At 32.0% G+C, this 57671-nt stretch carries 49 protein-coding genes (1 of these 49 running past the window's edge); 25 read left to right on the forward strand and 24 right to left on the reverse strand.

The features are described 5' to 3' along the window. Window positions 1-2377: beta strand repeat-containing protein (locus tag ACFSSB_RS14920; protein ID WP_379905720.1), on the reverse strand; the 2377-nt coding region annotated here is incomplete at its 3' end. A gap of 191 nt (window positions 2378-2568) precedes the next feature. Between ACFSSB_RS14920 and folE the strand changes: the two genes are divergently transcribed. The 6 genes from folE (at window position 2569) to ACFSSB_RS14950 (ending at window position 8561) form a co-directional block, all read left to right on the forward strand. Then, on the forward strand, window positions 2569-3246 hold the full coding sequence (folE, locus tag ACFSSB_RS14925; RefSeq protein ID WP_379905722.1) for a GTP cyclohydrolase I FolE: 678 nt from the start codon (window positions 2569-2571) through the stop codon (window positions 3244-3246). A gap of 24 nt (window positions 3247-3270) precedes the next feature. Then, complete coding sequence (cysS, locus tag ACFSSB_RS14930; RefSeq protein WP_379905724.1) at window positions 3271-4764, forward strand: cysteine--tRNA ligase; 1494 nt, start codon at window positions 3271-3273, stop codon at window positions 4762-4764. Between the two features lie 87 nt (window positions 4765-4851). Next, window positions 4852-5088, forward strand: coding sequence for a membrane protein insertion efficiency factor YidD (gene yidD / locus ACFSSB_RS14935; RefSeq protein WP_379905726.1), 237 nt, complete (start codon window positions 4852-4854; stop codon window positions 5086-5088). 192 nt (window positions 5089-5280) lie between these two features. Next, on the forward strand, window positions 5281-6207 hold the full coding sequence (gene lgt, locus ACFSSB_RS14940) for a prolipoprotein diacylglyceryl transferase (RefSeq protein ID WP_379905728.1): 927 nt from the start codon (window positions 5281-5283) through the stop codon (window positions 6205-6207). An 87-nt stretch (window positions 6208-6294) separates the two neighbouring features. Next, window positions 6295-6786: a DUF192 domain-containing protein gene (locus ACFSSB_RS14945; RefSeq protein ID WP_379905730.1), complete on the forward strand. Its 492-nt coding sequence runs from the start codon at window positions 6295-6297 to the stop codon at window positions 6784-6786. A gap of 155 nt (window positions 6787-6941) precedes the next feature. Further along, window positions 6942-8561, forward strand: a complete 1620-nt coding sequence (locus tag ACFSSB_RS14950; protein WP_379905732.1) for a hypothetical protein — start codon at window positions 6942-6944, stop codon at window positions 8559-8561. A gap of 181 nt (window positions 8562-8742) precedes the next feature. Here ACFSSB_RS14950 and secDF read toward each other — a convergent pair whose 3' ends face one another. The 6 genes from secDF to asnB all read right to left on the reverse strand — a co-directional run bounded on the left by secDF (window position 8743) and on the right by asnB (window position 19116). Further along, window positions 8743-11712 carry a protein translocase subunit SecDF gene (secDF, locus tag ACFSSB_RS14955; protein ID WP_379905734.1) on the reverse strand — a complete coding sequence of 990 codons (2970 nt, stop codon included), beginning with the start codon at window positions 11710-11712 and terminating at the stop codon, window positions 8743-8745. A gap of 164 nt (window positions 11713-11876) precedes the next feature. Next, a complete protein-coding gene (locus tag ACFSSB_RS14960) occupies window positions 11877-12497 on the reverse strand; it encodes a hypothetical protein (RefSeq protein WP_379905736.1) in 621 nt (206 codons plus the stop codon). 185 nt (window positions 12498-12682) lie between these two features. Continuing rightward, window positions 12683-13609, reverse strand: a complete 927-nt coding sequence (locus tag ACFSSB_RS14965) for a malate dehydrogenase (protein ID WP_379905738.1) — start codon at window positions 13607-13609, stop codon at window positions 12683-12685. 123 nt (window positions 13610-13732) lie between these two features. Further along, window positions 13733-14701: a hypothetical protein gene (locus tag ACFSSB_RS14970; RefSeq protein ID WP_379905740.1), complete on the reverse strand. Its 969-nt coding sequence runs from the start codon at window positions 14699-14701 to the stop codon at window positions 13733-13735. A gap of 412 nt (window positions 14702-15113) precedes the next feature. Next, window positions 15114-17063 carry a DNA topoisomerase (ATP-hydrolyzing) subunit B gene (gene gyrB / locus ACFSSB_RS14975; RefSeq protein ID WP_379905742.1) on the reverse strand — a complete coding sequence of 650 codons (1950 nt, stop codon included), beginning with the start codon at window positions 17061-17063 and terminating at the stop codon, window positions 15114-15116. Window positions 17064-17442: 379 nt separating this feature from the next. Further along, window positions 17443-19116 carry an asparagine synthase B gene (gene asnB, locus ACFSSB_RS14980; protein ID WP_379905744.1) on the reverse strand — a complete coding sequence of 558 codons (1674 nt, stop codon included), beginning with the start codon at window positions 19114-19116 and terminating at the stop codon, window positions 17443-17445. A gap of 259 nt (window positions 19117-19375) precedes the next feature. Between asnB and ACFSSB_RS14985 the strand changes: the two genes are divergently transcribed. Next, window positions 19376-19921: a DUF2911 domain-containing protein gene (locus ACFSSB_RS14985; protein ID WP_379905746.1), complete on the forward strand. Its 546-nt coding sequence runs from the start codon at window positions 19376-19378 to the stop codon at window positions 19919-19921. A 52-nt stretch (window positions 19922-19973) separates the two neighbouring features. On the opposite strand, the gene ACFSSB_RS14990 is transcribed toward ACFSSB_RS14985, so the two are convergent. Then, a complete protein-coding gene (locus tag ACFSSB_RS14990) occupies window positions 19974-20606 on the reverse strand; it encodes a 7-carboxy-7-deazaguanine synthase QueE (RefSeq protein ID WP_379905748.1) in 633 nt (210 codons plus the stop codon). A gap of 181 nt (window positions 20607-20787) precedes the next feature. On the opposite strand from ACFSSB_RS14990, the gene ACFSSB_RS14995 reads away from it, so the two are divergent. The 7 genes from ACFSSB_RS14995 to ACFSSB_RS15025 all read left to right on the forward strand — a co-directional run bounded on the left by ACFSSB_RS14995 (window position 20788) and on the right by ACFSSB_RS15025 (window position 26484). After that, window positions 20788-22317 (forward strand): helicase HerA-like domain-containing protein, encoded by a 1530-nt coding sequence (locus ACFSSB_RS14995; RefSeq protein ID WP_379905876.1) that lies wholly within the window; start codon window positions 20788-20790, stop codon window positions 22315-22317. Between the two features lie 130 nt (window positions 22318-22447). Further along, window positions 22448-22999 carry a hypothetical protein gene (locus ACFSSB_RS15000; protein WP_379905750.1) on the forward strand — a complete coding sequence of 184 codons (552 nt, stop codon included), beginning with the start codon at window positions 22448-22450 and terminating at the stop codon, window positions 22997-22999. 57 nt (window positions 23000-23056) lie between these two features. After that, the gene (locus tag ACFSSB_RS15005) at window positions 23057-24028 is read left to right on the forward strand and encodes a YitT family protein (RefSeq protein WP_379905752.1); all 972 of its coding nucleotides are present in this window, start codon (window positions 23057-23059) and stop codon (window positions 24026-24028) included. A 29-nt stretch (window positions 24029-24057) separates the two neighbouring features. Then, entirely contained in the window at window positions 24058-24423 is a 366-nt protein-coding gene (locus tag ACFSSB_RS15010) for a cupin domain-containing protein (RefSeq protein WP_379905754.1), read from the forward strand. Between the two features lies 1 nt (window position 24424). Further along, window positions 24425-25249 (forward strand): alpha/beta hydrolase, encoded by an 825-nt coding sequence (locus ACFSSB_RS15015; RefSeq protein ID WP_379905756.1) that lies wholly within the window; start codon window positions 24425-24427, stop codon window positions 25247-25249. A gap of 73 nt (window positions 25250-25322) precedes the next feature. Further along, a complete protein-coding gene (locus ACFSSB_RS15020) occupies window positions 25323-26069 on the forward strand; it encodes a pseudouridine synthase (protein WP_379905758.1) in 747 nt (248 codons plus the stop codon). Next, the gene (locus tag ACFSSB_RS15025) at window positions 26062-26484 is read left to right on the forward strand and encodes a VOC family protein (protein ID WP_379905760.1); all 423 of its coding nucleotides are present in this window, start codon (window positions 26062-26064) and stop codon (window positions 26482-26484) included. Before ACFSSB_RS15020 ends, ACFSSB_RS15025 begins: the two co-directional genes overlap by 8 nt. A 3-nt stretch (window positions 26485-26487) precedes the next feature. On the opposite strand, the gene ACFSSB_RS15030 is transcribed toward ACFSSB_RS15025, so the two are convergent. The 5 genes from ACFSSB_RS15030 to ACFSSB_RS15050 form a co-directional block, all read right to left on the reverse strand. Continuing rightward, window positions 26488-28227, reverse strand: coding sequence for a hypothetical protein (locus tag ACFSSB_RS15030; protein ID WP_379905762.1), 1740 nt, complete (start codon window positions 28225-28227; stop codon window positions 26488-26490). A 119-nt stretch (window positions 28228-28346) separates the two neighbouring features. Continuing rightward, on the reverse strand, window positions 28347-29057 hold the full coding sequence (locus ACFSSB_RS15035) for a YwaF family protein (RefSeq protein ID WP_379905764.1): 711 nt from the start codon (window positions 29055-29057) through the stop codon (window positions 28347-28349). 17 nt (window positions 29058-29074) lie between these two features. Continuing rightward, window positions 29075-29953 (reverse strand): bifunctional 5,10-methylenetetrahydrofolate dehydrogenase/5,10-methenyltetrahydrofolate cyclohydrolase, encoded by an 879-nt coding sequence (locus tag ACFSSB_RS15040; RefSeq protein WP_379905766.1) that lies wholly within the window; start codon window positions 29951-29953, stop codon window positions 29075-29077. Window positions 29954-30085: 132 nt separating this feature from the next. After that, the gene (gene ffh, locus ACFSSB_RS15045; RefSeq protein ID WP_379905768.1) at window positions 30086-31414 is read right to left on the reverse strand and encodes a signal recognition particle protein; all 1329 of its coding nucleotides are present in this window, start codon (window positions 31412-31414) and stop codon (window positions 30086-30088) included. Window positions 31415-31620: 206 nt separating this feature from the next. Further along, a complete protein-coding gene (locus tag ACFSSB_RS15050; RefSeq protein WP_379905770.1) occupies window positions 31621-33357 on the reverse strand; it encodes a LamG domain-containing protein in 1737 nt (578 codons plus the stop codon). 134 nt (window positions 33358-33491) lie between these two features. Between ACFSSB_RS15050 and ACFSSB_RS15055 the strand changes: the two genes are divergently transcribed. From ACFSSB_RS15055 to ACFSSB_RS15065, 3 genes are all read left to right on the forward strand, one after another. Then, a complete protein-coding gene (locus ACFSSB_RS15055; RefSeq protein ID WP_379905772.1) occupies window positions 33492-34007 on the forward strand; it encodes an RNA polymerase sigma factor in 516 nt (171 codons plus the stop codon). A gap of 61 nt (window positions 34008-34068) precedes the next feature. Next, the gene (locus ACFSSB_RS15060; RefSeq protein ID WP_379905774.1) at window positions 34069-34965 is read left to right on the forward strand and encodes a FecR family protein; all 897 of its coding nucleotides are present in this window, start codon (window positions 34069-34071) and stop codon (window positions 34963-34965) included. Between the two features lie 73 nt (window positions 34966-35038). Continuing rightward, a complete protein-coding gene (locus ACFSSB_RS15065) occupies window positions 35039-37276 on the forward strand; it encodes a TonB-dependent receptor plug domain-containing protein (RefSeq protein ID WP_379905776.1) in 2238 nt (745 codons plus the stop codon). 1 nt (window position 37277) lies between these two features. Here ACFSSB_RS15065 and ACFSSB_RS15070 read toward each other — a convergent pair whose 3' ends face one another. From ACFSSB_RS15070 to ACFSSB_RS15080, 3 genes are all read right to left on the reverse strand, one after another. Continuing rightward, window positions 37278-37931: a uracil-DNA glycosylase family protein gene (locus ACFSSB_RS15070; protein ID WP_379905778.1), complete on the reverse strand. Its 654-nt coding sequence runs from the start codon at window positions 37929-37931 to the stop codon at window positions 37278-37280. After that, window positions 37931-38275 (reverse strand): hypothetical protein, encoded by a 345-nt coding sequence (locus ACFSSB_RS15075; protein WP_379905780.1) that lies wholly within the window; start codon window positions 38273-38275, stop codon window positions 37931-37933. The genes ACFSSB_RS15070 and ACFSSB_RS15075 overlap by 1 nt, the downstream gene beginning before the upstream one ends. 70 nt (window positions 38276-38345) lie before the next feature. Further along, entirely contained in the window at window positions 38346-39068 is a 723-nt protein-coding gene (locus ACFSSB_RS15080; protein WP_379905782.1) for a TRAFs-binding domain-containing protein, read from the reverse strand. A gap of 124 nt (window positions 39069-39192) precedes the next feature. Between ACFSSB_RS15080 and ACFSSB_RS15085 the strand changes: the two genes are divergently transcribed. Then, window positions 39193-39324: a 30S ribosomal protein THX gene (locus tag ACFSSB_RS15085; protein WP_215968596.1), complete on the forward strand. Its 132-nt coding sequence runs from the start codon at window positions 39193-39195 to the stop codon at window positions 39322-39324. Window positions 39325-39379: 55 nt separating this feature from the next. On the opposite strand, the gene yaaA is transcribed toward ACFSSB_RS15085, so the two are convergent. From yaaA to ACFSSB_RS15100, 3 genes are all read right to left on the reverse strand, one after another. After that, a complete protein-coding gene (gene yaaA / locus ACFSSB_RS15090) occupies window positions 39380-40138 on the reverse strand; it encodes a peroxide stress protein YaaA (RefSeq protein WP_379905784.1) in 759 nt (252 codons plus the stop codon). A 299-nt stretch (window positions 40139-40437) separates the two neighbouring features. Continuing rightward, window positions 40438-41478, reverse strand: a complete 1041-nt coding sequence (locus ACFSSB_RS15095) for an RluA family pseudouridine synthase (protein ID WP_379905786.1) — start codon at window positions 41476-41478, stop codon at window positions 40438-40440. A gap of 71 nt (window positions 41479-41549) precedes the next feature. Continuing rightward, window positions 41550-42104: a PASTA domain-containing protein gene (locus tag ACFSSB_RS15100; protein WP_379905788.1), complete on the reverse strand. Its 555-nt coding sequence runs from the start codon at window positions 42102-42104 to the stop codon at window positions 41550-41552. A gap of 141 nt (window positions 42105-42245) precedes the next feature. On the opposite strand from ACFSSB_RS15100, the gene ACFSSB_RS15105 reads away from it, so the two are divergent. After that, complete coding sequence (locus ACFSSB_RS15105) at window positions 42246-43226, forward strand: D-alanine--D-alanine ligase (RefSeq protein ID WP_379905790.1); 981 nt, start codon at window positions 42246-42248, stop codon at window positions 43224-43226. Between the two features lie 92 nt (window positions 43227-43318). After that, window positions 43319-43777, forward strand: a complete 459-nt coding sequence (gene coaD, locus ACFSSB_RS15110; protein WP_379905792.1) for a pantetheine-phosphate adenylyltransferase — start codon at window positions 43319-43321, stop codon at window positions 43775-43777. Here coaD and ACFSSB_RS15115 read toward each other — a convergent pair. Further along, the gene (locus ACFSSB_RS15115; RefSeq protein WP_379905794.1) at window positions 43767-45944 is read right to left on the reverse strand and encodes a tetratricopeptide repeat-containing hybrid sensor histidine kinase/response regulator; all 2178 of its coding nucleotides are present in this window, start codon (window positions 45942-45944) and stop codon (window positions 43767-43769) included. The genes coaD and ACFSSB_RS15115 overlap by 11 nt on opposite strands. 105 nt (window positions 45945-46049) lie before the next feature. Beyond that, a complete protein-coding gene (locus tag ACFSSB_RS15120) occupies window positions 46050-47711 on the reverse strand; it encodes a SulP family inorganic anion transporter (RefSeq protein WP_379905796.1) in 1662 nt (553 codons plus the stop codon). Window positions 47712-47809: 98 nt separating this feature from the next. Here ACFSSB_RS15120 and ACFSSB_RS15125 point away from each other — a divergent pair, with 98 nt between their 5' ends. After that, entirely contained in the window at window positions 47810-49543 is a 1734-nt protein-coding gene (locus tag ACFSSB_RS15125) for a M14 family metallopeptidase (protein ID WP_379905798.1), read from the forward strand. 69 nt (window positions 49544-49612) lie between these two features. Here the strand turns inward: ACFSSB_RS15125 and ACFSSB_RS15130 are convergent, their stop codons facing one another. Both ACFSSB_RS15130 and ACFSSB_RS15135 read right to left on the reverse strand, forming a co-directional pair. Further along, the gene (locus ACFSSB_RS15130; protein WP_379905800.1) at window positions 49613-52654 is read right to left on the reverse strand and encodes a T9SS type A sorting domain-containing protein; all 3042 of its coding nucleotides are present in this window, start codon (window positions 52652-52654) and stop codon (window positions 49613-49615) included. 346 nt (window positions 52655-53000) lie between these two features. Then, window positions 53001-53582 carry an NUDIX hydrolase gene (locus ACFSSB_RS15135; RefSeq protein ID WP_379905879.1) on the reverse strand — a complete coding sequence of 194 codons (582 nt, stop codon included), beginning with the start codon at window positions 53580-53582 and terminating at the stop codon, window positions 53001-53003. 90 nt (window positions 53583-53672) lie between these two features. On the opposite strand from ACFSSB_RS15135, the gene pyrE reads away from it, so the two are divergent. Further along, window positions 53673-54317 (forward strand): orotate phosphoribosyltransferase, encoded by a 645-nt coding sequence (pyrE, locus tag ACFSSB_RS15140; protein ID WP_379905802.1) that lies wholly within the window; start codon window positions 53673-53675, stop codon window positions 54315-54317. A gap of 26 nt (window positions 54318-54343) precedes the next feature. After that, window positions 54344-54739, forward strand: a complete 396-nt coding sequence (locus ACFSSB_RS15145) for an SRPBCC family protein (RefSeq protein WP_379905804.1) — start codon at window positions 54344-54346, stop codon at window positions 54737-54739. On the opposite strand, the gene ACFSSB_RS15150 is transcribed toward ACFSSB_RS15145, so the two are convergent. Continuing rightward, window positions 54736-55467 (reverse strand): biotin--[acetyl-CoA-carboxylase] ligase, encoded by a 732-nt coding sequence (locus tag ACFSSB_RS15150; RefSeq protein ID WP_379905806.1) that lies wholly within the window; start codon window positions 55465-55467, stop codon window positions 54736-54738. The two genes, ACFSSB_RS15145 and ACFSSB_RS15150, sit on opposite strands and share 4 nt — an antisense overlap. An 86-nt stretch (window positions 55468-55553) precedes the next feature. On the opposite strand from ACFSSB_RS15150, the gene rsfS reads away from it, so the two are divergent. Both rsfS and ftsH read left to right on the forward strand, forming a co-directional pair. Next, window positions 55554-55925: a ribosome silencing factor gene (gene rsfS, locus ACFSSB_RS15155; RefSeq protein WP_379905808.1), complete on the forward strand. Its 372-nt coding sequence runs from the start codon at window positions 55554-55556 to the stop codon at window positions 55923-55925. Between the two features lie 30 nt (window positions 55926-55955). Next, on the forward strand, window positions 55956-57671 hold the 5' portion of the coding sequence (ftsH, locus tag ACFSSB_RS15160) for an ATP-dependent zinc metalloprotease FtsH (protein WP_379905810.1). The gene runs 210 nt beyond the window's last position; the window shows 1716 of its 1926 coding nt (coding positions 1-1716); the start codon lies at window positions 55956-55958; its stop codon lies beyond the right edge, outside the window.

Below are 57671 nucleotides of genomic sequence, written 5' to 3' on the forward strand. Positions count from 1 at the left end.
TTCCGTTGATAGTAAATACTGCGTTTCCTCCTGAACATGTAGACATATTACTACTTAGTGTTACTGTTGGTGTTGCGCTAATGGTAACGGTTTCGGTAGCACTTAATGTTCCTGAGCAACTTGTTGTTGGATTGGTAACATTGGTTACTATTATTGTTTGGTCTGTAGTGATTCCTGATACTGTTATTACTGCTGTTCCCGAAGCATCTAAAGTGACAGGACTTACTGGCGAACCTACTATTCCTGTGTAATCTACTATATCGCCTGCTGTTCCGTTGATGGTGAATACTGCATTTCCTCCTGAACAGCTTGTCAAATTACTACTTAGTGTGACTGTTGGTGTCGCACTAATGCTTACAGTTTCTGTGTTGTTTAATGTTCCTGAGCAACCTGTTGTTGGATTGGTAACATTGGTTAGTATTATGGTTTGGTCTGTAGTGACTCCTGCTACTGTGATTATTGCTGTTCCGGAAGCATCTAAAGTGACAGGGCTTGATAGCGAACCTACTATTCCTGTGTAATCAACAATATCACCTGCTGTTCCATTAATCGTGAATACTGCGTTTCCTCCAGAACAGGTTGTAGAATTACTACTTAGTGTAACTGTTGGTGTAGCACTAATGCTTACAGTTTCTGTGTTGTTTAATGTTCCTGAGCAACTTGTTGTTGGATTGGTAACATTGGTTAATGTTATTGTTTGGTCTGTAATTACTCCTGCTACTGTGATTACTGCTGTTCCGGAAGCATCTAATGTAACAGGACTTGTTGGAGAACCTACTATTCCTGTATAATCTACAATATCGCCTGCTGTTCCATTAATCGTAAATACTGCGTTTCCTCCAGAACAGGTAGACATATTACTACTTAGTGTGACTGTTGGTGTCGCGCTAATGCTTACAGTTTCCGTAGTATTTAATGTTGCTGAGCAACCTGTTGTTGGATTGATAACATTGGTTACTATTATTGTTTGGTCTGTAGTGACTCCTGCTACTGTGATTACTGCTGTTCCGGAAGCATCTAAAGCAACAGGGCTTGTTGGCGAACCTGCTACTCCTGTGTAATCTACAATATCGCCTGCGGTTCCGTTAATCGTGAATACTGCGTTTCCTCCAGAACAGGTTGTAGAATTACTACTTAGTGTGACTGTTGGTGTCGCGCTAATGGTGACAGTTTCCGTGTTGTTTAATGCTCCTGAGCAACTTGTTGTTGGATTGGTAACATTAGTTAGTGTTATTGTTTGGTCTGTGGTGACTCCAACTACTGTAATTACTGCTGTTCCGGAAGCATCTAATGTGACAGGACTTGTTGGAGAACCTACTATTCCTGTATAATCTACTATATCACCAGCTGTTCCATTTATCGTAAATACTGCGTTTCCTCCAGAACAGGTTGTAGAATTACTACTTAGTGCGACTGTTGGTGTTGCATTTACTATAACATCCACAGTATCAACACCTGTAAAAGTCGAACCATTACAATTAGTATATGCTACTTCTACCGTAAAAGTTTCATCTGCTGTAGGACAAACATTAATACTTGGTGTATTTCCTATACTTACTCCACTACCATCATACCAAGTTATATTATAATTTGGTGTACCATTTGGAGTGAAACGCCATGCTTCGTTTGTTGCTATCCAATTACTAGTATTCCTTCCAGGTGGAGAAACCGCTTCAGTACCAGCGTCATTTTGTATACCAACGACCGCATTTCCAAAAACCCAAAAATCACATGTTGGTTTTTCCTCTATATAAACTTCAATAGTATTTGTTCCTTCATATAAAACCATCATTTGAGTAGTTATTAAAGTAGAACAATTAAATTGAGGAACATTATAATAAGATGCAACAAACCTTCTACAAGGTGCTACTCCTTGAATTTCCCAAGCAATTTCATGAGTTCCACCACTAGAACTAGCACTAAGGTCATGGCCTGCACCAAAAATATTTCCTTCCCTTAAAGCTTCATCTGAATTATTTGGCAAAGTACTAGCAAAAATAAAATCAGAACCTCCACCTGCATTAATTGTTTGAAAACTTAGAGTACCATTAATACCAACAAGCAACTGATTATAAGTACTTCCGAAAAAACAAAAATCAAAAGGAATAGTTATTACACTAGACCACAAATCCTCTCCTGTGAAAAACAACTGATTTGTTAAACCTGAAAAAGAGGAAGGAGGAGAAAAAGGTATGGCAGTAACATCATAAGATGTAGTTTCTCCTGTTTCAAGAAAAGTCGCAGTCAAATCGGCACAACCTGTTGAACAATTTAAATCTATTTGAGATGGTCCAGCATCTACATTTGCGCAACCAGGAGCTTGAGACCACATAAAGTGAGTAAAGAATACATAAACAAGAAGTAAAAATCTCTTCATAAAAAAAGGTTATATATTTTTTATGCAAGCACAAAAAAGGGATACACCATACAATTTACTCAATATAAAGTAATTACATCTAAAAATTAAGTAAAAAAAACGAAATCAATTATAAATTAATTATGATTTAATTCAAACCATAACAAATGGGAATTACTTATCTTTGCTAATTATAATTATTATTATTTTTAATGAAACTGGATAGCAATTTAGACGAAATTAACGCATTAGGTGACGACCATATTGGTACATCTACAAACACTCCAATGCGTGAGGACGCATTTGAAATTTCAAATGAGGAAAAAATAGATATTATTAAAGCCGATGTTAAACATATTATGGAAACATTAGGTCTTGATTTAAACGATGATAGTCTTAAAGGCACTCCTAACAGAGTAGCTAAAATGTTTGTTAAAGAAATTTTTAGTGGTTTAGACCCTAGAAACAAGCCTAGTGCTTCTACTTTTGATAACAAATATAAATATGGAGAAATGTTAGTAGAAAAAAACATAACTGTTTATTCTACTTGTGAGCATCACTTATTACCAATTGTAGGTCGAGCGCATGTAGCATACATTTCTAACGGAACCGTTGTTGGTTTATCTAAAATGAATAGAATTGTAGATTACTTTTCAAATAGACCACAAGTACAAGAACGTTTAACCATTCAAATTGTAAAAGAATTACAAAAAGTTTTAAACACAGAAGATGTTGCCTGCGTTATTGATGCCAAACATTTATGTGTAAATTCAAGAGGTATTAGAGATGTAGATTCTAGTACAGTAACGAGCGAGTTTGGTGGTAAATTCAAAGAAAAAGAAACTCGTAGAGAATTTTTAGATTATATTAAATTAGACACTACTTTTTAGTAGTTAAAGTAAACAGCCTACTTTATGCAAACCTTACAAAAGCAAAACATAGAAATATACAATTCCCTTTCTGGTAAAAAAGAAAAATTTGAACCCATTACAGATGGTTATGTTGGTATGTATGTATGTGGACCAACGGTTTACAGTAATGTACACTTAGGAAATGTTAGAACATTCATGTCTTTTGACATGATTTTTAGATACCTATTACATTTAGGATATAAAGTACGCTATGTTAGAAACATTACAGACGCTGGACATTTAGAAAATGATGCAGACGTTGGTGAAGATAAAATTACTAAAAAAGCAAGATTAGAAGCCATTGAACCTATGGAAATTGTACAGCGTTATACTGTAGATTTTCATAATGTTCTAAATACTTTTAACCTTCTTCCTCCTAGTATTGAACCTACAGCAACAGGTCATATTATTGAGCAGATTGAACTTATTCAATCTATTATAGATAATGGTTTTGCTTATGAAGTTAACGGTTCTGTTTATTTTGATGTACACAAGTACAATCAAACAAACGATTATGGTATTTTAAGCAAGCGTAAGTTAGATGATTTAATTCACAACACACGTGAATTAGATGGACAGAGCGACAAGAGAAATCCGCAAGATTTTGCTCTTTGGAAAAAAGCCGAACCTACACACATTATGCGTTGGCCTTCTCCTTGGAGTGATGGTTTTCCTGGTTGGCACTTAGAATGTACAGCAATGAGCACCAAATATCTTGGAGAGTATTTTGATATTCATGGAGGCGGAATGGATTTAAAATTCCCACATCATGAATGTGAAATTGCACAAAACAGAGCAGCAAAAGGACAAGATCCTGTAAAGTACTGGATGCATGCTAATATGCTAGAACTTAATGGAGCTAGAATGAGTAAATCTTCAGGAAACTATATCAATCCTGCCGAATTACTTTCTGGTAAAAACAACATTATGTCTAAAGCATACAGCCCTAGTGTTGTTCGTTTTTTCATGATGCAAGCTTCTTACCGAAGTGTTTTAGATTTAACAGATGCTGGTTTACAAGCTAGCGAAAAAGGTTTCCATCGCTTAATGGAAGCAGTAAATTCTTTAAAAACGTTACCTACATCTAAAGAAACATCTAAAAACACCAAAGAAACTTTAGCGATTTTAGAAACTAAGTTTTACGAAGCAATGAATGACGACTTTAATACACCAATATTAATTTCTTGGTTATTTGAAGGAGTTACCACCATTAACAAATTAAAAGCTGCAAATGAAACTATTTCTAAAGAAGACTTAGAAGCATTCACTAAATTAATACATGCGTTTGTTTTTGATATTTTAGGATTAGAAAATAACATCGAAACTAATTCTGGAACAGAAAAACTTACAGGTGCTGTAGATCTTTTAATTAAATTACGTCAAGAAGCCAGAGCAAACAAAGACTTTGCTATGTCTGATAAAATTAGAGATGAATTAGCAGAAGTAGGCATTAACCTGAAAGATGGTAAAGATGGCACTACTTTTACTACAAATTAACAGTATTGTCATTCCTACGAAAGCTGGAATGTATATTTAAAAATTTACGTTCAATTAATAAAGTTCCTGTTTTCGTAGGAGTTACCAATGAAGAAACTTTTAATCGCACCTTTCTTATTTTTAATCAAGGTATATCAAACACTGATTTCACCTTTAACACCTTCTACCTGTAGGTTTCAACCAACATGTTCGCATTACACTAAAGAAGCACTACAAAAACACGGTTTATTAAAAGGAGGTAAATTAGCTTTAAAAAGAATTTTTAGTTGTCATCCCTGGGGAAAATCTGGTTACGATCCTGTTCCTGAAAAGGATGACAACTAAAAAAATCACTAATACGCATACTCTCCTATTCCCTTAAAAGTTTACTATACATTTTCTTTAAAGGACATTATTGCATTATAACATACAACCTTCTGCAAACAAAAAACTTCAAAAAAAATAACATTTCATTAAGCCAGGTTTCTTTTTAATCCATTTGCAATTGTCTATATTTACCATCACAAAATAAACTCTATGCATTTTTTAACTTTCGATTGGAATCCGATAACAGGTATTGACATTATTGGTAATTTCAAACTACATTTTTATAGTGTTATGTGGATTATTGCTTTCCTTTTAGGACTGCAAATCATGAAACGTATTTTTAAAAAAGAAAATATTAATCCAGATTATTTAGATCCTCTTTTTTTATACACCATAATAGCAACCATGCTTGGTGCACGTTTAGGACATGTTATTTTTTACCAATCGGAACTTATATCACAAGACTTTTTTAGCATCTTTTTACCATTTCGATTTGTACCAAAATTTGAATTTACTGGTTTTCAAGGATTAGCAAGTCATGGTGCAGCAATAGGAATTATTATTGGTATGTATTTATACCGAAGAAAATACAAGTACAAGTCTTTAATGTGGATTTTAGATAGAGTTGTAATTCCTGTGGCAAGTGGAGCTATTTTTATTCGTTTAGGAAATTTTATCAATTCAGAAATTATAGGAAAAGTTACAGATTCTGCCTTTGGAGTTCGTTTTATTCAAGAAGAATACAACCAATATGAAGCGGTTAAGTTAACAGGAATGAAAACACCTAAAGAAGCATATAATGCTATTGCTAATAATCCACAATTTCAAAATTTACTAGACGCTGTACCTTTTAGACATCCAGCACAACTGTATGAGTCTTTTAGTTACATATTTGTATTTTTAATTCTATGGTTTTTTTATACTAAAACCAATAAAGGCAATCAAACAGGTTTCTTATTTGGTTTATTTTTAATAATGCTTTGGACTGTTCGTTTCTTTGTAGAATTTGTAAAAGAAGCACAAGTAGATGATCGTGCCACTTGGGCTTTAAATACAGGACAATGGTTAAGCATACCATTTATTTTAATTGGTTTATATTTTATGTTTATTTATAAACCTAAAACGAAAGTAATTTAAATACCATAAGCTTAGCTCGAGCGCAGTCGAGAAGTCTTATTTTTCTATTTTAAAACAGGTATCGACTGCGAGCGACCAAACACGTATATGAAACTAAGAATATTTGCTACGCTTCTTCTGTGCTCTATAGTATTTTTAAGTGCTTGTAAAGAGCAGAAAAAAGACATAAAACCTATTGAAATACCTTTTAAAAAAGAAGGTAGTCTTACTATTTACAAAGCTGCTACAGATTCTATAGTCACGCAATTAGATATAGAAATTGCAGACACAGATTACGACATACAAACAGGTTTAATGTACCGAAATGCTATGCAAGAAAAACAAGGTATGCTATTTGTTTTTCCGACCATGCGTGAACGTTTTTTTTATATGAAAAACACTAGAATTCCACTAGACTTAATTTATTTAGACCACAATAAACACATTGTTAGTTTTCAAGAAAACGCAACTCCTTTTGATGAAACCTCATTACCTTCAAGAGTTCCTGCTCAATATGTTTTAGAAATAAATGCTGGATTGGCTCAAAAATGGCTTTTAGATGTTGGAGACAGAATACAATATACAGAAACAGCTAAATAAAAACTTCTTTTTTTCTCTTACTAACAAAACATAGTTAACCTTAAATAAGACAAAAGTGTAAAACGCATTTTATTTTACTTTAAAATACCAGTTACCAGGTAGTTAACTAAATATTTTTTTCATTACTTTTAAGATGCTAATCAATTTTAAATGTCATGAAAAAACTAACCACATTACTCTTATTTCTAATTAGTATACATTGCTTTAGTCAGGAATACCACACTATTGATAATCTAATTTTTAAAGAAAAAGCCTACCAAATTCAGGCTAAATTTAATGATAGTGATTTCAATATTAAAATAGCCAACACAGAAAAACACGAAGAAAGCTTAGGAATCACTTACAGTGTTGAAAGTATAACATTTCAAACGATTGTCATTCAATTAATTAAAAAAATAGATGATAATATAGCTGATGATTATAAGGCTGATGAAAATGATTTAAAAACGGTAGAAAACGTTTTACCTAAAGTTTTAAAGAAGAAAAAAGCTTTACGAAGCTTAACTGAAATTATAGATGGAGAACCTGCGCAATATTCAGGAAAAATAACTTTAAACAATGAGGTTAAGTTAACTAAAAGCTCTGACAAATGCTCTAACATTGGTCAGAACCAAGCTAATATCGCTAAAACGGATGATGTTATTAATATTAAAAAAGCCTATATCAATTTTTTTAACAATAAGGCTTCAACTATCGTATTAGAAGGATATATAAACGAAGATGAAAACGAAAAAGTAACTGTAGTTAATAATAACTTTAGCGTTCCTATTCGTTATTTTAATAATTATGGTAGTAAAAACAAATTTAGTGTTAGTGAAAACAAATGCTACAAGATTGACTATAATGATGTGTTTGCTTTTGACTCTGACCAACACTTTAATTATTCCGTTGCTAATACAGAGTTACATTTTGACAAAGAAAATTTAGAGCAGCAAGTGATGCAAAGACAATTTTTTGATTTTTTCACAGCGGTTTTATATACCGATGTTATGGCTTTTGATAATAACAATAGCAACAGTCTTGTTAATGCGCAAGCTAAATTACTTTTACCATTAAATCAGAAAAACTCAACTATTAAAAACGCTAATTATACGCTTTTTAGACAACTAATTGCAGAAGCAAACATTGCTCTTTATAATGGTTCTAACGACTCCTTTAGAACTATTGAAATAACGCAAAGTACCGCAAACAATATAACAACCAACACCGCTTTCAACCATTTTGATTTATTAACCAAAAATAATATAAATGGAAATTTAGCAGTAGATATTTTATCGCATGAAGCAAAGCGTTTTTTCTCTTATATTTCTTTAGGCTACCAAGGAGCTTTTTATAGAACTGCTCTTAAAGTATCTTCGGTAAATTCTGGTGAAGGAGATGCTGCTAAAGACAATGAAAATATATCTTCATTAATATCTACCAGTCATGGTCCTTATGTGAATATAGAAATAAGACCACAAACCAATTTTGGTGCAGACGTAAGTCTTAGCCTAAATAAACTCTCTTATAGTGGATCTAACACTATAGATGATATCAATTTAAACGAGACTATATTAGACGATGGTGTTGAACATTTTGGATTTCAATATAACATTGTTAATATCAAGGCTGATTTTTACTGGCTGACAAATCCTAATAAAGGAAAAAAAGGTGGTGTTTTTGTGCGATTAGGTGCTTATTATCATACACAGAATTACCAAGTGCATCCTCAGTTGATGGTTGGTTATGCTACTAACTTAACTTCGTTTGTAAACAAATTTAGTCCAACTAAATAAGCCTCGCGTTAAGGATTGATGCGGCATCCTTTTTTGCCATGAAAAGCAAAAAAGATATAGCGAAAAGCCTGACGCTACGTAGTTGTTACGTAGTAGCGTAACGCCCAAAATAAAAAAAACATAAAAAAAACCTTTCTGCATAACACAGAAAGGTTTTTTTATATAAAGGGTTGTTAGTTGCTTATGCTTCTAATTCTTCTTCTTTTTCTTTTGCTTTTAAAGCATCCATAGCGTTTCCTCTTTTTACAGAGTCATACATTACTGGAGTTGCAATAAATAGTGATGAATATGTACCAACAACAACACCAACAATTAATGCAAACATAAATCCTCTAATAGAATCTCCACCAAAAATAAAGATTGCTAATAACACTACTAATGTTGTTAAAGAGGTATTTAAGGTTCTACTTAATGTACTGCTTAATGATGCGTTAATTACTTTATCAAAATCCCAAGTAGTATGCTCGTTAAAGAACTCTCTAATTCTATCAAACACAACCACTGTATCATTTAATGAGTACCCAATAACGGTTAATATGGCTGCAATAAATGCTTGGTCAATTTCCATTGTAAATGGCATGAATTTGTAAGTAAGTGAAAATACACCTAATACAATTAATACATCATGAAATACTGCTGCTACTGCACCAAGAGAGAATTGCCATCTTTTAAAACGGAATAAGATATATAAGAATACTACGATTAAAGATCCTAAAATTGCCCAGAAAGATGCTTTTTTAATATCATCTGCAATAGAAGGACTTACTTTATAAGACTCCATTACACCAATTTGTTTATCGTCATCATTAAGATTAATAAACGCATCATAACTTATGTTAGATAAATGCGGTTGTAATGCATTAAATAATTTTTGTCTTATTTCTTCATCTACTTCTGAAGAAGCTTCGTTAATTTTATATTTAGTAGTAATTTTTACATCATTACTATTACCAATAAGTTTTGCATCTGCGCTTCCAAACACATCTTGAGAAGAAAGTATTTCTGAAATTTCTGATGCGCTCACTGGTTGCTCAAAACGAACTTGGTATGTTCTACCACCAACAAAATCTACACCTTGATCTAATTTGTTTGTAAATAAAGATCCTAAACTTAATACAATAAATGCTCCTGAAATAATGTAAGCAATTTTACGTTTTTTCAAGAAGTCAATATTTATGTTTCTAAATAAGTTTTTAGTTAAACCTGTTGAGAATTCTAATTTCCCACCTTTACCAGCATACCAGTCTATTAATAATCTAGTAATAAAAATTGCTGTAAATAATGAAGTTGCAATACCAATAATTAATGTAGTTGCAAAACCTTTAATTGGTCCTGTACCAAATACAAATAAAATTAAAGCCGTTAAACCTGTAGTTACGTTGGCATCTAAAATAGAAGAAAGTGCGTTAGAAAAACCATCTTTAATTGCTGTAGCTTGATCTTTACCTTTAGCAAGCTCTTCTCTAATACGCTCAAAGATAAGTACGTTTGCATCTACAGACATACCAATTGTTAATACAATACCTGCAATACCAGGAAGTGTTAATACAGCTCCTAAACCAGAAAGTACACCAAACATTAAAAGTATGTTTAATGCCATTGCAATATCTGAAAATAAACCTGCTTTACCATAGTATAAAATCATCCATAGTAACACTAAACTTAAAGCAATAGCAAAAGACATTTTACCACTATCAATAGCTTCTTGACCTAAAGATGGTCCTACTACATCACTTTGAATAATTTCTGCTCTTGCTGGTAATTTACCTGCTCTTAAAACGTTTGCTAAATCGGTTGCTTCATTAAGTGTGAAGTTTCCAGAAATTTGTGAGTTACCACCTGCAATTGCTCCTGTTGTTACTCCAGGTGCAGAATATACTACGTTATCTAAAACAATAGCAATTTGACTTCTTTGTGTAAAAGCTCTTCCAGTCATTTCTTCCCAGATTTTAGCACCTTTACTATTCATTTGCATGCTTACAAGAGGTTTTCCTAATGGATCATAATCTTGTCTTGCATCTACAACAACGCCACCACCTAATTCTGGTACGTTTTCTCTATTACCAATTAAAGCGTATAAGTCTACTAACTCGCTATCTCCTTTTTGCTTACCAAAAGCAAATTTTACATAACGTTGTTCTGCAGGAAGTAAGTTTCTTACTTGTGGTAAGTTTAAATACTCACTAATAGTTTCTTTGTCTTTAATATTAACTAAAGCAATTGCTGCTGGATCTGGAGAAGCAATTAATTTATCTAAAAGCGGATTTGCTTGTACTGCAGTAGAATCTGGATCATCACCTAAAAGGTCTGCAATTTTATCTTCTTCAGAAGTAGCTTCTTTTACTTCTTCTGTATTTACTTGGTTAGACTTTTCAATACTTTTAATAGTTTCATTTGCTTGTGTTAAAAAGCTTCCGAAAAGATTTTTGTTATATACATCCCAAAATTCTAATTGTGCAGTACTTTGTAATAATTTTGTAGCACGCTCTGCATCTTTAACTCCTGGTAATTCTACTAGAATACGACCAGAACTTCCTAAACGTTGAATGTTAGGTGAAGTTACACCAAACTCATCAATACGTTTACGTAATACCTCAAAAGCAGAAACAATAGACTCATCAATTTTTCTTGAAATAACTGGTTTAACCTCAGCATCTGTCATGTTTCCGTCAATTTCACCATCTAAAGCTCTTGTATAGAAAATATCTGGTGAAGCTAATTTAGTATCTCCTTTTATAGCCTCAAAAGAGTTATAAAAATCTTCTAAATAAGTATTCTGACTGTTTTTTTGTAATTCTGAAGCATCGTCTAATGCTTTATTAAATGTAGGATCTGTTGTATTATTAGCTAATCCTTTTAATATGTCTTTTACAGAAACTTGTAAAATAACGTTAACTCCACCTTTAAGGTCAAGTCCTAAGTTCATAGCATTTTCTTTTACCTCATTGTAGGTATATTTTGCTATTCCAATATTATAAACTTCTTTGTTAGAAAGAGAATCTAAATACTTACTCTCTTTTACAGCATCTCCATTTGCAAAAGCTTCTGCATCGCTTTCAATACTACTGTTTTTTAACGTGAATGATAATTGGTAAATACTTACCAAACCAAACAATAGTGCAAATAATTTTACTAATCCTTTGTTTTGCATTTTTATATTTTTTTATGGTCTATTTTAATACCTATTTCGAGTACTCGAAACAGGAGCGCAAATATATCATTTACGCATTTCTTTTTGACATTTTTTTATATTTAAATAAGATTTTGGGTTCTTTTAGTAGGCATTATTGCTTTGTAACTAAAAGAACTACCTTTTTATGAAGTTTGTTTTGTGCAAGGTCCTGCTCTAACTTCTGGTATTTTATAGGAAGTATGGTCTATTGCTATTGCAATATTTGTGTGTACTTTATAGGCTACTTGTGCATAAGCCGTTAGTTCTTCTTCTTGAAGTAAACAAGCTGAAAAATACACATTAGGATTAAAGTAACGATCACTTTCTATCTTAGGCTCTAAAGCTACTTTACCATCAAACCCAGAACTAGCATTCTTTGCATCTTGTATTTTATAAACGTCTAGATTATATGCGTCTTTAGATACAGGTACTTTAGGATAGTCTTTATTGTTTTTGGAAGTATAATCTATAGCTAAGCGTTCTTTATTAGAAAGCTTATTTTTAATACTAACAACATCCGCATCACTATAATACGTAATTTTCAGTTGTCCGTTTTCAATTTTAGAAACATGAATATTATCTACACCAAAGTCTACTAATTGTTTTTTTACAATAGCAACGGTGTTTTCAATTTCATTAGAAGAAATGGCTGTGTTAGAAAACTGTAGTACAATTTTCTGATTTGGCATAGCTGTTTGCTCTTTACTAATATAACCTAGTAAAGCAAAAGCAATAATTAAAGTACAGATGTACCACTTTTTCATGCGCAAATATACACTATTCTTAACTGTCTTATCTAATATGCATAATACCTGCAGTTAATGGTATTATGTTTTTATTTATGTTTTGCCAAATATAAAAAATAAAGACTGTATTTCTACAGTCTTTATATAAATATTAATGACAACCTATTGGGTTAATAAAAACCTTAAGGTTAGTATTTTACTTTTTACAGTTCTAACAATCCGTTAGTAGCTTTTACACCTTCTGCAGATTCTGCTAATTTTTCTTTTTCAGCATCTGTTAAGCTAATTTCAACAATTTTTTCAATTCCGTTAGCTCCTAATACACAAGGAACACCAATGGATAAATCGCTTAAACCAAATTCTCCGTCTAATAATGCAGAACAAGGGAAGATTTTTTTAGTATCACAAGCAATAGCTTGCACCATTCCTGATACTGCTGCTCCTGGAGCATACCATGCAGATGTACCTAATAAACCTGTAAGTGTTGCACCACCAACTTTAGTATCTTGTACTACTTGGTCCATACGTTCTTCTGATAAAAACTCAGAAACTTTTACACTGTTTCTTGCTGCTTTACCAATTAAAGGCACCATACCTTTATCACTATGTCCACCAATTACCATTCCGTCAACATCGCTAATAGGAGCTCCTAAAGCTTCTGCTAATCTGTATTTAAAACGAGCAGAGTCTAAAGCTCCTCCCATTCCAATAATTCTGTTTTTTGGTAAACCTGTAGTTTTGTGTACTAAATATGTCATAGTATCCATTGGGTTAGACACTACAATAATAATTGTATTTGGTGAGTGCTCAATTAAGCTAGCAGATACCATTTTTACAATTCCTGCGTTAATACCAATTAACTCTTCACGAGTCATACCTGGTTTTCTAGGAATTCCTGAAGTAATTACACAAACATCAGATCCTGCTGTTTTAGCGTAATCATTTGTACTTCCTGTAATTTTTGTATCAAAATTATTTAATGATGCTGTTTGCATTAAATCCATTGCTTTACCTTCAGCAAAACCTTCTTTAATGTCTAAGATTACAACTTCACTAGCAAAATTTTTAATAGCAATATATTCTGCACAACTTGCACCTACTGCTCCTGCTCCTACTACTGTTACTTTCATTTTTTATATTTTAAATTTGTGTTGAATTTTAATAACTGTAAAATTAATAATAATTAATGTTTTAAAACAGAAAAAGCGCAAGTGTTTTACTTGCGCCTTTAATATCTATAGTCTATTCTTTTATTAACTCCCTATATTTATATCTATTGGTCCAACCCATTCTGTTCTAGCACCATCTAAACATACAGATCTAATATAAAAATCATAATTTGTATTTTGCGTTAAGGTATAAAGTGGCCATCCACCAGTATCTGAAGTATAAATAGTTCCTGAGTCTGGAGAATAATTATTTAATACCACAACGTGTTCAAAGTTAGTTTCTCCATTGTAATCCCAACGAAAAACGGCTCCTATAGCTTCACCAAAACCATTTCTTTCTACTTCTGTTGTAATATTAGAAGGTGCATTACATAAATTTTGATCATTTTCTGCGTAATAAGTTACAGGACCTTCCCAGTTACTAAAACCTAAGTTGTTAGTACAAAATGATCTTACATAAAAATCATAAGTGTTTCCTGAAACTAAAGCTGCATCAGATGTACTTTCATCATTTGTTGTTATTACCTCTCCATTTCCGATTTGAAATCCTTGATTTCCGTATTGCAATTGAAAGTAAGAAGCGTTTGTTTGATTGTAATAGGTACTCCAATAAGCGGTTCCGTTTTGCACACTAAAATCATATGGTTTTTCACAAAAGTCATCAATGCTTAAAACAATAGGTCCTTGCCAATCGGTTAAATCTCCATTGGTACATTGAGCTCTTATGTAAAAACTTAATGTTTGATTGTTTTCTGCATAAAAGGATAAATTTTCATCATCAATACTTGCATTTGAAGCATTTGTAGTTGTAAAACTGTAATTGAAAAATAAATCATTTCCTTGACCAGCCACACTAGTTGTTTGGTCGTATCCTATCTCATAATAATTAAAAGCATTTTGAGATTGGTAATTAAAATTTAAAGTATTCCCATTTTGCGAAACACTTGTTAAGCTTACAGTACCACAAGTACTAGAATCGTCTCCATTAGAATCACTAGAACAACCTTGCAATACAAGAGAAACACAACTTAATAACAACAATAATTTTTTCATTTATATATCCTTTTTTTTAATTGGTTTGCTAAACTAATATTATTTTAATAGTATGGATACTAATTTGTAAAAATATTTTACAAAATAAACACAATATCATAAAACATCTCCTTTTACTACACAACTACTACAAACCAACTTTTACGCAGTTGACATAAAGAAACTTGATTAATACTATTCGCTTCTTAAACGCGTGTATAGATGCTAAAACAAGAAGTGTTTCTAGAAACACTTTCAAGTATTTATAAGGAAAGAAAACTTGGTTTTTCTTCTTTTTTTTATGTAGCTAAACAAAAGCTAAAACAGTAAAAATGCAACTATTTTATTTAACCAATTCAAAATAAGATACAAACAAAAAGCCTGTAAAGTTTCATTACTTTACAGGCTTTTTAATTATTTAAGAAAAAAAGAACTATGCGTCAATATTTGCATAGATGGCATTTTTTTCAATAAAATCTCTACGAGGAGGTACTTCGTCTCCCATTAACATAGAGAATATTCTATCTGCTTCAATTCCGTTTTCAATATGTACTTGACGTAATGTTCTAAATTCAGGATTCATTGTTGTATCCCAAAGTTGTTCTGCATTCATTTCCCCAAGACCTTTATATCTTTGAATTTTTGAAGATTCTCCAAACTTCTCCATAATAGCTTGTCTTTCTTCATCATTCCAAGCATATTGTTTTTTTGCACCCTTTTTTACTAAGTATAAAGGAGGAGTTGCAATATAAACGTGACCATTTTCAATTAACTCTTTCATATAACGGAAAAAGAACGTTAAAATTAGTGTTTCAATGTGAGAACCATCAATATCGGCATCACACATGATTACAATTTTATGGTATCTTAATTTTGAAAGGTTTAATGCTTTACTATCTTCTTCTGTACCAATAGTTACACCTAAAGCAGTAAAGATATTTTTAATTTCCTCGTTTTCAAACACCTTATGCGTCATGGCTTTTTCTACATTTAAGATTTTACCACGTAATGGTAAAATAGCTTGAAATGCTCTATCACGACCTTGTTTTGCAGTTCCACCTGCCGAATCTCCCTCGACTAAGTACACTTCACATTTTGCAGGATCTTGCTCAGAACAGTCTGATAATTTACCAGGTAAACCACCTATACTCATTACTGTTTTACGCTGTACCATTTCACGCGCTTTTTGTGCTGCGTGACGTGCTTGTGCTGCAAGAATTACTTTTTGCACAATGGTTTTTGCGTCTTCTGGATGCTCCTCTAAATAATCAGATAACATTTCTGATACTGCTTGACTTACAGATGCAGAAACTTCACGGTTTCCTAATTTAGTTTTTGTTTGTCCTTCAAACTGTGGCTCTTGAACTTTTACAGATACAATTGCTGTTAGTCCTTCACGAAAATCATCTCCTGCAATATCAAATTTTAACTTATCTAACATTCCAGATTCATCTGCATACTTTTTAAGTGTATGTGTTAAACCACGACGGAAACCAGAAAGGTGCGTACCACCTTCATGTGTATTAATGTTATTTACGTAAGAATGTAAGTTTTCTGCATAAGAAGTATTATATACCATTGCAACTTCAACTGGCACACCATTTTTTTCTCCTTCAAAAGAAATTACATCTTTCATTAAAGGCTCTCTAGTAGCATCTAAAAACTGGATAAATTCTTTTAATCCTTCTTCAGAATGAAACGTTTCACCTTCAAAAGAACCATCTTCTTTTGTGCTTCTTTTATCTACTAAATGAATGGTAATTCCTTTATTTAAGTAAGCCAATTCACGCATTCTACTTGCTAGCGTATCATAATTATACTCTAGTGTTTGCTTAAATATTGTAGCATCTGGTTTAAAGGTTACTATAGTACCTCTTTTATCTGTATCACCAATAGCTTTTACAGGATAAAGCGCTTTACCTCTTTCGTATTCTTGTTCCCAAACTTTACCTTCTCTATAAACGGTTGCTGTTAAATGCTCTGATAATGCATTTACACAACTCACACCAACTCCGTGAAGTCCACCAGATACTTTATAAGAATCTTTATCAAACTTACCACCTGCTCCAATTTTAGTCATTACAACCTCAAGTGCAGAAACCCCTTCTTTTTGGTGTAAACCTACAGGAATACCACGACCATCATCTTCTGTAGTAATAGAGTTATCTTCATTAATGGTTACTGTAATATTATCACAATGACCAGCTAAAGCTTCATCAATTGAGTTATCTACAACCTCATATACTAAATGGTGTAAACCACGCACTCCTACATCTCCAATATACATGGATGGACGCATACGTACGTGCTCCATTCCTTCTAAAGCTTGAATACTATCTGCCGAGTATCCATCTTTATTAAACTCTTCTCTTTTTTCGCTCATTATTTTGAATACATTTTAGTTCGAATCAATATTTTAAAAATTCCGTTTTCACGGAAACCCAAAAGCAAACTTCCTCCTTTAAATCCTGTTAAAAAAACAAGTGCTTTTTTTACATAAAAAAAGACGCTTTGCAGCATCCTTTTGAATACAACCAAAGATACGAAATTAAAAACGTTTTTCAAGCTAATTTAAGCACAGAACAGAAAAATTATTAACATTTGTTAATTATTGAAAAGTGTCTTAAACAAGCTAAAAACTGCTTTAAAATCGATTTCTGTATTTTTATTTAAGAAGTAAAACTCTTAAAAACACAAAACCTCGCAGAAGCGAGGTTTTGAAACTATTTATTATAAAGAATTTAATCTAATCTATGCAAAATTTAAGACGTTGCATACGATTTATCATGTACGTTTGCTATAGCACGACCAGAAGGCTCATTCATGTTTTTAAATGCTTCATCCCATTCTAAAGCCGTTGCAGTACTACACGCTACACTTGCTTCTTGTGGCACGCTTAAAGCTGCTGCATCACTTGGGAAATGTTCTTCAAAAATAGAACGATAATAAAACTCTTCTTTGTTTTGAGGTGTTTGAATTGGGAAACGGAATTTTGCGTTTTCCATTTGCTCATCAGTCACTTCTTTTTCTACTATTTCTTTTAACGTATCAATCCAACTATAACCAACACCATCACTAAACTGTTCTTTTTGTCTCCAAGCTACGCTTTCTGGTAACATATCTTCAAAAGCCTTACGAATCACCCATTTTTCCATGCGTTCTCCATTAATCATTTTATCTTGAGGGTTAATACGCATTGCTACATCCATAAACTCTTTGTCTAAAAATGGTACACGACCTTCAATTCCCCAAGCAGCTAAACTTTTGTTTGCTCTTAAGCAATCATACATATGCAGCTTATCTAGTTTACGCACAGTTTCCTCATGAAACTCTTGTGCGTTTGGTGCTTTATGAAAGTATAAATATCCTCCAAAAAGCTCATCTGCTCCTTCGCCAGATAATACCATTTTAATTCCCATAGACTTAATAACTCTAGCCATTAAATACATTGGTGTACTAGAACGAATGGTAGTAATATCATAAGTTTCAATGTTATAAATAACATCTTTAACAGCATCTAAACCTTCTTGAATAGTAAATTTAATTTCGTGATGCACTGTACCAATATGATCTGCTACTTTTTGCGCTGCAGCTAAATCTGGAGATCCTTCTAATCCTACAGAAAAACTATGTAATTGCGGATACCAAGCATCTGAAGTATCATCACTTTCAATACGTTTTTGTGCATATTTTTTTGCAATAGCAGAAGTAACAGAAGAATCTAATCCTCCTGAAAGTAAAACACCATAAGGCACATCACTCATTAATTGTCTGTGTACTGCTGCTTCTAAAGCTTCTTTAACTTCTGCAATACTTGTTTCGTTTTCTTTTACGGCTTCATACTCACTCCAATCTCTGTTGTACCATTTTACAAACTCACCATCTTTACTTGACATATAATGTCCTGGAGGAAATAATTCAATTTTAGTACAAGTACCTTCTAAAGCTTTAAGCTCTGAAGCTACATAAAAAGTTCCGTTTTGATCCCAACCAATATATAATGGAATAATTCCCATGTGATCACGAGCAATAAAGTATTCGTCTTTTTCGGTGTCGTAAATTGCAAAACCAAAAATTCCATTCATATCATCTACAAAGTCTACTCCTTTTTCTTGGTATAAAGCTAAAATAACTTCGCAATCACTTTGTGTTTGAAAATCGTACTTTCCTTCAAATTGTTTACGTAACGCTCTATGGTTATATATTTCTCCATTTGCTGCTAGCACCAATTTTTTATCTGGACTAAATAATGGTTGTTTTCCTGATGCTGGATCTACAATTGCTAAACGCTCGTGCGCAAGAATTGCTTTATCATCACTATAAATTCCTGACCAATCTGGTCCACGATGACGAATGGTTTTAGACATTTCTAAAACCTGAGGTCTTAAATCTTCACTCTTTTGTTTAAGATCGAAAGCACAAACTATTCCACACATAATTATATATTTTTATTCTTTATTGTTTTATTGATGAAGCAAATATGCGAATGTTGTTTCATATTAAAAACACAAAACACTTAAATACCTACAAATTGAAACATAAAACATTCTATTTACAACAATATGTAATTATTATCAATATATTTACAGCTATTTTTTATTAAAATGTAAACTTCTTCTTATGGTTACGACTTTTAACATGATTTAAAACCTATATGGTTTATCTTTAAAAATTCATTTAACTAAAAAACACATTATGAAAACACCAACATTACTTTCAACAATCACCATGACACTTTTAATGCTTTTCACTTTAAACATTAGCGCTCAAGAATTTAAAGGGTTAGACAAAAGCCCAATGGATGCAGCTGCTTTTCCTACAGACTACAAAAACGCTAACAAACTAATAAAAGTAGTATACAGTAGACCTCAACTTAAAGAGAGAAGTTTAGAAAAATTAGCACCTAACGGTAAGGTTTGGCGTACTGGAGCTAATGAAGCTACCGAGTTAACTCTTTATACAGACATGATGCTTGGCGATACTAAAATTGCTGCTGGAACCTATACTTTTTATGTTATTCCTGGAGAAAAAGAATGGACTGCTATAATTAGTAAAGACCTTAATGTTTGGGGAAGCTACTTTTATAATGAAGACAAAGATGTTGCTAGAATTAGCGTTCCTGTAACCGAAGGAAAAGAATCTTTAGAATCTTTTTCTATTGCGTTTACCGAATCTGAAAATGGAGTTGATATGCACTTAGGATGGGATAAAGCAAGAATTGCTGTTCCGTTTACAAAATAAGCACTTTAGTTAGTACATAAAAAAAGCGTCTTGAAATTCAAGACGCTTTTTTTTATGGAATATTTAAATATTTATGAGTTTGTAAAGAGACTTTCCATTGCGGATTAGCCATTACAAAATCTACAATTTCAGGAACTACTTTATCCTTTTTACTCCACTCTGGCTGTAAATATAAAATACAATCTTTATTTACTTTTGCAGCTTGTTCTTGAGCAAACCTAAAATCATCTTTATTATAAATAATACACTTTAACTCATGAGCTTGTGCATACACCTCATCTGTAGGCAATTTATTCTTTTTTGGCGAAAGGCAAATCCAATCCCAAGTACCTGTTAACTTATAAGCACCAGAAGTTTCTATATGTACTTGTAAGCCTCTTTCTTTTAACTCTTTGGTTAACGGATCCATATTCCACATTAAAGGCTCTCCTCCAGTAACTACAATAGTTTTACTGTATTTGGCAGCATTTTCAGCAATTTTAATTGTTTCTGTTGCAGGATGTAATTCTGGCAACCAACTTTCTTTCACGTCGCACCAATGGCAACCTACATCACAACCACCAATTCTTACAAAATATGCAGCTGTTCCTTTATGAAAACCTTCTCCTTGAATGGTATAAAACTCTTCCATTAATGGTAATAGCAAGCCTTTATCCAATAACTCTTGTCTCTCACTTCTTGTCATAGTGCGCAAAGATAGTTATTTAAGCATGTAAAGTTAAAAAGCTAATCATTTAATTTTTCAGGATAAAAATTAAAGCAATTAATACAAGAACTCAATTGTAGGTTTTAGTTAAAAAGTTGCTAGTCTTTTTAAACGGTTTTACATGAAAGATTACTATTTTTATACAAATTTTAAGTACATCATGAGTAGACAGGACGAATTTTTTAAACATATAACAGAAGGAAACAAAACAAAAGGAGACTATATTACCTTAGGCTCTGCAATGCTAGATGGAGAAACCATTAAAGATGCTTTTGTAAAAGTACCATTAAAAACCATGAACAGACATGGCTTAATTGCTGGTGCTACAGGTACAGGAAAAACAAAAACACTACAAGTTTTATCTGAAAACTTAAGCGACAAAGGAATTCCTGTATTGCTAATGGATATTAAAGGAGATTTAAGTGGTTTGGCACAACCTAGTCCTGGACATGAAAAAATAGATGAACGTCATGAAAAAATAGGCTTACCTTTTGAAGCAAAAGGATTTCCTGTAGAAATCATGTCGCTTTCAGAACAAGAAGGCGTTCGTTTACGAGCTACAGTAAGTGAGTTTGGACCTGTTTTACTTTCTAGAATTTTAGACCTATCAGAAACACAATCTGGTGTTGTTGCTGTTATTTTTAAATATTGCGATGACAACAAACTGCCTTTACTAGACCTTAAAGACTTTAAAAAAATACTACAATACGCAACCCAAGAAGGTAAACAAGAATTTCAAGAAGCATATGGTAGAATTTCTACAGCATCTACAGGTGCCATTTTACGTAAGGTAATAGAAATTGAACAACAAGGAGGTGAATTGTTTTTTGGCGAAAAAAGTTTCGATATAGAAGACCTACTAAGAACCACAAGAGATGGTCGTGGTTATGTTAACATTATTCGTTTAACAGATATTCAAGATAAACCAAAACTATTTTCTACTTTCATGCTTAGTTTATTAGCTGAAATATACGAAACACTACCTGAACAAGGAGATTCTGGAAAACCAGAACTTATTATGTTTATAGACGAAGCACATTTAATTTTTAACGAAGCATCTAAAGCTTTATTAAACCAAATTGAAAGCATTGTAAAACTAATACGAAGTAAAGGGGTTGGTTTATATTTTGTAACTCAAAACCCTACAGATGTACCAGAAGGAGTACTTAGCCAACTAGGTTTAAAAGTACAACATGCCTTACGTGCATTTACAGCAAAAGACAGAAAAGCCATCAAGCTTACAGCACAAAACTATCCTGATACAGATTATTACGATACCGCAGAAGTACTAACATCTTTAGGTACAGGTGAAGCCTTAGTTTCGGCATTAGATGAAAAAGGTAGACCAACACCTCTAGCTGCAACCATGATGCGTGCACCAATGAGCAGAATGGATGTGTTAACAGAAACAGAACTAAATACGCTTTTAGACGACTCAAAATTAGTTATGAAATATAACGAGACCATAGATAGAGAGTCTGCTTATGAGATGCTAAATAAAAAAATAAAAAAAGCCGAAGAACTAAAAATAAAAGAAGACGAGAGAGAAGCAAAAGAAAAGGAACGCAAAAAAGCTTCTCGATCAAGCTCTAGTAAAAGTAGCACCAGAATGAATCCTATTGTAAAGGTACTTACAAGTGCTACATTTATACGCTCCGTTTTTGGGATTTTAAAAAAAGTAATGAAGTAACAAAACCTTCCGTATAAAAATAAAGTGCATTGCGCTTATTCAAATTAAACAAAACAAACAATTAACACTATTTCCGTTTTCACGGAAACAAAAAAACAAAACAAGCTTCCTGCTTTCTCAGGAAACACCTATGAAAAATACAATTTTTACCCTTTGCCTAGTAGCTATCTTTTTTACCTCATGCAAAAAAGAAGTAAACCCATTTTTAATTTCTAAAAATAATATTGGCCTTTTAACAGACTCTACAAAGGTAAAAGACCTGGAGACTGTTTTTGCTAATGATTCTGTGGTAAAAAGAATTAGTGGAGACGGATTTACAGGACGCATTAGCGACATTGAAATTTATGACAAAACAGGAAAACAATTATTAACCCTTTCGCCAAACCAAGATTTAGACTCTACAGCAACCATAAATACGGTTAAAGTTATAGACCAAAGATATAAAACAGAAAAAGGCTTAAACACAACCAGCACTTTTGCAGACATAAAAAATAATTATACCATTTCAAGCATACAAAACACACTGCGTAACATAGTCGTTTTTGTAAACGAAATAAATGCTTTTTTCACCATTGACAAAATGGAATTACCTGCAGAATTACGTATTGATATGAGTAAAAAAATTGAAGCTATTCATATTCCAGATAGCGCAAAAATTAAACATTTTATGATAGGTTGGTAAACTGTAGCAACAAAAACTACAAATACACCAAATACAACCTGGTAACCAAAAGAGCAAATGAATCCATTATTCGGTAAATTATTAACAGATCTAGCAAAGCAAAGACTTAAAGCTAGACAAGTGCCTATACCATATACCGAAAAACAAATTACACCAATAATCAACAACATTAAAGTAGAGTTTTCTCATGCTATAAAAGAGTATCTATTTATAATTATTGGTGTGTTTTCTGCAGGATTTGGATTAAAAGGTTTTTTGTTACCAAACCAGTTTATAGATGGTGGTGCAACTGGTATTTCACTACTACTACAAAACATCACCTCATTATCTCTTGGTGTTTTATTACTTATAGTAAACATTCCTTTTCTTATCTTAGGAACAAGAACTATAGGTGTAAAATTTGCCATTAAAAGCGTTATTGCAATTGCATTTTTAGCCATTGTAGTACATTTTGTAAATTACCCTATAATTACAGAAGACAAACTATTAATTGCTGTGTTTGGTGGTTTCTTTTTAGGCTTAGGTATTGGCTTGGCAATGCGTGGAGGCAGCGTAATAGATGGTACAGAAGTTTTAGCCATTTACTTAAGTAGAAAAATATCAATTACAGTAGGCGACGTTTTATTGCTTATAAATATTATTATTTTCTCTTTTGGTGCTTATGTTTTATCTGTAGAAACTGCGCTTTACGCTATATTAACTTATTTGTCTGCAGCCAAAACTGTAGACTTTGTAGTAGATGGTGTTGAAGAATATGTTGGTATCACTATTATTTCTGAAAAACATGACGAAATCAGAATTATGGTTACCGAAAAACTACTTAGAGCTTGTACAATATATGCAGGAAAAGGTGGTTTTGGTTCTAACGGAAAAAGCTACGACAAAGAAATTATCTATACTGTAATGACTAGATTAGAACTAGCTAAACTTTACACCGAAATTGATAAAATAGACAAAAATGCATTTGTAGTTATAGGTATTGTTAAAGATTTAAAAGGAGGAATGATTAAACGAAAGCCTTTAAAATAAAGCTCTATAACTATTTTACCATATTTATTATGAAAAAAAAATATACCATACAAAAAACACCATTTGTAGTACCAACTACAGACGGAAAAGTAATAGAAGAACACTTTGGCTTAGCTAGTGATAACAATGCACAAGTAAGCATAGCTCACATGGTTGCTCCTGCTGGATGGAGCGAACCTTTTCAAACTCCAGAATTTGATGAGTACACCTACATCATTAAAGGCAAAAAACAATTTATTATTGATGACGAAATTATTATTTTGCAAGCTGGAGAGTCTATTAAAATTAACAAAAACACAAGAGTTCAGTACTCTAATCCATTTACAACTGCCTGCGAATATATAGCTATTTGCCTTCCTGCATTTTCTATGGATTTAGTAAACAGAGAAGATTAAAATGAAGTTTATACCAAAAACCGTAGGCTTATTTATAAATACAGTAAGCTTTATTTCGCCTAAAACAGCTGGAAACCTAGCGCTTTCCTTATTTTCTAAACCTTTAAAAGGTAAGATTAAAGAAAAAGATTTTGATTTTTTAGACACTGCGTTTAAAGAAGAATTAGAGTATGAAGATTTAAACATCATGACATATAGATGGCTCGGAAAAAACAAAACCATACTATTAGTTCATGGCTGGGAAAGTAATGCTGCAAGATGGAAACCATTAATTAAAAACCTACAAGAACAAAATTACAACGTAATTGCCCTTGATGCTCCTGCTCATGGTCGTTCTGGTAGCAAACGCTTTAACGCTATTTTATATTCTGAATTTATACATATTGTTTCTAAAAAGTTTAATCCAGATGTTATTATTGGTCACTCTGTAGGTGGTATGGCAACCGTATTTTACCAACATAAGTACCAAAATACAGCATTAGAAAAACTAGTACTACTAGGTGCTCCTGCTAACTTTACAGGTGTTTTTAATCGCTATGTAGACATGATGGGTTACAACAAAAAAGTACATAAAAAAATAAGCGATATTGTAGTTGAAAAATATGGCCATGCGCCAGAATACTTTTCTGCAGCAGATTTTTCTAAAGAAATAAAAACCTCAGCGCTTATTATACATGATGAACGCGACAGGATCATTCCGTATCAAGACGCCATACATTTTGATAAAAATTATATCAACGCAAAACTAATAACCACACAAGGTTTTGGTCACTCTTTAAACAATGAAACCATTACAGAATACATTAATAAGTACATTGCTTATTAAAAAGTATCACAATTACCAAGAGTGCATCTTGTTAATCTTTAATTAGTGAATAAACTTATAGTATCTTTGCCAAATGAAAGAGAATCTTAAACGTATAAACAAATATTTAAGCGAAGTTGGTTATTGCTCACGCAGAGAAGCTGACAGACTTATTGACGCAGGAAGAGTAACTATTAATGGTGTTGTACCAGAAATGGGAACCAAAATAACACCAACAGATGAAGTACATGTAGACGGAAAACCGGTTATAAATACCAAAGAGTCTTTTACCTATTTAGCTTTTAACAAACCTGTAGGTATTGTTTGTACCACAGACACTAGAGTAGAAAAAGACAATATTATAGATTACATAAAGTATCCAAAACGAATTTTTCCAATAGGAAGATTAGATAAACCTAGTGAAGGATTAATCTTTCTTACGGATGATGGAGATATTGTAAACAAAATACTTCGCGCAAGCAATAATCACGAAAAAGAATATATTGTTACAGTAGACAAACCTATTTCGCAAACCTTTATAGAAAGAATGTCTGGAGGAATTCCTTTAGAAGAATTAGGAAAAACCACCAATCCTTGTACTGTTGAAAAATTAGGAACTTATAAGTTTAAAATTATTTTAACCCAAGGACTAAACAGACAAATTCGTAGAATGTGTGAGTATTTAAACTACGAAGTAAATACCTTAAAACGTGTTCGTATCATGAACATAAAGCTAGATGTTCCTGTTGGTGAATACCGAGAATTCACACCAGAAGAATTAAAAGAATTAAACAACCTTTTAGAAGCATCTACCAAAACATATCTAGAAAAAAATGACTAAACTCTCCCCTTTTCACATTGCAATTCCTGTACATAATTTAGAAACTTGCAGAACATTTTACAGAGACGTTTTAAACTGTGAAGAAGGCAGAAGCAGTGACCATTGGGTAGACTTTAATTTCTTTGGTCACCAATTAGTAATACACTACAAAGCAAAAACCAACCAAGAAACAACTACCAATCCTGTAGACGGAAAAGCTGTTCCTGTACCACACTATGGCGTAGTTTTAGATTGGGATGTTTTTCACGCTTTCGCGGAAGAATTAAAACAAAAAAACATAGCCTTTATTATAGAACCTTATATAAGATTTGAAGGACTAGCAGGAGAACAAGCTACGATGTTTTTTAACGATCCTGCAGGTAATGCCTTAGAGTTTAAAGCCTTTAAAGACATAAACCAATTGTTTGCCAAGTAAATACTACTTGTAGCGCCAACTTGTTAAATCTGCTCCTTCTGGAGCTGTTTCTAAAATACGTTTCATAATTTTTGGTACATACATGCTATTATAGCGCAATCTAGAAATATGATTCGGGTTTTCATGATCTCCATTCCAGCAATGCTCTGCTCTATCTCCATAATCTACTTCTCCATCATAATAAGGATCTGTGGTACTTTCTAAAAAGTCTTCCATTAAATACACGGCATTATTTAAATAATAATTATCCATATCACCACAGTAAATATGAATTTTGCCCTTTAATTTTTCGCCTAGCTTATCCCAATCGCGTTCTAAAATATAACGTAAATCGTAATTCTCTTTCCAAAACTCGGCAACATCTTTATTAATTTCACCTGTATATTTATTCCATATCCTTTCTGGATACCCATCTTTTGCTTGTGGCGAATAGGTAGCTTCCCAAATGTCAAATTGACCACCTGATCTCGACTTATCTCCTAAAACCAACTCTAAGTGATTATCTTCTTTTACTGTAGTTCTCACGTTTCCTAAATAATCTCTTTGCGACGGAATTTCTATTTTTTTATGTGTACTCTTTGCATAATACGCATTATCATCTTCATAGATATTAGTCAAGCAATACGCTCTAAAATCTATAGGATCAGGACAAGCTGCAAAGCAACCGTTATAGGCATCAGGATACTTTACTTGCACTGCTAAAGACTCCCAACCACCAGTAGAACCTCCATATAAAAAGCGAGACCAACCTTCACCTTGCCCTCTAAAAAGCTTTTCAATATGCGGAATTAACTCATAGGTTATAGCATCTCCATAAGGTCCTTGGCTAGCAGAATTTACAGCATAAGAATCGTCATAATATGGTGTAGGATGCTGAATTTCTATAATTAAAAAACGAGGAAATTCTGGTTCATTCCAGCGTTTATAAAAATTATAAGCCTCTTGTTGCTGTATAATATTATAACCATCTAAATGAAATCTATCGGAATATTCTGGCTCTAAATTTACGTCAGGAGGCGTGGTTCTAAAGCCTCCAAAATCAGACGGAAAATGTCCGTGAAAAACCATTAAAGGATATTTAGCTTCTGGATGCTCTTCAAACCCTTTTGGTAATAACACATGCGCTCCTAAATACATGTCTCTTCCCCAAAACTCTGAAAGTAATTCTGATTTTAAGCGAACATGTTTTATCCATTCTGTATCCTCTGGAGCTTTAATTTCTGGAATAACCTGATCTAAAACAATGTGCAAATCTGATATACCATCTTTGGTAACTGTAACTTTTATTGGTGTACTATATAAATTGCCAGGAGAGGTTTTCCATTGTTGTCCTTCGCCATTATCCATTGGTAGTTTAACTGTTTGTCCTGTAGATAAATTAAACGTCTCGTATACATGTAAAACAGCCTGAACATAATATTCGCCTTGCTTTATTTGCGATAAGCTTTCATAAGGAAACCCAAAAACACTATCATTAAAGGTTACTTTTTCATTTGGTTTTAAATTCTCAACATTGCGCCCAAAAATAGGTTGTGCATCTAACCGTTCTGACACTTGAAAACGCGGCTCTACATCTTTATCATCTGCAAAAATCAATAACAACCTACCATCTAAGCTTTGCGTATTTACAGCGCCTGAAAAAGACACCTCAATTATATTTTCTGGACTTGTTTTAGTAGATGTTGAATTGCATGCAAACAAAAAAATAGCAGCAAATACAGAAGCAACTTTTAATAATTTCATAGAGAATAAATTTTCAAAAAAGATACTTAATTTTTTTAAAACAATAAAACAACGACCTCACTTACTTGAGATACGGTTTTACTACTAGATACAGACAAACAAAACAACATATAAAAAAACTACTCTTTTTTCAATAAATAAAAAGGAGAATATATTAGAAGGAAAAAAGGAAGCAATAAGGCTTCCACTACAAAAAGATAAATAGGCCATTCTCCTAAATAATCTAAAGCAGAAGCAGACTCTGGTTTCCTATTTAAATAGGAGTAATTTGATTGTAGCAAATAATTAATACCCATTACAAGTAGCATATAGACTTGTAATACTAAAAAAGACTTAAATACACTTTTAAATTTAGGTCGCATCCTCAATACTATGGTTGCATAAAAAATAATAGTGAGTAAACCCAAGTGCACTATCCAGTACCTAAAATAATCAAGACTAGGAAAACCTTCTGCTATATCTGAAGTAATAACACCTTGAGAGGTTCCTGCTATAACCCAAAACAACAATATTTCGTACATCCAGTATTTTATAAAATGTGTAAAAACAGGAATAATTAAAGCTAGAAAACTACACAGAAACAAAGGTAAATCTGTAGAAACATTATAATTACCCAAGCTTATTTTATAACTATGAAAAACGATTATAGTTAAAGAAACAAATACACCAAGCAACCCAAAAATGCGTTCTTTTTGTTTTTGAGTGCTTCTTTTGGCTAATCGAAATAAAACAATACAAAACAAAACAGCGAATACTATTGGCAATACATGTTGTGCACTACCAATAGTTACTCGCTGTAAGTTTATTAATAAAATTTGCAGAAAATTCATACTGCAATATAAGCAGTTTACTGCATATGTCTTTCTCTTGCTAAAAGCGTATTTTTAAGCAACATAGCAATAGTCATTGGTCCTACTCCACCAGGAACAGGAGTTATAAAGCTTGCTTTTTTACTTACGTTTTCAAAATCAACATCACCAGTAATTACATATCCTTTGGGAGCAGTTTCATCAACTACACGAGTAATACCAACATCTATAATAACAGCATCATCTTTTATCATTTCTGCTTTTAAAAAATTAGGCACACCTAGTGCAGAAATAACAATATCTGCTTGACTAGTAATTTGAGTAATATTTTTAGTGTGGCTATGTGTAAGTGTTACTGTTGAATTTCCTGGAAAACCTTTTCTTCCCATTAAAATACTCATTGGTCTACCAACAATATGCGATCTACCAATAACTACTGTGTGTTTTCCTTTAGTTTCTACTCCATAACGATCTAGAAGCTCTAAAATACCAAAAGGAGTTGCAGGAATAAAGGTAGACATATCTAGTGCCATTTTACCAAAATTCATTGGATGAAACCCATCTACATCTTTATCTGGATTTACTGCCATTAACACTTTTTGTGTGTTAATTTGAGGAGGTAATGGCAATTGAATAATAAAACCATCTACATCACTATTAGTATTTAACTCTTCAATCTTATCTAATAACTCTACTTCACTAGTTGTATTAGACATTCTTACCATTGTAGACTCAAAACCAACACGCTCACAAGCACGAACTTTACTTGCAACATAGGTTAAACTTGCTCCATCATTACCAACAATAATTGCAGCTAGATGTGGCACTTTTTCTCCTTTTGCCACCATTTTTTTTACTTGTTCAGTAATTTCATCTTTAATGTCGTTACTTACTTTTTTTCCGTCTAAAATTGTCATGTTGTTATTTTAAATCTTTAAGGTCGAGCGCAGTCGATACCTTATACATATCTAATAATAAATGAAATCTCTCGACTGCGCTCGAGGAGACACATTTTTTTTTACAAATTACTACAAACAAAAAAACATGAGTTACCTCATGTTTTTCATTGCGTTCATCATACGTTTTCCGCCGCCACCTTGCATCATCTTCATCATTTTGGACATCTGATTAAATTGCTTTAGCAACTGGTTTACTTCTTGAACCGAAGTACCAGAGCCTTTACCTATCCTCTTTTTACGACTTGCATTTATAATACTTGGGTTAGTACGTTCTTGCGGAGTCATAGAGTGAATTATAGCTTCAATACCTTTAAAGGCATCATCATCTATATCTATATTCTTCATCATTTTGCCTGCACCAGGAATCATTCCAATAAGGTCTTTCATGTTCCCCATTTTCTTGATTTGCTGAATTTGCTTTAAGAAATCATCAAAACCAAATTGGTTTTTAGCAATTTTCTTTTGCAGTTTTCTAGCTTCCTCTTCATCAAACTGTTCTTGTGCTCTCTCAACAAGAGACACTACATCTCCCATTCCAAGAATACGATCTGCCATACGTGAAGGATAGAAAACATCAATAGCTTCCATTTTTTCACCTGTACCAATAAACTTAATTGGCTTATTTACTACAGACTTAATAGAAATTGCTGCTCCACCACGAGTATCACCATCTAATTTAGTAAGAATTACACCATCAAAATTTAAAACATCGTTAAATGCTTTTGCTGTATTAACAGCATCTTGACCTGTCATAGAATCTACAACAAACAAGGTTTCTTGTGGCTGAATTGCTTTATGAATATTCGAGATTTCGGTCATCATGGCTTCATCTACAGCCAAACGACCAGCAGTATCAATAATTACTACATTGTGTCCGTTTGCTTTTGCATGTGCAATACCTGCTTGTGCAATAGCCACAGGATCTGTGTTTCCTTTATCACTAAAAACCTCCACTTTAATTTGATCTCCTACTACATGTAATTGATCTACTGCTGCAGGACGATACACATCACAAGCAACCAATAAAGGTTTCTTTGTTTTTTTGTTTTTAAGGTAGTTAGCAAGTTTACCAGAAAAGGTTGTTTTACCAGAACCTTGTAAACCAGACATTAAAATAATACTTGGTGTTCCTGTTAAATTAAGACCTTCAACATCACCTCCCATTAACTCGGTAAGCTCATCTTTAACAAGCTTAACCATTAATTGTCCTGGTTGTAAACTTGTTAATACATTTTGCCCAAGCGCTTTTTCTTTTACTCTATTAGTAAACTCTTTTGCAATTTTAAAGTTAACATCGGCATCTAATAACGCTCTACGTACTTCTTTTAAGGTTTCGGCAACATTAACTTCTGTAATGCTTCCATGCCCTTTTAGTACATGTAACGCTTTATCTAACTTTTCACTTAAATTATTAAACATAAATCTTTTGCTTTTGGAAGTTGCAAAAGTAAAGAAATATTTTGTTTTTCTTTAACTGAAATGCTTGTTTAATTGGAATTAAAGCATAATTACTAGATCTTTAAAAAAATTCTGACTATATTTTAATTTTCACAATTAAAAATAAAAAAAAGAGCCTTCTATTAAGAAGCCTCTTTTTTATTAGTAATGTATTCCTTTAAACAAATCTACAAACAGGTATAACAGTCACTTTCTAAATTAAACAATGCTCCTACTTCATTTGTACTTAGAGCTTTTTTATAAACTCTTAAATCATCAAGGTAACCGATAAACCCTTCACCTATAAGATATCCATCTGAAGCTAACGAACCTATATTTAAGTTTGAGTTTTCTTCCATGTTTCGTTGTGTACCATCTCTATACATTCTAACAGTATTGCTTGCATCTACGGTTATAACTACATGATGCCAATCTGTATTATCCCATTGTACATCCACTTCTCCATTCCAGTCATTATCCCAAAGGAAAAAACTTGAATTATCATTAAACAATGGAGTATTTAAATCATAAACTCCTAATTGAAATCCTTGAGTTGCATTTCCTGGTGATCTAAAGAAAGTTTCTAAATTGCCTGGAATATCATTTTGCATTTTAAACCAAACACTTATAGAAAAACTATCGCCTTGAATAAGTTCACTGTTTGTATTTACAGGAATTTCAAAAGTATCATTACCAGTAAAGGCTATGGCACAAGAAGAATTTCCTGCTCTATCTTCTACAAATGTGTTTGTAATATTTTCTGCGCTAAAACCACTTATTAAATCGTGAACTTCTTCTGCAAAAGGCATGTATATAACCAAATCGTTTATTAAAACCTCTGGATTATTACAATCTTCACATTCTTGTTCAAGCTCCATAATAACAGTATCATTTCCGGTTTCTTGCTGAAATATATATTCATCTTCATCACAACCTAACAGTAACCAATCGCCATTTAGTATACTAAAAGTTAACAATCCTTGAATATGTAACTCATATCCTGAATCTGTTTCTAATAACAACCAAGAACCTACTTCTACAACTGCTGGTTCTCCGTTTACAATCACCTCACCTGCTGCATTAAAATTTAAATAATTTTCATCTAAAATATTTCCAGATGCATCATATGTGTAAGCTTCAATATCACACGCAAGTAAATATTCTTCTAAGCCAGCAATATTTACGTCACAATCCTCAAAATCATCATCATTCCAATCATAATCATCATCTTCATCACAATCGTCTTGATTTTCAACAATAACGGTTTCTAGTTCGGCATTATTTTCTACTACAAGTGTATTGCCATTAGCTAAAACCATAGTAACAGGAAAATTTAAACTAGCTAAAATTCCGCCTTCTAAATTCTCAATAAACAAATACAAAGCTTCATCATCATTAATTGTAACTGTATCTATAACTTGAAAATCTGTATTGTAAACAGAAAAAACAATTGGATATTGAAAATCAACGCACTCAATATCATCATCTTCTTCATTTTCACCATTACAAGAATCTATTAACACATCCAATGCGTCTTGATTTTGCAAAACCAATTCGGTATAATCACTAAAAATAATAGTTATAGGAAATACAATATCTAAGTCATTTGTGGTATTTCCTGAAGCATCAAAAAGGTCTTCAATCAAATCGTAGTCGGACTGAGAGCTAACAATAATTTCAATACCATCCACAATTACTGTAACTGGTAATTGTATTTCTAAACAATTAGCTAAATCAATAATATTATCTATTGAGCCATCATTTGCTGCAGTATTTCGCATCAAATTTGCTAAAGAGGAATTTGCTTCAATAGTATCTTCTTCATTTGGATTTGTAATTTCTGTAACTTCATCTTGACAGGAAGTTATAAACATTACTAAAAGCAAAGGCAGAAAAAAGATTTTTTTAAAGTTAATGGTTTTCATAGTTATATATTTTAATTCTTTTACATAGCAATTTTTTATTGCCATTTACTACTATAACATGTAAGTTGTAAAATCTCCTACCTTGATTATTAAAAAAAAATATTACTACTTTGCAGGAAACCAATATGATAAAAATGTCACAAAATTTAAACAACAATGTATGCAATGAAAATAGCTTTAATGTTATATTTAATAAATACGCTACAGATTTACATGACTTTTTATACTATAAATTTGGCGATCATTTAAACCCTAAAGACAAAGTACAAGAAGCCTTTATCAAGCTTTGGCAAAACTGCAAAAAAGTTAGCCCAAACAAAGCAAAAAGTTATTTATTCACCATAGGAAACAACCTAATGCTAAATGAAGTAGCACACCAAAAAGTAGTTTTAAGACACAAACAACAAGGTACAAAATCTTACACTAACGAATCTCCAGAATTTGTAATGCAAGAACAAGAATACCTAGAGAAACTACAAAATGCTATTGCTAAATTAACCGAAGCGCAACGCGTTGCCTTTTTATTAAATCGAGTAGAAGGCAAAAAATTTAAAGAAATTGCTGCTCTTTTAAATATTTCTACAAAAGCAGTAGAAAAACGAATTTATGGTGCTTTAAAAAGCTTAAGAACACAAATTGAAGAACTTTAATAGAATTTAGCACAGGTAGGTGTTTTTATTTTTAAACTGTTATATAGTTGCAACCCTAATTATGGAAAGAGAATATTTAATACAAAAATGGCTAGACCATTCACTTAACGCAGAAGAATTAGAGGCTTTTAAAAAGCTTGAAGATTATGACGCTCTGCAATTATTGAACAGAAACTTACAAAAATTTAAAGCTCCAGAATTTGATAAAAAACAGTCTCTTGATTTTATCACCAAGAATTTAAAACCTAAAAAGCATAATAATTGGAATATAAAATGGATTCGTATAGCAGCAATTCTTGTAATTTCAATTGGAAGCTTTTGGTATTTTAACAAAAATAATAACACAACTATTAACACTTTAGCGTCTCAAAAAACAAATATAGATTTACCAGACAATTCTAATGTAATACTAAATAGTGCTTCTAATTTAAGTTATAACGAGAAAACTTGGTATACCAACAGAAAGGTAAACCTTGACGGAGAAGCTTTTTTTAAAGTAGCAAAAGGATCTTCGTTTGATGTAAAAACAGAAAAAGGCATAGTGACTGTTTTAGGCACGCAATTTAATGTAAAACAACGCAATAATTATTTTGAAGTAGTTTGCTACCAAGGACTGGTTGGTGTTACTTATATGCAACAACCGCAACTACAACTAAAACCTGGTGAAAGTTTTTTAGTTATAGATGGGAAAACAATAAAAAAAGAAGTTCAAAACAAATTGCAACCTGCTTGGATTACAAATAAAAGTCCTTTTAAAAGCATACCTTACAAGCATGTTTTGTCAGAATTTGAAAGACAATACAATGTGCGTTTTATTACCAAAGGAGTAGATTTAAAACAGTTATTTACTGGTAATTTCACACATGATAATTTTGAAATCGCCCTTAAATCTATAACCTTACCTTTACATTTAACCTACAGTAAAAAAAATAATACCATAACTTTAAAGCGTGAGTAAAAAACGTATTGCTTTTGTGTGTTTTATACTATTTTTTTGGAATAGCTTAAATAGCTATGCGCAGAACACTCCAATGAATAAACAGTCGCTGACCAAAATTTTAAATTTCATTGAAGAAAATTATAACATTTGGTTTTCTTTTGCTGACGAAACCATAGTAAACAAATATGCTTTTTTACCAGACTCCACACTATCTTTAAACGAAGTTTTATTACAATTAGAATTAGAAACCGCATTAGATTTTGAATTATTAAGTGATAAGTTTGTTATCATTAAAACCACAGAAACAGTTGTTAATAGTTTTAAAACGCAGTTTTTAAAAGAAATTGTTATCCATAAATATCTTGCCTCTGGACTTTCTAAAAACAATACAGGTTTAGTTACCATAAGACCAGAAAAACTTGGTATTCTTCCTGGCTTAATTGAACCTGATGTATTACAAACCATTCAAGCGTTACCAGGAGTTATAAGTGTAGACGAAACGGTTTCTAATATTAATATTAGAGGTGGTACTCATGACCAAAATCTAATGCTTTGGGAAGGAATTAAAATGTACCAATCTGGGCATTTTTTCGGACTCATTTCTGCATTCAACCCTTATTTAACAAATAAAGTAAACGTATCTAAAAATGGTACTTCTGCACAATATGGAGATGGTGTTTCTAGCGTTATAGACATGCAATTATCTAATACTACTGAAAACAAATTTAAAGCTGGAGCTGGTTTTAATTTAGTACATGCAGATGCTTTTATTAAAGTACCTATTAGTAAAAAAATAACGTTTCAATTTGCTGCCAGACGTTCATTTACAGATTTTATTACAGCTCCAACGTACAAGCAATATTTTAAACGCATCTTTCAAGATTCAGATTTCACTAACAATCAAGAATCACAAAACAATACCATATCAAAAAACGAAAACTTTTACTTTTATGACCTCACAGGAAAAATTCTTTTTGATATTTCTAAAAAAGATAAAATTAGAATTAGCTTTTTAACCATCAATAACAATTTAAATTATGAAGAACAAGCTACTATTACTAATACTGAAGAATCTTTAAACAGCAATTTAACACAACGTAATATAGCAGGCGGAATTAGTTATATTAAAAACTGGAATAATTCACTTGAAACTACAGCACAAGTATATTTTTCTAAATATAATTTAGACGCAAAAAATTTCGACATTTTAAACAACCAACGATTAATTCAAGAAAACAAAGTCTTTGATAGCGCCATAAAACTAAACACCAAATGGTTACTAAACAAAAACACCAATCTACAAATAGGCTATCAGTTTTTTGAGGTTGGCATTAGCAACCTAGAAGATGTTAACAATCCTCTTTTTAGAAGCTATATTAAAGAAGTAATTAGAAGTCACGCTATTTATACCGAAGGACAATTACTCTCTAAAAATTTAAACACCAATATAAAAGCTGGAGTTAGATTAAATTACATTCCTAAATTCAACACCTTTCTGGCAGAACCGAGAATAAGTTTTAGTCAGCGATTTACAGATAATTTTAGAGTAGAATTTTTAGGCGAATTTAAAAGCCAGACTACCTCACAAATCATAGACTTGCAAAATGATTTTTTAGGTATAGAAAAACATCGTTGGGTTTTAGCTAATAATGCAGATATTCCTATTATTAAAAGTAAACAAGCGTCTTTAGGCTTGCATTATAATAGCAAAAAAGTATTGCTTAGCGCAGAAGCTTTTTATAAATATGTAGATGGCATTACCTCTAGAAGCCAAGGCTTTCAAAACCAATTTCAATTTGTAAAAGCTATTGGAAATTATCAAGTAAAAGGCGTAGACTTTTTAATCAATAAACAATTTAATAAATTAAATTCTTGGCTTAGCTATTCATTTACAAAAAACGATTATACTTTTAACGCTCTAAATAACGGAAATAAGTTTCCTAACAATGCAGATATTGCACATGCAGTAACTTTCTCAAACACGTATACACTTAATAAATTAAAGTTAGCTCTTGGTGTAAATTGGCATTCTGGAAAACCATTTACAAAACCAAACGACCAAAACCCAATTTTAAACGGAAACATCAATTACGTTTCACCAAATAGCAGTAATTTAAAAGACTACTTGCGTGTTGATTTTTCTGCAACACATGCATTTAATGTATCTAAAAGTATTAAAACTGAAGCTGGTGTATCTATTTGGAACATATTAAACACCAACAACACATTAAACACGTACTATACTTTAGATGCAGATAAAAATGTTTTAAAAGTTAAAAACCAATCTTTAGGTTTTACTCCCAATATAAGTTTACGTGTGCATTTTTAGTTTACAAATATTCTTGATACTGCATCACTCTAAAATCAAACGTATTAAATTTAGGGTTACTTGCTTTAAGTTGCTTGTATAATGGCATACTACCAATTGCTCTGTTTGCAGATCCTGAAGAAGAAGTTAAGGAAACGGTTTTAATAATTCGTTTATTTATACTAAACTGGTGTACTCTTGGCACTTCATTACAAACCAACTCTAATTGTATACTGTGCTCTTTTATATGTTTACGGAAGAAATATTCTGGTCCATTTTTACTGTTTCCACCAATAAATAAAAGAGTTTCAATACTTGGGTGTTTTTTTAAATAGCCAATAATATTTCGAAGTTTAATGTTTTGCATTCCTAAATCGGAAGCATCTATTTTTTCACGTTCTGCACTTGCTACAATATCACAAACACCAATTTGATGTTTTATAAGAAATGCTTTTCGTTCCTCTATTGCTTCTTGTGAATTATCATAACGTAAATTTAAATTGTGAATTTTATCTAAATACAACCACAGTGAATTGTAATAACTACCATAGCAAAAATTCACATCCTTTTCTAAAAGCGTACCAACACTAAAACGTGGAGGAGGCAAAGTACCAACAATTAGCTTCTTGGTATCTTTTTGAATAAAGGGTTGGTATGGATGCTCATGCAAAAACACTATTCTTTTTTTATTTTATCTCCTATTTTTTTACCAATAGCATAAGCAACTATAATAGCTAGTAATACAATAAGTATATTACCAAAAATATAAAGTGTATGTAGTACAATATTTTCTTTAGACTGAAAGCAGAAATTAGGAATGAAACATATTTTTGAGGATTCTTCTGCTAAGAATGTTAATGAAAAACTAGAAATTAAAACAACAAGCAAACTAATAACTATATATTGCCAAGTTGTAAGCTGCTTTTTCTTAACACCTGTTGGCTTAAAAACATTACGCTCTGCTTCTGTACGTTTGTTATTTTGCAATGACCAAACTACTTTTTTTTCTTCGGTATTCATATTACTTATTTTATAATTTCTTTGTTGTTTAAACAAAAGAATAGCAAGTGTTTTCCTTAACTAAAACCAATTAAAATTCCTGTATTAGTTTTTCTACTTCTGTAATAGTGGCTCTATATTTATTTTTATTGGTTTTTGTCATGTTTTTAGATTCAGCAAAGATTTCATTTAAAATATCTTTTGCTTCTTCTGTTTTATTTTTAGCCATTAAAAATTTTGCTAAAACCAAACGCTCTTCATAATTAGAATATCTTACATCAATTGCTTTTAATTGGGCTTCTGCTGCTTCGTCTTCACCAATTTTTTGTAAAGCTAAACCATAAAGAAACTGCGTTTTTGACTTTTTAAATTCAGGATGATTTAGTATTTGTTTTGCATAGCGCACAACAGCATTAAAGTCTTCTATTTTATAATAAGAAGCAACTAAACTGCTAATAACATAAAAGTCATATTGATGGTCTGTATCTAAAACCGTTTCATACTGTTTAATTGCTTTTTCATAATCTCCTATTTCATAATATGCACCTGCTAAATTCACATGATTTTGAAAGGTTTCTACAAATTCTAGCTTTTTTTCTAAATCCTTTATTTTTTTGGTAGGATTAATAATAGAAACAATTTCACTAGATACTTTTTCGGCATCTTTTTTATTATACACTTGTGTTATAAGGTAGATTATACAACCTATAAGAGGCAAGAAAATAATTAAGAAAACCCAATAATATTCTCTTCTATTTTTAACAAGATGATAAATACAAAATGCTTGTAAAGCTACTATAAAATAAAAGTACATAGATGTTAAATAATTTTTAAAGCTTAAAAAAGAATATAAAAAAGAATATAAAAAAGAGAGATTTTTTGTATATTAAAGGTAATTGAAAATTTAATACTTTAGGAAAAATAATACATAAATATTTATGGGAAAAGGAGACAAAAAAACAAAACGAGGTAAAATACACAGAGGTACTTTTGGCGCTAGAAGACCAAGAATAAAAAAGCGTATAAAACCAGAAGCTAAAATAGACATTACTAAAAAAGCGAAGGCTTAATCTTTGCTTTTTTAGTAATACCTAGTTATGGATTTCTGTATTTTCAGGAATTAGATTACCTAATAAACAACAGTTCTTTTTCTGTTGACATGGCTTCACTAAAACCATAACCATCATAATTAAATCCTTTTAAATCTTCGATGGTTTTGGCGTCTGTATCTACAATATACCTAGCCATTGCTCCTCTTGCTTGTTTTGCAAAAAAGGATATTACTTTATACTTACCATTTTTTAAATCTTTAAAGTTTGCAGTAATTACTGGTACTTTTAATGCTTTTACGTCTACAGCTTTAAAATACTCGTTACTAGCTAGGTTTAAAAACAGTTCTCCTTCTTCAAGCTCTTCATTTAAAGCTTTTGTAACTTTCTTTTTCCAGAACTCATACAGGTTTTTGTTTTTACCTATTGGCATTTTTGTTCCCATTTCTAGTCTATAGGCTTGTATTAAGTCTAATGGTTTAAGTACACCATACAGTCCAGATAGAATACGAACCGTATTTTGTAAGGTATCTAATTTTTCTGTTGCAATAGTGTTAGCATCTAAACCTTTATATACATCACCAGAAAAAGTATATACTGCAGGTCTTGCATTTTCTTTGGTAAACGGTAAGGTCCATTCTTGATTACGCTCATAATTAAGTTGCCCAAGATTATCTGAAATATGCATAAGCGTAGATAGGCTTTTTGCAGATTTCTTTTTTAGCAATTTATTTAAGCGTTCTGCTTCGTTTAAAAAAACAGCTTCTGTACTTTTTGTTGTTGGTAATTGGGTTTCAAAATCTAGAGATTTTGCTGGAGATATAACTAATTTCATTGAGTATTTATTTTTCATTTCCGTGAAAACGGAAAGCGCATCTTATAATTAAAATTCTATTTCTTATACCTCAAATTTACAACTTACATCTTTACTTTTTTAATGATGTAAACTGAAATATTCTATACGAGTATAAGTGTTTGTTATGAAATATAATTTGCGTTAGTGATTGCAGTGGCATCCTTTTTTGAGGCACGAAAAAAAGATATAACGTAAAGCACGACACTACGAAGCCTTTTGCGAAGTAGTGTAACGCCCAACTTTACCTTAGTTTGGTTGGGCTGTACTCCATTTTAAAACTAATTATCTACATGCTTTGCATAGTGTTTCCATTTTTCAATACATTGCTGCATATCTTCTGGAATTTCAGACTCAAAACGCATAAACTCACCTGTTTTTGGGTGTACAAAACCTAGTGTTTTTGCATGTAGCGCTTGTCTTGGTAAGATTTTAAAACAGTTATCTACAAACTGTTTGTATTTGGTAAAAGTGGTACCTTTTAAAATAAGGTTTCCTCCGTAACGCTCATCGTTAAAAAGTGTGTGTCCTATGTGTTTCATGTGCACACGAATTTGGTGTGTTCTACCTGTTTCTAACTTGCAAGAAACCATAGTAATGTATCCTAAACGCTCTAAAACTTTATAGTGTGTTACTGCTGGTTTTCCGTTATCGGCTTCATCACCAAGATACACTGTATTTTGCAATCTGTTTTTTGGGTGTCTACCAATATTTCCTTCAATGGTACCTTCATCTTCTTCCATATTTCCCCAAACTAGAGCTACATATTCGCGCTCACTTGTTTTTTTGGCAAATTGGTTAGATAGATGTGCCATGGCTTCTTCGGTTTTAGCAACTACTAGAAGTCCGCTTGTATCTTTATCAATTCTATGCACCAATCCTGGACGCTCACTAGAGTTGTTTGGCAGGTTATCAAATCTATAAATAAGCGCATTTATTAATGTTCCAGAATAGTTACCATGTCCTGGATGCACTACCATTCCTGCTGGCTTATTAACTACAAGAAGTTCATTATCTTCATACACCACATCTAAAGGAATATCTTCTCCTACCAATAGGTTTTCAAATGGTGGATGCGCAAATTTAATACGTATCTCATCAAAAGGTTTTACCTTATAATTAGATTTTACAGGTTGGTCATTAACAAAGATATTTCCGTTTTTTGCTGCTGTTTGTATTTTATTTCGAATTGCGTTTTCAATTTTATTCATTAAATACTTATCAATTCGTAAAGGAGCTTGCCCTTTATCTACCGTAAAAGCATGATGCTCATAAAGGTCATCTTCTTGGTTTTCGTTTTCTGGTGTGTAGTCTTCTATCATCCTTAATGTTGTCTTTCGACTTGGCTTAAAATAAATTTAAGTATTATTTTGTAATTGTTGGGTTAACAAGACTATTGTCTTTTTCCGTTTCCTAAAACTACATCTATTTTAGAGGTTTTTGGCAGTAAATCTCCAGCATTTATTTTTTCGCCTTTAAAAGTTAAACGTACCACCTCATCTTTTCCTAAGTAATCTACATAAGTTATTTTACCTACAGAAAAACCTAAGGCTTCTAACATTGGTTTTGCCTGTCTGAATGTACGTTCTCTTAAATCTGGCACTTGTACTTTACGATAACCAGAAGGGTTTAAGGTTATATAAATTTTACGATCTTTTTTTACTTTTTCACCAGAAGGAGGATCTTGATCTATTACAGAATATTTTGGGTAATTAGGATTGTAATTTGCCGAATCTTGAATTTGCATTACCAAATTATTAGATTTTAAATCTATTTCTGCTACTTCTATAGATTTTCCTTTTAATTCTGGAACAGTTTCAAAACTGCCATGATTGGTGGTGTAGCTTAACCATCTTAACACAAGAAAAGTTAGTACTACTATAGCTAAAATGGCTAAGCCAAGATGCTTTAAAAATGTTTTACTTGCAATAAATTTAACTATACTCATGATCTTATTTTAGATAGGCAAATATATAAAAACAGAACTGTTTTTACTTTTGATTAATTAATGATATTTTAGCTTAACTAAATTTAATGCCATTTTAGTATAAATTAATAAAGGTTTCTGCTTGTACAGAAATTAAAAAATATGACCAATAAAAAAAATATTGCCATTATAATGGGAGGATATTCTAGCGAATATGAAATCTCTTTAAAAAGCGGAAACGTAGTTTATGAGCTACTTGACACCAATAAATACAACGCGTACAGAATACACATTTTTAAAAACAAATGGGTTTATGTAGATGCTAACAATGCAGAGTTTAACATAGATAAAAATGATTTTTCTGTAACCATTGCAAACCAAAAAATTACTTTTGACTGTGTTTTTAACGCCATTCATGGTGCTCCTGGAGAAGATGGTTATATGCAAGCGTATTTTAATTTACTTAATATACCACAAACTAGCTGTGGTATGTACCAAGCGAGTATTACTTACAACAAAAGAGATTGCTTAAGCATTTTAAAACCTTACGGAATTAAAACTGCTGAAAGTTTTTATATTAATTTGGGCGATGCAACAGATGAGGATGCCATTATTAAAAAAGTAGGATTACCTTGTTTTGTTAAAGCAAACAAAGCAGGAAGTAGTTTTGGTATTACCAAAGTGTACAAAAAGGAAGATTTGCAAAACGCCATTGATGTTGCTTTTAAAGAAGACGATGAAATTATTATTGAATCTTTTTTAGATGGCACTGAAGTTTCTGTTGGAGTAATTACTTATAAAGGAGAAACTAAAGTACTACCAATTACAGAAATTGTACCTAATAATGATTTCTTTGATTATAAGGCGAAGTATTTAGGCGAATCGCAAGAAATCACTCCTGCTAGATTAACTAAAGAGCAAGAAGACAAAGTGAATACCATTGCTAAAAGAGTGTATGAAATTTTAAAAATGAAAGGTTTTAGCAGAAGCGAATTTATTTTTAAAGATGGCGAACCACATTTACTAGAAATAAATACAGTTCCTGGATTAACCAGACAAAGTATTTTACCTCAGCAAGCAGAAGTAGCAGGAATTACACTTCCTGAATTATTTGAAAACACTATTATTGAAGCGTTACAATAAGAAGGTATTTACAGCAGTATACAACTGCTTATAAATGATTATATTTGTTATTATAGATTCTCACTTACATGAGAATAAAAAACACATTTTAAATGAAACGAGCACTTTTTCCGGGATCTTTTGACCCAATAACGCTAGGACACTATGATATTATAAAACGTGGTGTTAAACTTTTTGATGAAGTTATAGTAGCGATTGGAGTAAATTCTGAAAAAAAATATATGTTTTCTTTAGAAGACAGAAAACGCTTTTTAGAAGAAACTTTTAAAGACGAACCTAAAGTAAAAGTGGTTACCTATAAAGGTTTAACTATAGATTTTTGTAAAGAAGTAAAAGCACAATTTATACTTCGTGGTTTACGTAATCCTGCAGATTTTGAATTTGAAAAAGCTATTGCACATACCAACAGAAAATTATCTAAAATAGAAACCGTTTTTCTTTTAACTGCAGCAAGAACATCATACATAAGTTCTAGCATTGTTAGAGAAGTAATAAGAAACAATGGTGATTATACCGTTTTAGTTCCTGATAGCGTTAGAATTAAGCTATAAGCACTGTGTTTTTAGAGTAAATAGCTTCATGTAAGGTTGCTACAAATTCTGGCGTATTAAAAGGTTTTAATATATAGCCATTCATACCTTGTTGTTTTATTTTTTCTTCTACATCATCTATAGAAGCTGCTGTTAAAGCAACAATTGGTATTTCGGCATTAAATTCTCTTATAAGCTTAGTGGTTTCATAACCATCTAATTGCGGCATATGTAAATCCATTAACACACAATCAAAAGATTCTTTTTTAATTAAATCTATAGCTTTTTGTCCAGAGTCTACCGTTGAAGAATTTATATTTAAATGGTCTACCACTTTTCTGGTTACTAGTTGATTAATTTTATTATCATCGACTATTAAAACTCGTTTCGCTTCAATTTCTTTTAATTGCTTTATGTGTAAATTATCTAAACTACGAGTTTCTTCTGCTTTATTAAATTTTAAATCAAAATAGAACGTACTACCTTTTCCTTCTTCGCTTTCTATTTTTATTTCGCTTCCCATTGCTGTTAGTATCTCTTTTACAATAGATAATCCAAGCCCTGTTCCTCTATACGATTTTTCAATTTTAGCATGTTCTTGATAGAAATTTTTAAATATTAGACTTTGTTTTTCCTTTGCTATACCAAGACCTGTATCTTTTACTTCAAAATGAATTTTTACATCATTTTCATCCTCTTTAATCATTTTAGCAGTTACAGTAATAGTACCATCATTGGTAAATTTTGTAGCATTAGAAATTAAGTTAATAAAGATCTGCGTTAACTTTAAAGAATCTCCAACAAGCTCCTTAGGTATAGCATCATCATAATGTAAAGAAATCTCATTATTACTTTCATTCAAGGCGAACTCAATACTATCAATAGTATTAGAAATAATACCTTTTAAACTAAATTTTGTTTGTTCAATTTTAATGGTTTCTGAATCCATTTTATTGAGCTCTAAAATATTATTAATTAAAGACAACAATTGATTTCCAGAAAACTGTAGAGACTCTAGATATTCTTTATGTTGCACATTAAGATCTTCTTTTTGCAATAGATTTGACAACTCAATAACAGCATATAAAGGGGTTCTCAGCTCATGGCTAATTTCGGAATAAAAATCACTTTTTACTCTAGATAAGTTTTCTGCAACATCACGAGCCACTTGTAATTGTTTATTCTTTTTTACAGTCCAATAAGTAGTTAAAATTAATAGCGCTATTAATATGCTAAGAAGCGCCATAAATTGATTAGATTTTACTAATTGTGCCTCTTTAATGTTTTTTTCTTTTGTTAAATAACTAAGCTTCTCTTCGCTTTCTTTTACTTTATATCTTGCCTCTATAGTTTTAGCTAGAGACATATTATCTAAGGTATTAATAGAATCTTTAATTTCAATATACTTATCCATCATATTAAGAGCTTCCTTATAATTCTCATCCTCTTTATACAACTTTGTTTTTTTACTATATATCTCTTGAATAGAACGTAAATACTTTTGTTTACTAGCTAAATCTATTGCTTTTTGAAAATAAATTTCAGACTCGTCAAATCGTTTTAATTTATGATAAGCATAGGCATAACTTAAAAAAATCTGTACAAAAATGTGGTCTTTTTTTTCGTCTAAGCCAAGCTCTTTAGCAGATTGCATTGCTTTATCTAAATAACCTAAACCCTTTTCATAATCACTAGAATACTCTATTAAGTTTTTAGCTATATTAACATTTGGGTAGATTATATATTTATGAGGCTTAGTAAGTCTTGAAACATCAATTGCTTGTTGGTAGGCTTTATTGGCATCTTCAATCATACCAAAATCATCATAAGTCACTCCAATATCATTATATATTACAACAATACTTAGTGTGTCTTTTGCTTTTATAAAGTAATCGAGTGCTTTAAAAGAATATTCAAAAGCTTTGTCTTTGTCTTTTAATTCTGCATAAGAAAATGCTAGACCATTATGGGCTTTACCTATAAGCTTGTATCTTTTTGAACCTTCTAAATATTCTAGAGTTTTCTTAGTTAACTCAATAGCTTTACCATACTCACTCTTATTATTTAAGTCATTTACACGTAAGAGCACTTCATTGATAGAATCTACTTCTTTATCTGATATATCTTGTGCTTGAAGTAATAAAGGCGTAGTTACAAAAAGTAATACTGCGAATAATACACGTTTCATAGGTTAAATTTATGGCATACAATATACTAAACCTATGAAACATAAGAATAAATTAACACAATAAAAACGTACTTTTTCGATAAAATTCGTATCGAATCGTTTTTATTATAATTTATATTCTGAAAGTGGTTTTGGAAAATCTTCAGGATTTGCTGCTAAATGATATCTTGGATCTTCTATATCTTCAACAATAACATCTCTAAATTTAGGGCTAGATTTATACAGCAACAACTTACAATCTTCGCTTAAATGTTTTAGTTTGATGCTTTTTCCTTCGGCTTCATATTTACCTACTAAATTAAAAATAGCTTCAATAGCAGAATGGTCACTAACACGAGACTCTACAAAATCTATTTCAACTTTTTCAGGATCATTTTTTACATCAAACTTATCATTAAAAGCTAAGATGCTTCCAAAGAAAAGAGGTCCCCAAATTTCGTATACTTTGGTACCATCTTCTTTAACACGTTTTCTTGCTCTAATTTTTTTAGCGTTTTCCCAAGCAAAAACTAATGCCGAAATTATTACACCAACAAAAACTGCAACAGCTAAATCTACAAATACAGTTACTAAAGACACTGTAATAAGTACCACTGCATCAGACATTGGTATTTTCTTTAAAATTCTAAAACTAGACCATGCAAAGGTTTCAATAACCATCATAAACATAACACCAACTAAGGCTGCAATTGGCACCATTTCTATTAATTTATCTGCAAATAAAATAAACGACAATAAAGTAACAGCCATCATGATACCAGACAATCTACCTCTTCCTCCTGCATTAATATTAATTACAGTTTGACCAATCATACCACAACCTCCTGTTCCTCCAAAAAGTCCGCTAACAATATTTCCAGCTCCTTGCGCAACACATTCTCTATTTCCGTTTCCTCTAGTTTCTGTTAACTCATCTACTAAATTCATGGTCATTAACGTTTCTATTAAACCAACCGAAGCTGCTAAAAATGCAGGTAGCGCAATAAACTTTAAGGTATCTAAGTTAAAAGGAAGTTTTTCCCAAAGCTCCATATTAGGTGTAGGAAATTCTCCTTTTAAGCCAGTTCCTCCTCCTTCAATAATATAAGAACCAACCGTAGAAACATCCATATTAAAACCAATAACAATAAGGCTAGTTACTAAAATAGCCGTTAATGCTGCTGGTAATTTTTTAGTAATTTTTGGTAAACCCCAAATAATTCCCATAGTTAATAACACTAAACCAATCATAGTATATAACTCTGCTCCTTGCATATATGTGCTTATATACTCTTTTACTCCTGCTTCAGAAACTTGTAATGATTTATGCGAAAACATTTTTACCTGAGCCATAAAAATAACAATAGATAAACCGTTTACAAACCCCATCATTACAGGATGCGGAATTAAACGAACAAAGCGACCTAGTTTAAAAACACCTGCAAATATTTGAATAATTCCCATAAGCACCACACAGGCCATCAAATAGAAAAAACCCATATTTTCAATAGGTGTATCCATAAGCATTCCTTTGGTATGCCCATCTGCAATCATAGTCACAAAAATAACAGCAACTGCACCTGCAGCACCAGAAATTAAACCTGGTCTACCTCCAAAAATAGCAGTAATTAATCCTATAATAAATGCTCCTGACAATGCCATTAAAGGATCTATTTGCGCAACAAACGCAAACGCTACTACTTCTGGTATCATTGCTAGAGAAACTGTTATTCCTGCTAAAACGTCATCCTTTGCATTAGGAACTATTTTTCTTATAAACTCTGTCATGTCTTTGCTTTTGAAGCAGCAAAAGTACAGTTAATTAACAAAAACACAAGAGCATATTGCTATATTTGTCGCTTAACAACCTACTAAAACGTTTGAAGATGAAGAAAATATTTTTCTTATTCATTTTAATTACAGCTTGTAAAACCGAAAAAAGAGATTTAAATTTTGATTTCACTACTACTTTTGAAAAAAGCCAAGGTACCGAAACACCTACCTATCCTGAAGTAATAAACTATTACACAGAGCTGGCCAAAGCTTTTCCGGAAATTACTATAGAAGCTATAGGCGAAACAGATGCTGGCAAACCGTTACATATAGTTACATGGAATATTGAAAAGAATTTTAATTTTCAAGAAATAAGAAAAAACAAACAAATTTTATTCATCAATAATGGTATACATCCAGGAGAATCTGATGGTATTGATGCAACCATGCTATTATTTAGAGATCTTGCTAACGGAAAAATAGAAGCACCACAAAACACTGTTTTAGTTACTATACCTGTTTATAATGTTGGCGGAAGTTTAAATAGAAACAGTACCACAAGAACCAACCAAAATGGTCCGAAAGAATATGGTTTTAGAGGAAATGCTAGAAACTATGATTTAAACAGAGACTTTATTAAGAGTGATACCAAAAACGCAAAAACTTTTGCTAAAATATTTCATAAAGTACAGCCTGATGTTTTTATAGACAATCATGTAAGCAATGGAGCCGATTACCAATACACATTAACCCATTTGTTTACCCAACATAACAAACTTGGTGGTGATTTAGGAAACTATTTACACACCATTATGATGCCTAATTTAGAAGAAAAACTTGCTGCTAAAAATTGGGATATTACTCCTTATGTAAATGTATTTAATACAGTTCCTGAAACTGGTTTTAGTCAATTTATGGATTCGCCAAGATATTCTACTGGTTACACAACGCTGTTTAATACGTTAGGAATGATGGTAGAAACGCACATGTTAAAACCATACAAACAGCGTGTAGAAGGAACCTATGAGTTAATGAAAAGCATGCTTGAAATAACAGAAAAAGACGGTAAAAAAATAAAAGAGCTTCGTGCTAATTACAACAAAAAACTTTTAGCAAACAAAACCTACCCTTTAAATTGGCAAGTAGACACTACCAAAACTTCTACCTTAAATTTTAAAGGATTTGAAGGAGCAATGATACCTAGTAAAATCACAGGACAACAACGCTTAAAGTATGACACTACAAAACCTTTTACCAAAGAAATAAACTATTTAAATTACTTTAAACCTACAGATTCTGTAAGTATACCTAGCGCTTATGTGATACCTAAAGGTTGGTGGAACGTAATTGAACGGTTAAAAGGAAATAATGTAGAAATGAAAACTTTAAAAAACGATACTGTTTTAGAAGTTTCAGCTTATACCATTGACAAATACGAAACTAGAAAGCAAGCCTATGAAGGCCATTATCCACATTATAATACTACGGTAAAATCTTCTTCTGAAAAAATCACTTTCCGAGAAGGAGACTTTATTATTAACACCAACCAGAGAGCACTTCGCTACTTATTAGAAACACTAGAACCACAAGCTCCAGATTCTTTTTTTAACTGGAATTTTTTCGATACTATTTTGCAACAAAAAGAACATTTTTCGCCTTATGTTTGGGAAGACAAAGCAAAAGCTCTTTTAGCACAAAACCCAAAACTGCAAATAGCATTTAACACCAAAAAATCTTTTAATAAAGATTTTGCAAATAATTGGTATGCACAATTAGATTGGCTACATAAACAAAGTGAAAACTATGAAAAAGCACATTTACAATATCCTGTTTATCGTGTAGAATAATAACTAAAATAGAAAGAGCCGTTGTAAATAATAACAACGACTCTTTCAAAAGTAACTAAACAATTAAACTTACTTATTGACTTGTATTTTTTTAACTACAGTTCTGTAATCTGATTGTAGTCGCATTAAATACATTCCGTTTTGTAAGGCACTAACATTTAATTTTTCTTTTCCATCATTTGCGGTATTAATTGTTCCATTACTAATTTGTCTTCCACTCATATCTAATAAAGTATAATGCATTACTTCATTATCAAACAAAACAATATCCATATTTAAATTATCCCTTACTGGATTTGGATACATTTTTATTTCTGTATTGTTTTCAATAAAATCCTTTTTAAAAGATTCAAAACTATTGTACGTATTTACAAAGTTATTTACTGTTTTATCATCGCTCACTCCAGTTCTGTGGTAGTAATTAAAGAAATAACAAAACCATCTATTACTAATTACTAGATTTATTGCTCCATGTACATCAAGAGATGCACATATATTATTATCACTTATAATGTTTAACACATCAAAACCTGTAGTAGTTCCTGGCACAACAACACTTAAATCTAAAGTATCTGGACGATACACTAAACTATGTATACGATAGAAACCAGAGTTTGTTACATCAAATTCAGGAGTAGCCGAAACACCTATAATAGTTAAAGAAAAAGCTTCGGTTAAAACAAATAACTGTTGGTACCCTTCTGGTATATTAGCTGCTTCATTTTGCATTGCGTTTATAGTTGCTTGACCAGAACTCAAACAACTTATTGGGCTACTACTATACATAGTACCAGATGACGCCAAACAAACATCCATTGCACTTACTACTATTGCTGCTCCTGCTACATCTAGAGATGCGCAAATCATTCCGCCTCCTTGAAGTAACAATCCGTTTACATCAAATCCTGTGGTTGTTCCTGGTACTACAATACTTAAATCTAAGGTTTCTGCATTGTACACTAAAGTGTGAATGGTGTAGTTTCCTGCTGCTGTAACTTCAAAATTTGGTGTTGCTGCTACATTCTGAATTACTAATCCTTCTCCTTCGGTTAATACATATAATGCTTCATAACCTTCTGGAATATTAGCATCGCCATTTACTGTGGCAGTAAGCATTGCTGCTCCATCTGCTAAGTAAACCATATCCATATCTGCGGTAAGTGTTCCTGCGGAAGCGTCACAACTCATTACTGCTATTGCTGCTCCTGCTACATCTAGAGATGCACAAATCATTCCGCCTCCTTGTAGTAACAATCCGTTTACATCAAATCCTGTGGTTGTTCCTGGTACTACAATACTTAAATCTAAAGTTTCTGCATTATACACTAAAGTGTGAATAGTGTAGTTTCCTGCTGCTGTAACTTCAAAATTTGGTGTTGCTGCTACATTCTGAATGACTAATCCTTCACCTGCAGTTAATACATATAATGCTTCATAACCTTGCGGAATATTAGCATCGCCATTTGCTGTAGCTGAAAGCATTGCTGCTCCATCTGCTAAGTAAACCATATCCATGTCTGCGGTAAGTGTTCCTGCGGAAGCGTCACAACTCATTACTGAAATTGCCGCTCCTGCTACATCTAAGGATGCGCAAATCATTCCGCCTCCTTGTAGTAACAATCCGTTTACATCAAATCCTGTGGTTGTTCCTGGTACTACAATACTTAAATCTAAGGTTTCGACATTGTATACTAAAGTGTGAATGGTGTAGTTTCCTGCTGCTGTAACTTCAAAATTTGGTGTTGCTGCTACATTCTGAATGACTAATCCCTCGCCTTCGGTTAATACATATAATGCTTCATAACCTTGCGGAATAGTAGCATCGCCATTTGCTGTAGCTGAAAGCATTGCTGCTCCATCTGCTAAGTAAACCATATCCATGTCTGCTGTAAGTGTTCCTGCGGAAGCATCACAACTCATTACTGCTATTGCTGCTCCTGCTACATCTAGAGATGCACAAATCATTCCGCCTCCTTGTAGTAACAATCCGTTTACATCAAATCCTGTGGTTGTTCCTGGTACTACAATACTTAAATCTAAGGTTTCAGCGTTGTATACTAAAGTGTGAATGGTGTAGTTTCCAGCTGCTGTAACTTCAAAACTTGGTGTTGCTCCTACATTCTGAATGACTAATCCTTCGCCTTCGGTTAATACATATAATGTTTCATAACCTTGCGGAATAGTAGCATCGCCATTTGCTGTAGCTGAAAGCATTGCTGCTCCATCTGCTAAGTAAACCATATCCATATCTGCGGTAAGTGTTCCTGCGGAAGCATCACAACTCATTACTGCTATTGCTGCTCCTGCTACATCTAGAGATGCACAAATCATTCCGCCTCCTTGTAATAACAATCCGTTTACATCAAAACCGGTAGTTGTTCCTGGTACTACAATACTTAAATCTAAGGTTTCTGCGTTGTATACTAAAGTATGAATGGTGTAATTTCCAGCTGCTGCAACTTCAAAATTGGGTGTTGCTGCTACATTCTGAATTACTAATCCTTCGCCTTCGGTTAATACATATAATGCTTCATAACCTTCTGGAATATTAGCATCTCCATTTGCTGTAGCTGAAAGCATTGCTGCTCCATCTGCCAAGTAAACCATATCCATGTCTGCGGTAAGTGTTCCTGCGGAAGCATCACAACTCATTACTGCTATTGCTGCTCCTGCTACATCTAAGGATGCGCAAATCATTCCGCCTCCTTGTATTAAGTAAGCATTTACATCAAAACCAGTGGTACTACCTAAATTAATAAGACCTAAGTTAGCAGTATCAGGATTGTATACTAAAGTATGAATAGTATAATTTCCTGGTTCTGTTACCTGAAATTCTGGAGTATGAGAACCAGCTAGCAGCAAGAGCTCTTCTCCTTGTGTTAATCCATAAATTACCATAAAATCGTCAGGCACAAACATATCTCCATTTGGCGTGGCCGAAATGGTTGCTGTACCATCCATTATAGTTACAAGTTCATCATTTGCAGTAAGTGTTCCTGCATACGCTTCACAATTATTGGATTGTGAAAAAGAAGTTATAGAAAAAAATAATGTAAGTATGAAAAGTAGGTTTTGTAATCTGGAGTTCCTGTTGATTAGTTTTGCTTTCATAATTGTTTGTTTTTCTTATTACACTCAAAATTAAAGAATTAAAGACCAGAAACAAAGTTTTTGTCTAACTTTTTTTAAAATCTTTTAGACAGAAATATCTTATAAAAAGCTATAATACACCAGTAAAAACAGGTGTTATTCCGTGTATTTTTAAGGTAAAAAAAGTGTTACTTAGTGAAAAGCATTGTTGATTTTAGCTACAAAACCAAAGGAGTTTTAAAGATATGTATTACAGAAAAGACTGATTTGTAAGAATTAACACATCGAGAAACATCTGTTTATTAGATAGGTTTTTAATGAAGAACATTAAAAAGATCATTTTCATCTTTAAAAAAAATATAATTAATTACACCAAGAGTTTAATATTAGCATAACTATTCTCTAAAGCTTCTTGGCTTTCTTTAGCGTTAAGCCATGCTACTTTAGTAATTCCTTCGTTTTCTTGAGGATATAATTTTCCGGAAAAGTTTGTTTGCATTTCAAACCAATAAGTAATCTTGATTTTATGCTTTCCGTTACGTTTAAAAATGTGATACGTAGTCTGTAAGGGTTTTATAATTTTTAAACCAGCAACACCAGTTTCTTCAGCAACTTCTCTTACAGCAGTTTCTTCAATGGTTTCATGAAGTTCTGCTTTTCCTTTAGGCAGATCCCATTTATCATTTCTATAAATAAAAAGTATTTCGCCTTTATCATTAAAAACTTTTCCACCTCCAGCAACTACATTAGGCAAGAGTTTTAAAAATTTTTTAAGGAGTTTTTCTGGGTTTTTATGTATTAACCTTACTTCTTTAAGCGAAGTAGTATTAAGTTCTTTAATAACTTTTCCAATATTCACAGAATCAAGTAAGTAGTTTTTAAAACCAGATTCTTTTTCTACTATATGCGTTAGTACTATAGGTTTGTCGCTTACAAAAACTTGATACATTTTATTTAGTATGTTTAGGTTTTGTAAAAATATCATTTTTTTGCTCAAAACAAATAGTATAAAAATTAAATTTATATGTAGTTTTGTACTATGATTTTTAATAAAGACACAGCCAAAAAAACCGCAGAAGTTTTATTGCAAATTAATGCTATAAAACTTAGTCCGAAAGAACCATTTACTTGGGCTTCTGGATGGAAATCTCCTATATACTGCGACAACAGAATCATTTTATCTTTTCCTCCAATACGAAATTACATTCGTGAAACTATGGCAAAGCATATTGAATTACAATATGGTAAACCAGATGTAATTGCAGGTGTTGCTACAGGAGCTATAGGTATAGGAATGTTAGTTGCAGAGTATTTAGGACTTCCTTTTGTATATGTAAGACCAGAAGCAAAAGCACATGGTAGAAAAAACCAAATTGAAGGATTTTTAGAATCTGGACAAAATGTTGTTGTTGTCGAAGACTTAATTAGTACAGGAAAAAGCAGCTTAAATGCTGTAAGAGCTTTAAAAGAAGCACATGCCAACGTAAAAGGAATGGTTGCCATTTTTTCTTATGGTTTTGATATTGCTACGCAAAATTTTGCGGAAGAAAACATTACCTTAAATACATTAAGCAATTATGAAAATTTATTAGATCAAGCCTTAGACACTAAGTATATTACCGAAGATCAATTAGCAACTTTAAAAGATTGGAATGCAAATCCAAGTGAATGGAACGCTTTTTGAAAACCTTTAAGTAAAAAAACAAGAATATGAAACTAGAATCTCCAAAAGTAACCTTAAATAAATCTGCTCAAGAAACCTTTGATTTTTTAAGTGATGTAAAAAACTTTGAAAGCCTAATGCCTGAAAACATTAACAAATTTGAAGTTTTAGATACCGACAAATTTCTTTTTGCTTTAAAAGGTATGCCAGAAATTATTTTAAAAAAGAAAGAAGCAGAAGCGCCAAATAAAATTGTTTTAGGTGCAGCTGGCGGAAAAATAGACTTTTCTTTAACTGCAAATATTATAGCTCTTTCAGAATCAACTAGTGAAGTTCAATTAATTTTTGCTGGTGAGTTTAATGCTATGATGGCAATGATGATAAAAGGACCTATTAGTAAATTTATTGAAACCTTAACGGCTAACATGCCTGCAGCAGTTTAATATAAAAGTTTTATTTCTTTTAAATTAAACTCTTTTAATACAGCATCTTCTAAAAGTACTTGAAGATTTCCGCTTTGCGAAACAGACTGTATAATACCAGAAAACATATTACCTTCTATGTCTTTAAACGTAGAAGGTTTCTTTTTTCTAAACAAGTACTTTTCATAAGTACTCTTTAATTCTTCATAATTACCATTTTCTAAAACGGTAAAATAATACTTCAAGTTCTTAATTAAATGTATTAAAAGTTCATCTATATTATAAACGTTTCCTGTTAGGTTTATTAAAGACGAAGCTTGCGGTAAGTTTTCAAAATTGGTTTGGTTTACATTAATACCAATACCTATAATACTATCTTTAAAATTATTTTTTTTGATACTATTTTCTATTAAAACACCACAAATCTTTTTGTTTTCTGACAAAATGTCGTTAGGCCATTTAATATATAATTTAGGAACTTTATATGCTTTTAGCGTTTTTATTATGGCAAGCGCTACAGTAATACTGATGTAAAAATGTTGATCAAATCCTAAAAAAGAAACATCTTTAAACACACTAAACATAAGGTTTTCTCCTGTATTTGCAGACCAAGAAGTTCCCATTTGTCCACGACCATTTGTTTGGTAATTAGTCTGCACAACCGTATAATCTACAACAGTTTCTTCCGTACTTAATTTTTTTAAAAAAGTATTCGTAGAATTGATGGCATTAAGTTTGATTATACGCATTATATTAGTGGTTTTAAATCTTATAGATTTTTAACACTATAAAGAACTAAAAAAATAATAACTTTGCACAAATTTAATTCATATTAATGACAAAAAAACAAACAAATCCTGACCAACTAATTACAGGAATATTAGCTGGAATTGAAGATGTAAAAGGACAAAATATAAACATTCTAGATTTACGCGAAATAGAAAATACAGTTTGTGATTACTTTATAGTTTGTGAAGGTACTTCTAATACACAAGTTAATGCAATTGTTAATTCTGTACAGAAAAGAGTAAGTAAAGATTTAAAAGATAAACCTTGGCATATTGAAGGTTTAGATAATTCTGAATGGGTTTTAATTGATTATGTAAACGTAGTGGTTCATGTATTTCAAAAACACATTAGAGAGTACTATGATATTGAAAGTCTTTGGGGAGACGCAAAAACCACAGTTATAGAAACAAACTATTAAAAAGGAATACCACTTTTGTGGGATATATATATGGCAAACGACAAAAATACAAATAGCAAAAAACCAAAGTTTAATTATTATTGGATATATGGTGGTATCATAGCCATCTTTATTGCAATGCAATTTTTTAACGGAAGTGGTTTACAAGACGCAAAAACAATTACACCATCAGAATTTTTTGAATTCGCAAAAGACAATGATGTTGCAAAAGTTGAAATTATAAATAGACATGAAGCTAATGTTTATTTAACACCTGAAGCGCAAGAAAAAGAAATACACAAAAAATCGAAACCTTCTAGTTTTTTACCAAGTTCGTCAAAACTACCAAACTATAGTTTTGAAATTGGTGACTTACAAAACTTTGAAAACGATTTAAAAGCCATTGGCAAATACGATATTTTAAGTAATAAAACGGTTTCTAATGCATGGGGAGATTTAATTATTGGCTTAATACCTTTTATTCTTTTAATTGGTGTTTGGGTATTTATTATGCGACGCATGTCTGGTGGTGCTGGTGGTGGCGCTGGAGGTCAAATCTTTAATATTGGTAAATCTAAAGCAAAACTTTTTGACCAAAACACAGAAGTAAAAACATCTTTTAAAGATGTTGCTGGTTTAGAAGGTGCTAAAGAAGAAGTACAAGAAATTGTAGACTTCTTAAAAAACCCTGAAAAATACACCTCATTAGGTGGTAAAATACCTAAAGGAGCATTACTAGTAGGACCTCCTGGAACAGGTAAAACATTACTAGCAAAAGCAGTAGCTGGTGAAGCTAAAGTACCTTTCTTTTCTTTATCTGGATCTGACTTTGTTGAAATGTTTGTAGGTGTTGGTGCTTCTAGAGTTAGAGATTTATTTAAGCAAGCAAAAGAAAAATCGCCTGCTATTATTTTTATTGATGAAATTGATGCTATTGGTCGTGCAAGAGGTAAAAACGCAATGTCAGGTTCTAATGATGAGCGTGAAAATACCTTAAACCAATTACTAACAGAAATGGATGGTTTTGGTACAAATACAAACGTGATTGTTCTTGCTGCTACCAATAGAGCAGATATATTAGACAAAGCCTTAATGCGTGCAGGACGTTTTGACAGACAAATATTTGTAGATCTTCCAGATGTTCGTGAGCGAAAAGAAATTTTTGAAGTTCACTTAAGACCGCTTAAAAAAGCAGAAGGTCTAGATCTTGAATTCTTATCTAAACAAACACCTGGGTTTTCTGGAGCAGATATTGCTAATGTTTGTAATGAAGCTGCTTTAATTGCTGCAAGACAAGGTAAAAAAGCCGTAGACAAACAAGACTTTTTAGATGCTGTTGATAGAATAATTGGTGGACTAGAAAAGAAAAATAAAATAATTACTCCTTCAGAAAAAAGAGCTGTTGCATTTCATGAAGCTGGTCATGCCACTGTAAGTTGGATGCTAGAACATGCTGCTCCTTTAGTAAAAGTTACCATTGTACCAAGAGGAAGATCTTTAGGTGCTGCATGGTACTTACCAGAAGAACGCTTAATTGTTAGACCAGAGCAAATGCTAGACGAAATGTGTGCTGCTCTTGGTGGTCGTGCTGCAGAAAAAGTAATTTTCAATAAAATATCTACAGGTGCATTAAGCGATTTAGAAAAAGTAACTAAACAAGCTAGAGCAATGGTTACTGTTTATGGCTTAAGTGACAAAATAGGAAACTTAACGTATTATGATTCTTCTGGACAAAATGAATATGGTTTCTCTAAACCATACAGTGAG

It is taken from the genome of Lacinutrix gracilariae (genome assembly GCF_042684485.1).
In the GTDB taxonomy this organism is placed as follows: domain Bacteria; phylum Bacteroidota; class Bacteroidia; order Flavobacteriales; family Flavobacteriaceae; genus Oceanihabitans; species Oceanihabitans gracilariae.

Bases quoted from the DNA above. Each gene is read 5' to 3' on its own strand.
- ACFSSB_RS15040 (WP_379905766.1), bottom strand. From the start codon at position 29,953: ATGACAATTTTAGACGGAAAAAAAGTAAGTAACGACATTAAAGATGAA.
- ACFSSB_RS15150 (WP_379905806.1), bottom strand. From the start codon at position 55,467: ATGCGTATAATCAAACTTAATGCCATCAATTCTACGAATACTTTTTTA.
- yaaA (WP_379905784.1), bottom strand. From the start codon at position 40,138: ATGAAATTAGTTATATCTCCAGCAAAATCTCTAGATTTTGAAACCCAA.
- ACFSSB_RS15120 (WP_379905796.1), bottom strand. From the start codon at position 47,711: ATGACAGAGTTTATAAGAAAAATAGTTCCTAATGCAAAGGATGACGTT.
- ACFSSB_RS15065 (WP_379905776.1), top strand. From the start codon at position 35,039: ATGAATAAACAGTCGCTGACCAAAATTTTAAATTTCATTGAAGAAAAT.
- ACFSSB_RS15095 (WP_379905786.1), bottom strand. From the start codon at position 41,478: ATGATAGAAGACTACACACCAGAAAACGAAAACCAAGAAGATGACCTT.
- ffh (WP_379905768.1), bottom strand. From the start codon at position 31,414: ATGTTTAATAATTTAAGTGAAAAGTTAGATAAAGCGTTACATGTACTA.
- ACFSSB_RS15085 (WP_215968596.1), top strand. From the start codon at position 39,193: ATGGGAAAAGGAGACAAAAAAACAAAACGAGGTAAAATACACAGAGGT.
- secDF (WP_379905734.1), bottom strand. From the start codon at position 11,712: ATGCAAAACAAAGGATTAGTAAAATTATTTGCACTATTGTTTGGTTTG.
- ACFSSB_RS15030 (WP_379905762.1), bottom strand. From the start codon at position 28,227: ATGAAATTATTAAAAGTTGCTTCTGTATTTGCTGCTATTTTTTTGTTT.
- ACFSSB_RS15015 (WP_379905756.1), top strand. From the start codon at position 24,425: ATGAAGTTTATACCAAAAACCGTAGGCTTATTTATAAATACAGTAAGC.
- ACFSSB_RS14960 (WP_379905736.1), bottom strand. From the start codon at position 12,497: ATGAAAAAGTGGTACATCTGTACTTTAATTATTGCTTTTGCTTTACTA.
- ACFSSB_RS15035 (WP_379905764.1), bottom strand. From the start codon at position 29,057: ATGAATTTTCTGCAAATTTTATTAATAAACTTACAGCGAGTAACTATT.
- ACFSSB_RS14945 (WP_379905730.1), top strand. From the start codon at position 6,295: ATGAAACTAAGAATATTTGCTACGCTTCTTCTGTGCTCTATAGTATTT.
- ACFSSB_RS15100 (WP_379905788.1), bottom strand. From the start codon at position 42,104: ATGAGTATAGTTAAATTTATTGCAAGTAAAACATTTTTAAAGCATCTT.
- ACFSSB_RS15130 (WP_379905800.1), bottom strand. From the start codon at position 52,654: ATGAAAGCAAAACTAATCAACAGGAACTCCAGATTACAAAACCTACTT.
- ACFSSB_RS15000 (WP_379905750.1), top strand. From the start codon at position 22,448: ATGAAAAATACAATTTTTACCCTTTGCCTAGTAGCTATCTTTTTTACC.
- ACFSSB_RS14985 (WP_379905746.1), top strand. From the start codon at position 19,376: ATGAAAACACCAACATTACTTTCAACAATCACCATGACACTTTTAATG.
- ACFSSB_RS14970 (WP_379905740.1), bottom strand. From the start codon at position 14,701: ATGAAAAAATTATTGTTGTTATTAAGTTGTGTTTCTCTTGTATTGCAA.
- ACFSSB_RS15025 (WP_379905760.1), top strand. From the start codon at position 26,062: ATGACTAAACTCTCCCCTTTTCACATTGCAATTCCTGTACATAATTTA.
- ACFSSB_RS15010 (WP_379905754.1), top strand. From the start codon at position 24,058: ATGAAAAAAAAATATACCATACAAAAAACACCATTTGTAGTACCAACT.
- ACFSSB_RS15115 (WP_379905794.1), bottom strand. From the start codon at position 45,944: ATGAAACGTGTATTATTCGCAGTATTACTTTTTGTAACTACGCCTTTA.
- asnB (WP_379905744.1), bottom strand. From the start codon at position 19,116: ATGTGTGGAATAGTTTGTGCTTTCGATCTTAAACAAAAGAGTGAAGAT.
- ACFSSB_RS15125 (WP_379905798.1), top strand. From the start codon at position 47,810: ATGAAGAAAATATTTTTCTTATTCATTTTAATTACAGCTTGTAAAACC.
- pyrE (WP_379905802.1), top strand. From the start codon at position 53,673: ATGATTTTTAATAAAGACACAGCCAAAAAAACCGCAGAAGTTTTATTG.
- ACFSSB_RS14950 (WP_379905732.1), top strand. From the start codon at position 6,942: ATGAAAAAACTAACCACATTACTCTTATTTCTAATTAGTATACATTGC.
- ACFSSB_RS15055 (WP_379905772.1), top strand. From the start codon at position 33,492: ATGTCACAAAATTTAAACAACAATGTATGCAATGAAAATAGCTTTAAT.
- ACFSSB_RS15135 (WP_379905879.1), bottom strand. From the start codon at position 53,582: ATGTATCAAGTTTTTGTAAGCGACAAACCTATAGTACTAACGCATATA.
- ACFSSB_RS15080 (WP_379905782.1), bottom strand. From the start codon at position 39,068: ATGTACTTTTATTTTATAGTAGCTTTACAAGCATTTTGTATTTATCAT.
- yidD (WP_379905726.1), top strand. From the start codon at position 4,852: ATGAAGAAACTTTTAATCGCACCTTTCTTATTTTTAATCAAGGTATAT.
- ACFSSB_RS15075 (WP_379905780.1), bottom strand. From the start codon at position 38,275: ATGAATACCGAAGAAAAAAAAGTAGTTTGGTCATTGCAAAATAACAAA.
- ACFSSB_RS14990 (WP_379905748.1), bottom strand. From the start codon at position 20,606: ATGACAAGAAGTGAGAGACAAGAGTTATTGGATAAAGGCTTGCTATTA.
- rsfS (WP_379905808.1), top strand. From the start codon at position 55,554: ATGACAAAAAAACAAACAAATCCTGACCAACTAATTACAGGAATATTA.
- cysS (WP_379905724.1), top strand. From the start codon at position 3,271: ATGCAAACCTTACAAAAGCAAAACATAGAAATATACAATTCCCTTTCT.
- coaD (WP_379905792.1), top strand. From the start codon at position 43,319: ATGAAACGAGCACTTTTTCCGGGATCTTTTGACCCAATAACGCTAGGA.
- ACFSSB_RS15005 (WP_379905752.1), top strand. From the start codon at position 23,057: ATGAATCCATTATTCGGTAAATTATTAACAGATCTAGCAAAGCAAAGA.
- ACFSSB_RS15060 (WP_379905774.1), top strand. From the start codon at position 34,069: ATGGAAAGAGAATATTTAATACAAAAATGGCTAGACCATTCACTTAAC.
- ACFSSB_RS15020 (WP_379905758.1), top strand. From the start codon at position 25,323: ATGAAAGAGAATCTTAAACGTATAAACAAATATTTAAGCGAAGTTGGT.
- ACFSSB_RS15105 (WP_379905790.1), top strand. From the start codon at position 42,246: ATGACCAATAAAAAAAATATTGCCATTATAATGGGAGGATATTCTAGC.
- ACFSSB_RS15145 (WP_379905804.1), top strand. From the start codon at position 54,344: ATGAAACTAGAATCTCCAAAAGTAACCTTAAATAAATCTGCTCAAGAA.
- folE (WP_379905722.1), top strand. From the start codon at position 2,569: ATGAAACTGGATAGCAATTTAGACGAAATTAACGCATTAGGTGACGAC.
- ACFSSB_RS14995 (WP_379905876.1), top strand. From the start codon at position 20,788: ATGAGTAGACAGGACGAATTTTTTAAACATATAACAGAAGGAAACAAA.
- ACFSSB_RS14965 (WP_379905738.1), bottom strand. From the start codon at position 13,609: ATGAAAGTAACAGTAGTAGGAGCAGGAGCAGTAGGTGCAAGTTGTGCA.
- ACFSSB_RS15050 (WP_379905770.1), bottom strand. From the start codon at position 33,357: ATGAAAACCATTAACTTTAAAAAAATCTTTTTTCTGCCTTTGCTTTTA.
- gyrB (WP_379905742.1), bottom strand. From the start codon at position 17,063: ATGAGCGAAAAAAGAGAAGAGTTTAATAAAGATGGATACTCGGCAGAT.
- lgt (WP_379905728.1), top strand. From the start codon at position 5,281: ATGCATTTTTTAACTTTCGATTGGAATCCGATAACAGGTATTGACATT.